Source organism: Streptomyces sp. LE64, from assembly GCF_052606915.1.
Window position 1 is genome coordinate 6,724,592 of the sequence record NZ_CP199708.1, and the last position, 57,671, is coordinate 6,782,262.

General features: G+C 72.3%; 47 protein-coding genes. 31 read left to right on the top strand and 16 right to left on the bottom strand.

Features of this window, described 5'->3' with window-relative positions; all coding sequences use genetic code 11:
• The first annotated feature begins 74 nt into the window (after positions 1-74).
• From ACSMX9_RS29560 to ACSMX9_RS29570, 3 genes are read left to right on the top strand one after another with little or no spacing between them, the layout of a single operon-like run.
• Positions 75-1,634: a sodium:solute symporter family protein gene (locus tag ACSMX9_RS29560; RefSeq protein WP_445398672.1), complete on the top strand. Its 1,560-nt coding sequence runs from the start codon at positions 75-77 to the stop codon at positions 1,632-1,634.
• A 3-nt stretch (positions 1,635-1,637) separates the two neighbouring features.
• Complete coding sequence (locus ACSMX9_RS29565; RefSeq protein ID WP_445398674.1) at positions 1,638-2,309, top strand: sigma-70 family RNA polymerase sigma factor; 672 nt, start codon at positions 1,638-1,640, stop codon at positions 2,307-2,309.
• Complete coding sequence (locus tag ACSMX9_RS29570; RefSeq protein WP_445398676.1) at positions 2,306-2,593, top strand: hypothetical protein; 288 nt, start codon at positions 2,306-2,308, stop codon at positions 2,591-2,593. Before ACSMX9_RS29565 ends, ACSMX9_RS29570 begins: the two co-directional genes overlap by 4 nt.
• On the opposite strand, the gene ACSMX9_RS29575 is transcribed toward ACSMX9_RS29570, so the two are convergent.
• Complete coding sequence (locus ACSMX9_RS29575; protein WP_445398678.1) at positions 2,563-3,423, bottom strand: N-formylglutamate amidohydrolase; 861 nt, start codon at positions 3,421-3,423, stop codon at positions 2,563-2,565. The genes ACSMX9_RS29570 and ACSMX9_RS29575 overlap by 31 nt on opposite strands.
• Positions 3,424-3,655: 232 nt before the next feature.
• Between ACSMX9_RS29575 and ACSMX9_RS29580 the strand changes: the two genes are divergently transcribed.
• Positions 3,656-4,453, top strand: a complete 798-nt coding sequence (locus tag ACSMX9_RS29580; RefSeq protein ID WP_445398680.1) for an SAM-dependent methyltransferase — start codon at positions 3,656-3,658, stop codon at positions 4,451-4,453.
• A gap of 123 nt (positions 4,454-4,576) precedes the next feature.
• Positions 4,577-5,062 (top strand): FxLYD domain-containing protein, encoded by a 486-nt coding sequence (locus ACSMX9_RS29585; protein ID WP_351247553.1) that lies wholly within the window; start codon positions 4,577-4,579, stop codon positions 5,060-5,062.
• Here ACSMX9_RS29585 and ACSMX9_RS29590 read toward each other — a convergent pair.
• The gene (locus ACSMX9_RS29590; RefSeq protein ID WP_445398682.1) at positions 5,056-6,585 is read right to left on the bottom strand and encodes a serine/threonine-protein kinase; all 1,530 of its coding nucleotides are present in this window, start codon (positions 6,583-6,585) and stop codon (positions 5,056-5,058) included. The two genes, ACSMX9_RS29585 and ACSMX9_RS29590, sit on opposite strands and share 7 nt — an antisense overlap.
• Positions 6,586-6,749: 164 nt before the next feature.
• On the opposite strand from ACSMX9_RS29590, the gene ACSMX9_RS29595 reads away from it, so the two are divergent.
• Positions 6,750-7,337, top strand: a complete 588-nt coding sequence (locus tag ACSMX9_RS29595; RefSeq protein WP_445398684.1) for a GNAT family N-acetyltransferase — start codon at positions 6,750-6,752, stop codon at positions 7,335-7,337.
• Here ACSMX9_RS29595 and ACSMX9_RS29600 read toward each other — a convergent pair.
• Entirely contained in the window at positions 7,313-7,828 is a 516-nt protein-coding gene (locus ACSMX9_RS29600; RefSeq protein ID WP_351247547.1) for a GNAT family N-acetyltransferase, read from the bottom strand. The two genes, ACSMX9_RS29595 and ACSMX9_RS29600, sit on opposite strands and share 25 nt — an antisense overlap.
• A 539-nt stretch (positions 7,829-8,367) precedes the next feature.
• On the opposite strand from ACSMX9_RS29600, the gene ACSMX9_RS29605 reads away from it, so the two are divergent.
• A complete protein-coding gene (locus ACSMX9_RS29605; protein ID WP_445403134.1) occupies positions 8,368-10,668 on the top strand; it encodes a chitinase C-terminal domain-containing protein in 2,301 nt (766 codons plus the stop codon).
• Between the two features lie 124 nt (positions 10,669-10,792).
• On the opposite strand, the gene ACSMX9_RS29610 is transcribed toward ACSMX9_RS29605, so the two are convergent.
• From ACSMX9_RS29610 to ACSMX9_RS29620, 3 genes are all read right to left on the bottom strand, one after another.
• Positions 10,793-11,785, bottom strand: coding sequence for a nuclear transport factor 2 family protein (locus ACSMX9_RS29610; RefSeq protein WP_445398687.1), 993 nt, complete (start codon positions 11,783-11,785; stop codon positions 10,793-10,795).
• A 136-nt stretch (positions 11,786-11,921) separates the two neighbouring features.
• Positions 11,922-12,782, bottom strand: a complete 861-nt coding sequence (locus tag ACSMX9_RS29615) for an ABC transporter ATP-binding protein (protein ID WP_445398689.1) — start codon at positions 12,780-12,782, stop codon at positions 11,922-11,924.
• Entirely contained in the window at positions 12,761-13,849 is a 1,089-nt protein-coding gene (locus tag ACSMX9_RS29620; RefSeq protein WP_445403135.1) for a FecCD family ABC transporter permease, read from the bottom strand. The genes ACSMX9_RS29615 and ACSMX9_RS29620 overlap by 22 nt, the downstream gene beginning before the upstream one ends.
• Before the next feature lie 314 nt (positions 13,850-14,163).
• Between ACSMX9_RS29620 and ACSMX9_RS29625 the strand changes: the two genes are divergently transcribed.
• The gene (locus ACSMX9_RS29625; protein WP_445398691.1) at positions 14,164-15,384 is read left to right on the top strand and encodes an IS110 family transposase; all 1,221 of its coding nucleotides are present in this window, start codon (positions 14,164-14,166) and stop codon (positions 15,382-15,384) included.
• 17 nt (positions 15,385-15,401) lie between these two features.
• Here the strand turns inward: ACSMX9_RS29625 and ACSMX9_RS29630 are convergent, their stop codons facing one another.
• The 6 genes from ACSMX9_RS29630 to ACSMX9_RS29655 form a co-directional block, all read right to left on the bottom strand.
• Positions 15,402-16,424 carry a FecCD family ABC transporter permease gene (locus tag ACSMX9_RS29630; RefSeq protein ID WP_445398693.1) on the bottom strand — a complete coding sequence of 341 codons (1,023 nt, stop codon included), beginning with the start codon at positions 16,422-16,424 and terminating at the stop codon, positions 15,402-15,404.
• A 10-nt stretch (positions 16,425-16,434) separates the two neighbouring features.
• The gene (locus tag ACSMX9_RS29635; protein ID WP_445398695.1) at positions 16,435-17,478 is read right to left on the bottom strand and encodes an iron-siderophore ABC transporter substrate-binding protein; all 1,044 of its coding nucleotides are present in this window, start codon (positions 17,476-17,478) and stop codon (positions 16,435-16,437) included.
• A gap of 250 nt (positions 17,479-17,728) precedes the next feature.
• Entirely contained in the window at positions 17,729-20,044 is a 2,316-nt protein-coding gene (secD, locus tag ACSMX9_RS29640; RefSeq protein WP_445398697.1) for a protein translocase subunit SecD, read from the bottom strand.
• Between the two features lie 144 nt (positions 20,045-20,188).
• The gene (locus ACSMX9_RS29645; protein ID WP_445398699.1) at positions 20,189-20,587 is read right to left on the bottom strand and encodes a hypothetical protein; all 399 of its coding nucleotides are present in this window, start codon (positions 20,585-20,587) and stop codon (positions 20,189-20,191) included.
• 178 nt (positions 20,588-20,765) lie between these two features.
• A complete protein-coding gene (locus ACSMX9_RS29650) occupies positions 20,766-22,334 on the bottom strand; it encodes an FAD-dependent monooxygenase (RefSeq protein WP_445398701.1) in 1,569 nt (522 codons plus the stop codon).
• A complete protein-coding gene (locus ACSMX9_RS29655; RefSeq protein ID WP_445398703.1) occupies positions 22,331-23,215 on the bottom strand; it encodes an NAD(P)-dependent oxidoreductase in 885 nt (294 codons plus the stop codon). Before ACSMX9_RS29655 ends, ACSMX9_RS29650 begins: the two co-directional genes overlap by 4 nt.
• Positions 23,216-23,563: 348 nt before the next feature.
• Between ACSMX9_RS29655 and ACSMX9_RS29660 the strand changes: the two genes are divergently transcribed.
• The 8 genes from ACSMX9_RS29660 to ACSMX9_RS29695 all read left to right on the top strand — a co-directional run bounded on the left by ACSMX9_RS29660 (position 23,564) and on the right by ACSMX9_RS29695 (position 34,525).
• Positions 23,564-26,818, top strand: coding sequence for a ferritin-like domain-containing protein (locus tag ACSMX9_RS29660; RefSeq protein ID WP_445398705.1), 3,255 nt, complete (start codon positions 23,564-23,566; stop codon positions 26,816-26,818).
• A gap of 95 nt (positions 26,819-26,913) precedes the next feature.
• Positions 26,914-28,638 (top strand): sensor histidine kinase, encoded by a 1,725-nt coding sequence (locus ACSMX9_RS29665; RefSeq protein WP_445398707.1) that lies wholly within the window; start codon positions 26,914-26,916, stop codon positions 28,636-28,638.
• 50 nt (positions 28,639-28,688) lie between these two features.
• A complete protein-coding gene (locus ACSMX9_RS29670) occupies positions 28,689-29,354 on the top strand; it encodes a response regulator transcription factor (protein ID WP_366113085.1) in 666 nt (221 codons plus the stop codon).
• Between the two features lie 321 nt (positions 29,355-29,675).
• A complete protein-coding gene (locus tag ACSMX9_RS29675) occupies positions 29,676-29,909 on the top strand; it encodes a hypothetical protein (protein WP_445398709.1) in 234 nt (77 codons plus the stop codon).
• Positions 29,910-30,140: 231 nt separating this feature from the next.
• On the top strand, positions 30,141-31,148 hold the full coding sequence (locus ACSMX9_RS29680) for a saccharopine dehydrogenase (RefSeq protein WP_445403136.1): 1,008 nt from the start codon (positions 30,141-30,143) through the stop codon (positions 31,146-31,148).
• On the top strand, positions 31,145-31,774 hold the full coding sequence (locus ACSMX9_RS29685; RefSeq protein ID WP_445398711.1) for a TetR/AcrR family transcriptional regulator: 630 nt from the start codon (positions 31,145-31,147) through the stop codon (positions 31,772-31,774). Before ACSMX9_RS29680 ends, ACSMX9_RS29685 begins: the two co-directional genes overlap by 4 nt.
• A gap of 61 nt (positions 31,775-31,835) precedes the next feature.
• Entirely contained in the window at positions 31,836-33,707 is a 1,872-nt protein-coding gene (locus tag ACSMX9_RS29690; RefSeq protein WP_445398712.1) for a hypothetical protein, read from the top strand.
• Positions 33,708-33,823: 116 nt separating this feature from the next.
• A complete protein-coding gene (locus ACSMX9_RS29695) occupies positions 33,824-34,525 on the top strand; it encodes a lysophospholipid acyltransferase family protein (protein ID WP_445398714.1) in 702 nt (233 codons plus the stop codon).
• Here the strand turns inward: ACSMX9_RS29695 and ACSMX9_RS29700 are convergent.
• Positions 34,492-35,154 (bottom strand): class I SAM-dependent methyltransferase, encoded by a 663-nt coding sequence (locus ACSMX9_RS29700; RefSeq protein ID WP_445398716.1) that lies wholly within the window; start codon positions 35,152-35,154, stop codon positions 34,492-34,494. The genes ACSMX9_RS29695 and ACSMX9_RS29700 overlap by 34 nt on opposite strands.
• 165 nt (positions 35,155-35,319) lie before the next feature.
• Positions 35,320-36,063 (bottom strand): helix-turn-helix domain-containing protein, encoded by a 744-nt coding sequence (locus ACSMX9_RS29705; RefSeq protein WP_445398718.1) that lies wholly within the window; start codon positions 36,061-36,063, stop codon positions 35,320-35,322.
• Positions 36,064-36,318: 255 nt separating this feature from the next.
• On the opposite strand from ACSMX9_RS29705, the gene ACSMX9_RS29710 reads away from it, so the two are divergent.
• The 9 genes from ACSMX9_RS29710 (at position 36,319) to ACSMX9_RS29750 (ending at position 48,698) form a co-directional block, all read left to right on the top strand.
• A complete protein-coding gene (locus ACSMX9_RS29710) occupies positions 36,319-37,905 on the top strand; it encodes an ABC transporter substrate-binding protein (RefSeq protein WP_445398720.1) in 1,587 nt (528 codons plus the stop codon).
• Positions 37,906-38,150: 245 nt separating this feature from the next.
• Positions 38,151-39,845, top strand: coding sequence for an amidohydrolase (locus ACSMX9_RS29715; protein ID WP_445398722.1), 1,695 nt, complete (start codon positions 38,151-38,153; stop codon positions 39,843-39,845).
• Positions 39,838-41,238 carry an amidohydrolase family protein gene (locus ACSMX9_RS29720; RefSeq protein WP_445398724.1) on the top strand — a complete coding sequence of 467 codons (1,401 nt, stop codon included), beginning with the start codon at positions 39,838-39,840 and terminating at the stop codon, positions 41,236-41,238. The genes ACSMX9_RS29715 and ACSMX9_RS29720 overlap by 8 nt, the downstream gene beginning before the upstream one ends.
• Complete coding sequence (locus ACSMX9_RS29725) at positions 41,235-42,179, top strand: ABC transporter permease (protein ID WP_445398726.1); 945 nt, start codon at positions 41,235-41,237, stop codon at positions 42,177-42,179. The genes ACSMX9_RS29720 and ACSMX9_RS29725 overlap by 4 nt, the downstream gene beginning before the upstream one ends.
• A complete protein-coding gene (locus ACSMX9_RS29730) occupies positions 42,176-44,188 on the top strand; it encodes a dipeptide/oligopeptide/nickel ABC transporter permease/ATP-binding protein (protein WP_445398728.1) in 2,013 nt (670 codons plus the stop codon). The genes ACSMX9_RS29725 and ACSMX9_RS29730 overlap by 4 nt, the downstream gene beginning before the upstream one ends.
• Positions 44,185-45,231: an ABC transporter ATP-binding protein gene (locus tag ACSMX9_RS29735; RefSeq protein ID WP_445398730.1), complete on the top strand. Its 1,047-nt coding sequence runs from the start codon at positions 44,185-44,187 to the stop codon at positions 45,229-45,231. Before ACSMX9_RS29730 ends, ACSMX9_RS29735 begins: the two co-directional genes overlap by 4 nt.
• 32 nt (positions 45,232-45,263) lie before the next feature.
• Complete coding sequence (locus tag ACSMX9_RS29740; protein WP_351249406.1) at positions 45,264-46,523, top strand: M24 family metallopeptidase; 1,260 nt, start codon at positions 45,264-45,266, stop codon at positions 46,521-46,523.
• 67 nt (positions 46,524-46,590) lie between these two features.
• Complete coding sequence (locus tag ACSMX9_RS29745; RefSeq protein ID WP_445398732.1) at positions 46,591-47,619, top strand: thiamine pyrophosphate-dependent dehydrogenase E1 component subunit alpha; 1,029 nt, start codon at positions 46,591-46,593, stop codon at positions 47,617-47,619.
• A gap of 179 nt (positions 47,620-47,798) precedes the next feature.
• Entirely contained in the window at positions 47,799-48,698 is a 900-nt protein-coding gene (locus tag ACSMX9_RS29750; RefSeq protein ID WP_351249410.1) for an NAD(P)-dependent oxidoreductase, read from the top strand.
• 259 nt (positions 48,699-48,957) lie between these two features.
• Here the strand turns inward: ACSMX9_RS29750 and ACSMX9_RS29755 are convergent, their stop codons facing one another.
• Positions 48,958-50,412, bottom strand: coding sequence for an NAD-dependent succinate-semialdehyde dehydrogenase (locus tag ACSMX9_RS29755; RefSeq protein ID WP_445398734.1), 1,455 nt, complete (start codon positions 50,410-50,412; stop codon positions 48,958-48,960).
• A 373-nt stretch (positions 50,413-50,785) separates the two neighbouring features.
• On the opposite strand from ACSMX9_RS29755, the gene ACSMX9_RS29760 reads away from it, so the two are divergent.
• The 3 genes from ACSMX9_RS29760 (at position 50,786) to ACSMX9_RS29770 (ending at position 52,492) form a co-directional block, all read left to right on the top strand.
• Entirely contained in the window at positions 50,786-51,028 is a 243-nt protein-coding gene (locus tag ACSMX9_RS29760) for a YlcI/YnfO family protein (protein ID WP_351249738.1), read from the top strand.
• Positions 51,028-51,399 (top strand): toxin Doc, encoded by a 372-nt coding sequence (locus tag ACSMX9_RS29765; protein WP_445398736.1) that lies wholly within the window; start codon positions 51,028-51,030, stop codon positions 51,397-51,399. Before ACSMX9_RS29760 ends, ACSMX9_RS29765 begins: the two co-directional genes overlap by 1 nt.
• A gap of 106 nt (positions 51,400-51,505) precedes the next feature.
• Positions 51,506-52,492 (top strand): aldo/keto reductase, encoded by a 987-nt coding sequence (locus ACSMX9_RS29770; protein ID WP_445398738.1) that lies wholly within the window; start codon positions 51,506-51,508, stop codon positions 52,490-52,492.
• Positions 52,493-52,558: 66 nt separating this feature from the next.
• Here ACSMX9_RS29770 and ACSMX9_RS29775 read toward each other — a convergent pair whose 3' ends face one another.
• On the bottom strand, positions 52,559-53,152 hold the full coding sequence (locus ACSMX9_RS29775) for a DoxX family protein (protein WP_351249734.1): 594 nt from the start codon (positions 53,150-53,152) through the stop codon (positions 52,559-52,561).
• Between the two features lie 1,628 nt (positions 53,153-54,780).
• On the opposite strand from ACSMX9_RS29775, the gene ACSMX9_RS29780 reads away from it, so the two are divergent.
• From ACSMX9_RS29780 to ACSMX9_RS29790, 3 genes are all read left to right on the top strand, one after another.
• Complete coding sequence (locus ACSMX9_RS29780; protein ID WP_445398739.1) at positions 54,781-55,104, top strand: hypothetical protein; 324 nt, start codon at positions 54,781-54,783, stop codon at positions 55,102-55,104.
• 240 nt (positions 55,105-55,344) lie between these two features.
• Positions 55,345-56,304: a helix-turn-helix domain-containing protein gene (locus ACSMX9_RS29785; protein ID WP_445398741.1), complete on the top strand. Its 960-nt coding sequence runs from the start codon at positions 55,345-55,347 to the stop codon at positions 56,302-56,304.
• 34 nt (positions 56,305-56,338) lie between these two features.
• Positions 56,339-57,646 carry a hypothetical protein gene (locus ACSMX9_RS29790; protein WP_445398743.1) on the top strand — a complete coding sequence of 436 codons (1,308 nt, stop codon included), beginning with the start codon at positions 56,339-56,341 and terminating at the stop codon, positions 57,644-57,646.
• The last annotated feature ends 25 nt before the right edge of the window (positions 57,647-57,671 follow it).

Sequence of the window (57,671 nt, forward strand, 5' to 3'; positions counted from 1 at the left end):
GCCGCGTTCCGGGATCGACGACGACCGCACCCCTCTCGGGAACGGGTGCGGCATTTCGGCAGGAACGAGGGACGATGGTGGAAGGCGGCACGCTCGTCGCGTTCCTCGCCGTCGTCGGCGCCTCCTCGTCGCTCGCCGTCCTCGCCCGCCGCTTCCGTCCCTCGGGACGGCTGCCCTCGCTGGAGGGCTGGGCGCTCGCCGACCGGGGACTGGGGACCGGTTGGTCCTGGCTGCTGATCGGCGGCACCTTCTTCACCGCCTACACCTTCACCGCGGTGCCCGGACTCGCCTACGGCAACGGTGCGGCCGCCTTCTTCGCACTGCCCTACACCCTCATCGCCTGCCCCCTCGCCTTCGTGCTGCTGCCCCGCCTGTGGGCCGTGTGCGCCCGCAACGGGTACGTCACGGTGGCCGACTTCGTCCGCGGTCGGTACGGTTCCCCCGGACTCGCCCTCGCCGTCGCCCTCACCGGCATCCTCGCGACCATGCCGTACCTGGCGCTGCAACTCCTCGGCATCCGCGCCGTCCTGGCCGCCACCGGAGTGGACACCGAGCACCCCGCCGTCGACCTCGTGATGGTGGCCCTCTTCGCCGGGCTGGCCCTCGCCACCTTCCGGTACGGGCTGCGCGCACCGACCGTCATCGCCGCTCTGAAGGGGGTCGCCGTCTTCGCCTCGGTCGTCCTCGTGGTGTGGCTCGTCCTCGCCGACCTCGGCGGTCCGCGAGGACTCTTCGAGCGGGCCGCCCGCTTCATGGAACCGACCCCGGGCACCGGGAGCACGGCCCTGCTCCTCGCCCCCCACCAGCAGGCGGCCTTCGCCTCGCTCGCCCTCGGCTCCGCCTGCTCCGCCCTGATGTACCCGCACCTGCTGACCGCCGCCTTCGCCGCCCGCAGCCCCGGCACCCTGCGCCGGGTGACCCTCGCCCTGCCCGCGTGGATCGCGGTCCTCGCCCTCTTCGGGCTGCTGGGCCTCGCCGCCGCCGCCGAGCGGATCCGGGTGACCGCCGGGGGAGCCGAGGCGGCCGTACCCCTGCTGGTGGACCGGCTGATGCCACCCCCGGTCGCGGGGCTCGTCTTCGGCGCCCTCACCGTGGGCGCCCTGGTGCCGGCCGCGGTGATGTCGGTCGCCGCTGCCACCTCCTTCGTCCGCAACGTGTACGTGGAGTACGTCCACCCCACCGCGACCCCCAAACGCCAAGTGCGGATCGCCCGTTGGGTCTCCCTCATCGCCAAGGTGGCGGCCGTCGCCTTCGTCTTCGGACTGCGCGACCAGGCCGCGGTCAACCTGCAACTCCTCGGCGGCGTGTGGATCGTCCAGACCTTCCCCGCCGTCGCGGTGGGCCTGTACACCAACCGACTCCATCCGCGGGCCCTGCTCACCGGCTGGGCGGTCGGCATGGTCCTCGGCACCTGGCTGGTGGTCGACCAGGGCTTCTCCCCGGTCGTGCCGCTCGGCCCCACCGGACACACCCTGGAGATCTACGCGGGCCTCGCCGCGCTCCTGCCCAACCTGGTGGTCGCCGTGGTGACCACCTGCGTCCTCCAGCGGTCCGGCGCCGCCCGTGGCAGCGACACCACCGCACCCCCGCCCGGCCTGGCCTTCAGGCGCCGCCCCGGAACAGGAGCGAGCTAGCCCATGAGACGGACGAGACGATCCGACCGCGCCCTGACCCTCGCCGAGCCCGGACCGGCCGTCGGGGTCCCCACCGCGGCCTCGCCGCCCGCGGCGCCCACGGGCAGGGACCCGGCCGTGCCGCCCGCCGGCCCGGCAGCGGCCGGCCCACCGGGGCCGCCCGGCGGCGACCCCGGGGACGGCGACCGGGACCTCGCCCTGGCCGGACTCTTCGGGGAGCACTACACCGCCATGCTGCGGCTGGCCACCCTGCTGGGCGCCGACGACCCGGAGAACATCGTCGCGGAGGCGTACTACCAGCTGTACCGCCGCTGGCGCCGGCTCCGCCACGCGGACCGCGCCGAGGCGTACCTGCGGTCGGTCGTCTGCAACCTCACCCGGATGCGCATCCGGCACCTCCAGACCGTGCGCAGGCACACCGAGACCCCGGTGCCCGGCAAGGACCCGGTGGCCTCTGCCGAACACCACGCACTGCTCCAGGACGACCAACGCGTGCTCATCGCCGCGGTGCGGCAACTGCCGACCCGTCAGCGCGAAGCACTCGTGCTGCGCCACTGGATGGGGTTGAAGGAGACGGAGATCGCTGACGCCATGGGCATCTCGCCGGGTTCGGTCAAGACCCACACGGCACGGGGGATCGCCGCCCTCACCAAGGCCATGGAGGCCCGCAGATGAGTGGTCCCGACACCGAGCGGCGACTGCGGGAGGCCCTGGAGGCCGTGGCGCGCGAGGTGCGCCCCGCCCCGGACGCCTACCGCACCGTGCGCGGCGCGTGGCTGCGCCGCGAGCGAAGGCGCCGACTGCTGCTCGCGGTCCTGATCGCCGTGGTGTTCGCGCTCGCCACCCTGGCCGGGTTGTGGGTGCTCAACCACGCACCGGCCGCCCCGGGGGTCATCTTCAACGACCGCACCAGCCCCGGACCCACCTCCTACGCACCGCCGGTGGCCCCCGGCAGTTGAGTGCCGCCGGCCGCGACCCACGCGTGGACCCCGTCGACCAACGCGGCCAACGCACCGCCCAGTGCGTCGAGCCCGGGGCCCGGCGCGCCCCCGGGCTCCGTCATGTACAGGTCCCGCCGGATCTCCACCATGAGCGCGCTCACCCGGGCGTCCCGCCCGTAGTGCGCCATCGGCACGTACGTCCCGGCGAAGGGGCTGTTCAGGCCGCACCCGCCGAATCCCGCGAACGCCGTCCCGGCCAGCGCGGTCAGGGCGCCCGGGGTGTGGAAGGCGTCGGTGCCCAGACAGACCGGCGGACGCCGCCCGTCGCCGTGCAACTCGTAGGGGAGCGCGGCGGTCGGGTACGAGTGGACGTCGATGATCACGGCCCGACCGGTGGCGGCGAGCCGGTCCGCCACGGCGGCCCGCATCGCCTCCGCGTACGGGTGGAAGTACCGGTCGAGGAGCGGCGCCGGGTCGAAACCCTCGGCCCGTAGTGCGGCGCGGTGGGTGGTCCGGGTGTAGACCGCGCCCATGCCGACCGCCGCCATCTCCTCGCGTTCGTCGGGGAACCGCTCCGGGTCCACCACCAGCCGGGACAGCCCGTTCACGAACCGCCACGGAGCGATGGCGCCGGCGGCCACGGCACGGGCCGCGATCCGTGCCGTGTGCGCGTCCGTGATGCGGTCGAGTTCCCGCGCGAGTTCCGCGTCGTCCAGGAGGAGGTCCGCGCGGACGTCCGGCGGCACCGCCCGCGAGGAGTGCGGGACGTGCAGGACCACCGGCGAGGACGGCGAGCCGGGGTGCAACCGGAACGGGGCGGCTCGGCCGCCCGGAGAAGCGGAGGACATGCCCTCACCCTGCCACGCCCCCGACCGGCGCCATCCGCACCCGCCGGGGGCGGTCCGGCCCGCACACGGAACCGGCGAACGACCCGGCACCGTGCCATACTGGCCAAATCGCAAGCCCGTACGCCCACTTGATCGGTGGAACGCCGGTGTCCCACCCGGCGCGGCGGCGCCGGAACGCCTCACCGGTCGACTCACGTTCCTGGAGGGGGACTTCGTGCCCGACCGTGATTCGATGCGCGCCGCAGCGGAGATACGTGCGCGGATCGACACCACCAAGCCGCACTCGGCACGCTTCTGGAACTACTTCGTGGGCGGCAAGGACAACTACGAGGTCGATCGGCAGATCGGCGACCAGATCAAGGGCATCTTCCCGGAGCTGGAGGACGTGGCCCGCACCAGCCGGCACTTCCTCCGGCGGGCCGTGCACCATCTGGCCGGGGAGCTGGGGATGCGCCAGTTCCTCGACATCGGCACCGGGCTGCCGACCGCCGACAACACCCACGAGGTGGCCCAGCGGGTCGCCCCCGAGGCCCGGATCGTCTACGTCGACAACGACCCGCTGGTGCTCACGCACGCCCGTGCCCTGCTGACCAGCACCGAGGAGGGCCGCACCGACTACCTCGACGCCGACCTCCACCGGCCCGAGGCCGTCCTGGAGGCGGCCCGGGCCACGCTGGACCTCGACCAGCCGGTCGCGCTGATGATCCTCAACACCCTCGGCCACGTCACCGAGTACGACGAGGCGCGGTCCCTGATCACCAGACTGCTGACCGGACTGCCCTCCGGCAGCCATCTGGTGATCTGCGACAGCACGGCCACCAGTCCGGGGATGATCGCGGCCTCCGAGGCGTACAACGCGAGCGGCGCCGTGCCCTACCACGTGCGGTCCGCCGAGGAGCTCACCGGCTACTTCGACGGCTTGGAGGTGCTGGAACCCGGCGTCGTGCCGGTGACCCGCTGGCGCCCGGAACCCGGCAGCAACGGGGACCCGCGGATCGACGCCTACGGGGGAATCGGCCGCAAGCCCTGACGCGCCGCCCCGGCCGGCCTCCCGTTCGCCCGTACGGCGGCCGTGGAGGTGCGGGGCGACCCCCCGCCGCCTTCACTGTCCGTGTACGGGACGGGGACCACCCCCACGGTCGGGAGGCGACAGGTGAACGGGCACGTCGGACGGAGCGTCATCGGAACCGCCCTGCTGGTCGGGTGCGTCCTCGGCGGCGCGGCCGGCTGTTCGGACGGGGGCTCACCGTCCAGCACCGTCTCCCAGGCGGCCTCCGCCGGGGCGGACCTCGCCTCCCGGGCCGCCGAGGCCGCCGCTTCGGCGGGCGCCGCGGTCGAGCGGCAGTTCGACGAGATCGCCGACGGGGTGGACGCCCGCGACGAGGTGGACCTCGCCGGCCAGGCCACCGACGCGGACGGCCGCACCACCGTACGGGTCACCGCCCGCAACACCACCCAGAGCACGAGGTCCTTCGTGGTGCAGGTGACCTTCGACGACGCGAACGGCAACCTCCTCGACACCGTCGCGGTCACCGTCTCGGACGTGCCCGCCGGCGGTACCGGGGAGGCCACCGCACGCAGCAACCGCACCCTGTCCGGCGAGGTGCGCACCCGGGTCGAGCGGGCCCTGCGCTACTGACGACCCGTCCCCGTTCGGTCACGGGTGCACCGGCTGCCCGGTTGGACGCCCCGGTCGGTCGGGTAGCACTGGAGGACGAAGTCCGAGGTGCGGTCGCTGACGTACCGCCCCACGCAGGTGTCCCGGGTGACGAGCCCCTTCTCCCGGCAGTAGGCGACCGCCTCCCGGCCGTCGGCGAAGCCCTGCCGGTAGAACACCCAGTAGCCGGGGCGCAGCGAGGCGAAGGCGTCGCTGTCGAGGAACCGGACGTCGGTGACCCCCTTGGCCCGCAACTCGGCCGCCTGTCGGTCACGGGCCTCCTCACCGAGGGTCTTCTCGACCGAGGCGAGCTGCGCCACCCAGGTGTCGGCCGGCCCCGACCCCAGCGACGGGGGCGCGGTGGGGTCCGGGGTCCGGGGCGGCGGCACCGTGTTCTGCGCGGGCACGCGGTCGTCGTCGGCGGTGGCGGACGGGCGCGCCGCCGCTTCGGGCCGCCCCCCGTCCTCCGGGCGCAGGCCGATCACCAGGGCCGCGGTGGCCGCCACCGCCACGCCCAGGGATACCGTGGCCACCACCAGCGGCACCCGGGAGCCTCGGGCGCGGGGTTCGCGCCGGGCCGCCGTCGCCCCCTCCCGGCCACCCACCGTCGAGACGTCGGCAGGCCGCCGGGCGGTGACGGTGGCCTGCGCCCACTGGGGCGCCCGACCCCGCTCCACCTCGGCGAGCAGGGCGTCCAAACGGGTCGGGTCGGGGCGTTCGGCGGGGTCACGGACCAACAGCGCGGAGAGCACCGGGGCCAGGTGACCGGCGCGCGCGGGCGGCGGCACCGGGTCCTCCAGCACGGCGGTGAGCGTGGCGAGGGTGGTCGTCCGACGCAGCGGACTCGTTCCCTCCACCGCCGTGTACAGCACCAGCCCCAGCGACCACAGGTCGGCGGCCGGAGCGTCCTCGGCGCCGCGGATGCGTTCGGGGGCCATGTACTCGGGCGAGCCGACGACCTCACCGGTGAGGGTGAGCGTCCCCGCGTCCGGCAGGGCGGCGATGCCGAAGTCGGTCAGCACCGCCGAACCGTCCTCGCGCAGCATGACGTTCGCCGGCTTGACGTCCCGGTGGTGGATGCCGGCGGCATGCGCGGCGCACAGGGCCGACAGCACCTGACGGCCCAGGCGGGCGGCTTCGGCCGGGGCCAGCGGACGGTCCGCCGTCCGGTCCTGGAGGGTCTGACCCGGCACGAGTTCCATCACCAGCCACGGCTGCGGAAGCTCGTCCGTACCGGGCGCCGGAAGGGGTTGCACGATCTGGTGGATCGTCACCACGTGGGGATGGCGCACGCGGGCGAGCGCCCGGGCCTCCCGCAGGACCCGCTCGCGCAACACCGTGCTGCCCTGCGCGGAGAGGGCCGGGGAGGAGGCCCGGACCTCCTTCAGCGCGACCTCGCGCCCCAGGACCGCGTCCCGCGCCCGCCAGACGGTTCCCATGCCTCCGGCGCCGAGACGTTCGAGCAGTTCGAACCGGTCGTCGATGATGTCACCGGGCGCGCCCACCGTTCCCCCTCCGAGCGGGTGATGTCCCCGGGTCAGGGTAGTTGGCCCGCCGGGGCCACGGCCAACCGGAACGCCGTGGTTCGCAGGGGAACGGGGCGCCCGGGGACGGAGGCGCTCCGGGAAGCCGGTTGCCGGCTCCGGCGCCTGCGCCGGATGATCGCGGCATGTCTGCCTTCCCCGCCTTCGACGAGTCCTCCTTCACGATCCGCCCGGTGCGGCCGACGGAACTGCCGGCGCTCCAGGAGATCGAACGCGCTGCCGGCCGTCCCTTCGCGGAGGTCGGCATGCCGGAGGTCGCCGAGGACGACCCGCCGGCCCTCGACGACCTCGCCCGTCACGCCGCGCGCGGCACCTGCTGGGTGGCGGTCGCCCGCGGCACCGGGGAGCCCGTGGCGTACCTGATCGCGGAGCCGGTGGACGGCCGTCTGTTCCACGTCGAGCAGGTGTCCGTCCATCCGAGGGCGGCGCGGCGGGGCGTGGGCCGGGCCCTGATCGACCATGCGGCGGCCCGTGCCGCCGTCTCGGGCGCCGTGACGTTGACCCTGACCACCTTCGCCGAGGTGCCCTGGAACGCCGCCTACTACGCCCGGATAGGCTTCCGGGTGCTCGCCGAGCACGAGTTGACTCCCGGTCTGCGGGAGATCCGGGCCCGCGAGACCGCCCAGGGACTCGACCGGTGGCCGCGCGTGGTGATGGCGCGGCCCGTGGCGGCCGGCAGCGATCGGCCTCAGATGCCGAAGGGCTCCGCATAGCGGACCACTCCGCCGGGCAGCGGGTCGCCGGGGGTGAGGGCGAGCGCCATCAGGGCCTCGTCCGGAACGTCGATCGACACGCTGATCCCGTGGGCGGAGGCCCGCTCGAAGCCGAACCTCGGGTAGTACTCCGGATGGCCGAGGACCACCACGAACCGTTCGTCCAGCCGAGCCGCGGCGGCCAGTGCGGCACGGACCGCGGCGGCGCCCGCCCCGCTCCGCTGGAGGTCGGGGAGCACGGCCACCGGGCCGAGGCAGAGGGCGGGGGCCGCCCCGATGTGACACCGCGTCAGCAGTGCGTGTCCGACCGGCGGGCCGTCGGCCTCCGCGGCGACCAGCGACAGCCCGTCGATCCAGGCGGGGTCGTTGCGCAACGCGTCCACGAGGTCCGCCTCGGCGGAGGTCTCGAAGGCCGCGAGGTTGATTCCGCGGACGGCGGCTGCGTCCGCCTCGGTCTCGACGCGGGTGGTCCAGTGACGGTGGCTGTTCATGCGTGTGTGGTCCGCTTCCTCAAAGTGGTACGGGTGGGCACGGTTCCCCGCGCATGTTCTCACCCCCGGGCCCCGGGCCGCGCCCGCATTCCGGGTGGGTTCCCGGTGCCGGCCCCACCGGTCGGTGGGGCCGCCCGCGATGAGACTTCTCTCAGTCGGTGTTCCGTGGAGTGATCATCGGGGTTATGGTCACCGAGGCCACACCGCGCGGTGCCTGTCGAACGGACGGGGGAGGGGAAGCGCCGTGCCGGGGTCGCGCACCGGATCGCCGTGTTCGGCCGGTGTGCTCCTGAGCAAAACCGCCGTAAAGGTCCAGACCTATTGACCCTCCTGGTCTAGTCCTTTTAAGGTCTGGCCACTGCGTCACCCCAGCTTCCAACGACGCACTCCCTCCGTTCTTCTCCGGCTCCGTGACACCCAGTCACGGGGTCGACGCGTCCACCCCAGACGCGCTTTGCGCATGACCGCGGCCCCCGTCGGCCGCGGACCCCCACCAGGAGGATCTGAACGTGCTGTCTTCCAAGCGGGCCAAACCGGCGATGTTCGCCGCCGGTGCGGTCGCGATCGGCGCCATGCTGGCCGGAACCCTCACTTCCGGTGTTTCGCAGGCCGCCTCCCAGGAGAACTGTCGCCCCGAGGGGCTGTACTCGACGCCCGGCGTGGACGTCCCGTACTGCTCGGTGTACGACACCGAAGGCCGCGAGAAGATGGGCGCGGACCACCAGCGCCGCATCATCGGCTACTTCGCCAACTGGCGTACCGGCAAGGACGGGCGACCCGCCTTCCTCGCCCACCAGATTCCGTGGGACAAGATCACCCACATCAACTACGCCTTCGCGGCCATCGACGCCAACAACAAGATCAGCGTGGGCGCCGACGGACCCGAGAACTCCTCCACCGGGATGACCTGGCCGGGCGTCGCGGGTGCCGAGATGGACCCGTCGCTTCCCTACAAGGGCCACTTCAACCTGCTCAACAAGTACAAGAAGCTGCACCCCAACGTGAAGACGCTGATCTCCGTGGGCGGTTGGACCGACACGGGCGGCTTCTACAAGACGGCGACCAACGCGGACGGTTCGGTCAACGAGGCGGGCATCAACACCTTCGCCGACTCGGCCGTCGACTTCATCAAGAAGTACGGGTTCAACGGCGTCGACATCGACTACGAGTACCCGACCTCGATGAAGGACGCGGGCAACCCGAGCGACTGGCCCGAGGCCAACGCCCGGCGCGCCGGCCTCATGAAGGGCTACGCCGTCCTCATGAAGGTCCTGCGCGAGAAGCTGGACCGCGCGGGCGCGGCGGACGGCAAGCACTACATGCTGACCGTGGCCGCCCCCTCCTCCGGCTACCTGCTGCGCGGCATGGAGACCTTCCAGGTGCAGAAGTACCTGGACTACCTGAACATCATGTCGTACGACCTGCACGGCACCTGGAACGAGCACGTCGGTCCCCAGGCCGCCCTGTACGACGACGGCAAGGACTCCGAGCTGGCCGGCGCCAACATCTACGGCACCGCCCAGTACGGCGGCATCGGCTACCTGAACACCGACTGGGCCTACCACTACTTCCGCGGCTCGATGCCGGCCGGCCGGATCAACATCGGCCTGCCGTACTACACGCGCGGTTGGAAGAACGTCCAGGGCGGCACCGACGGGCTCTGGGGCAAGTCGGCCGCCACCTCCTGCCCGCCCGGTTCGGGTCTGACCAAGTGCGGTGACGGCGCCGTCGGCGTCGACAACGTCTGGCACGACAAGGACACCAACGGCAAGGAGTCGCCCGCCGGGTTCAACCCGATGTGGCACGCCAAGAACCTGGAGAAGGGCATCGTCCCGGACTACCTCTCCAAGTTCGGTCTCCCGGCCGACACCAAGCTCACCGGTCAGTACGTCCGCAAGTACGACTCGACGCTCGTCGCGCCGTGGCTGTGGAACGCCGAGAAGAAGGTCTTCATCTCCACCGAGGACGAGCAGTCCGTGGGTGCGAAGGCCGACTACGTGGTCGACAAGGGCCTCGGCGGCACGATGATCTGGGAGCTGGCCGGCGACTACGACTGGAACGCCACCAAGGGCCAGTACGAGCCGGGCTCCACGCTGACCAACCTGCTCTACAACAAGTTCAAGGCCGCCAGCGGCTACGGCGCCAAGAAGTCGAACATCGCGATGCCCACCGAGGCCGTCAAGGTGGACGTGGACTTCGGCGGGTTCAAGCTGGGTGACCAGAACTACCCCATCACCCCCAAGGTGAAGATCACCAACAACACCACGGCGACCCTGCCGGGTGGCACCGAGTTCCAGTTCGACTACGCGACCTCGGCGCCGAACAACGCCAAGGACCAGTCCGGGTTCAACACCTCGATCGTCCGCAGCGACCACACGGGTCCGAACGTCGGCGGCCTCAAGGGCGACTTCCACCGGGTCGCCATGAAGCTCCCGGCCTGGCAGTCCCTGGCCCCGGGCGCCTCGGTCGAGCTGGACTTCACGTACTACCTCCCCGTCTCCACCCCGTCCAACTGGACGGTGAAGATCGGTGACAAGACCTACGGCATCGCGAGCGACCTGAACCGCGGCACCACGGTCGTCGAGCCGAGCACCGGTACCACCACGGGTGGCACCGGGGGTACCGGTGGCACGGGCGGCACTGGAGGCACGGGCGGCACCGGTGGCAGCACCACCGGCGGCACCTGCACCGCTCCCGCCTGGAGCGCCGCCTCCGAGTACGGAACCGGCACCACCGTCAGCCACCAGGGCAAGCAGTGGAAGTCCAAGTGGTGGACGAAGGGCGACGAGCCCGGCACCACCGGCCAGTGGGGCGTCTGGCAGGACCTGGGCGCCTGCTGATCACCGACTGATCGCCGTTCGACCGGACCCGGCGGCACGGACCCGTTCCGTGCCGCCGGGTCTTCGGCGTGCGGCCCGGGATCCGGGCCCCTCCGACCGCAGCGCCCTGCGCACATCCGGGTGATCAGCCGAAGATGCGCCCCCGCAGCGCCCTGATCCGGTCCTGGGTGGCGACCAGGTCCAGCGTCTCGAACGCGAGGTTCCAGTCCGTGCCGCCCGTGGCGTTGCGGCTGAACCGCTCCACGATCCCGTACGTCATCGGCACGGGCTCGCTCCCGTCCGGGCTCACCCGGGCCGTACCCACCCACTCGCGGTAGGTGACGCCGCCACGGTGCACGGTCTCGCCCGGCGCGAGGTCCAGTCGGTGCACCCGGCTGAAGAACCTCTCCAGGTAGGCCCTGGCTTCGGCCCTCCCCGTCAGGGGCGCCGTGAGCCCGGGGCCCGTCAGGCGCAGCGGACCCCGCACGCCGTCGACGAGGCGATGCGCGTCCCCGGTGTTCCACGCCCGGGCCCGCTCCCCGGGGGAGAGCGGTCGCCCGTGCCGCGGGCCCCTCGCGGTGGTCGGCGCGGTGTCGAACCCCGCGAACAGGTTGGGCAGCGTCGGCTCCAGCGGACGGAACAGCTCGGACTGGTCCCAGAACCGTCGCCCCTCCGCCACCAAGGCCCCCCGGAGGACCAGCCGGTGGGTGGTGACGTAGTCGACCCAGGTCCTGGACGGACCCACGTACCCGGTGTTGCGGGCCTTCACGAACAGGACCCGGCCGTCCGCCGAGGCGTGCGCGTCGACGGGGACGAAGCGGTACCGGTCGACCACCTGGGTGACCCGGGTGATCTGCGCGCGGATGGCCACCGCGGTGAGCGGTCGGTCCAGGCCCGAGTCCATCAGGGCGCCGCCCTCGGCGAACAGGTTCATGTACGCCTCGATGTCGGAGGTGTCCTCCCCCCAGGCGCAGTACGCCCGCAGGAACCGTTCGGCGTCGGCGGGAAGGGGCGCCTCCCGTGCCGTGCCGGCGGCGGTGACGGCGGGGCAGGCCGACTCGGGGGCCGAGGCGTGGGCCGCCCCCGGGCCCAGGGGCAGCAGGGTGGCGGCGGCGGTGGCGACGAGCAGGGAACGCATGCGCGGCACGGGACACTCCGATCGGTCGTACGGATCCGGTCGGGGCCGAGGACGGTCGACTCCCCGGCCCCCGAACGGAGTCTGTCCGGCCGCGAGCGGCGCCGCGATTACCCACCGGGTCATCGCGGTGGGGCCGTCACCCGTCGGTGCGCGGTCGTGGACGGGGGATCAGGTGCGGGGCACCGGTGTGCGGGTGCGGGATGACGTCGCAGGTCAGGCCGAACACATCCGCGACCAGGCCCGGGTCGAGGACCTCGCCGGGAGGACCCTGCGCCGCGATCGCGCCTTCCTTGAGCACGATCAGATGGGTGGCGTAGTGCGCGGCCTGGTTGAGGTCGTGCAGCACGGCGGTGATCGCCCGCCCCTGCCGATGGAGCCGGGCGCACAGCTCCAGCAGGTCGTACTGGTGGGCCACGTCCAGATACGTCGTCGGCTCGTCCAGCAGGACGTGCCGGGTGTCCTGGGCCAGGATCATCGCGATCCACGCCCGTTGACGCTGCCCACCGGAGAGGGCCGCCGCCGGGCTCTCCGCCAACCCCGTCAGCCCGGTGTCCCGCAAGGCCGCCTCGATGTGCCGGTCGTCGTCCGGCGTCCACTGGCGCAACAGCGTGTGGTGCGGATGGCGACCCCGTTGGACGAGCGCCCGCACCGTGATCCCGGCCGGTGTCTGCGGGTTCTGCGGCAGCAGGGCGACCTGGCGCGCGAACCGCTTGCCGCGCATGCCCCCGACGTCGACCCCGTCGAGGGTGAGACTGCCGCTCTCCGGCTTGAGGACCCGCGCGAAGGCCTTGAGCAGCGTCGACTTGCCGGACCCGTTGGGCCCGATGATCGCGGTCAGCCCGTCGGTCGGCAGGTCCACGTCGACTCCGCGCACCACGGGGCGGCCCTCGTAGGAGAGGGTGAGGTCGCGGGCCGACAGCCCGGGAACCGACGTCGCGGCCGGCCCGGTGGCCCCGGAGACGGCGGGCTGGGAGGTCACAGGGTGCCCTTCTTCCATTCGCGGACGAGCAGGTGGCCGAGGTAGATCCCGCCCAGGGCCATGGTGTAGATGCCGACGGGCAGGTCGTCGGTGAGCGGCAGTTGCTGGGCCGCGAGGTCGGCCAGCACCAGCAGGGTCGCTCCGGTGACGGCGGACACCACGATCCGGGGCCCTGGTGCGGGCGCCAGTCTGCGGGCGATCTGCGGGGCGGTCAACGCGATGAACGCGATGGGTCCCGCGACGGTCACCGCGCCGGCGGCCAGGGCGGTGGACAACACGACGGCGGCGGTGCGGGTGCGCCGCGGTTCGGCGCCCAGGGCGGTGGACAACTCGTCGCCCATCTCCCCGAGGGTGAGCCCCCGGGAGAGGAACAGCGCCCCCGGGACCACCACCAGCAGCAAGGCCCACACCGTGCCGGCGTCGGTCCAACTCCGAGTGGCCAGGCTGCCGTTGAGGTAGGCCGTCAGGACCGTCGCCTGGTCGCGCTCCACCGCGTACACCACGTACTGGGTCAGGGCCGCCGTCAGCGCCGCGACCCCGATGCCGGCCACCACCAGACGGCCCGGGTCACGGAAACCCGTCCCGGTCGCCAGGTACACCACCACCATGGCCAGCACCGCGCCGACCAACGCACCGAGGGACACCGGGGTGGCGGGAGCCAACAGCGCCACGGTCGCGGCTCCCGCCCCGGCGCCGCCGCTCACCCCGATCACATCGGGACTGCCCAGGGGATTGCGGGTCACGGACTGGAACAAGGTGCCCGCGACCGCGAACGCCGCCCCCGTACCGATCGCGGTCACCAGCCGCGGCCCGCGCAGCCGGTTCACGACCAGCCCGTCCATGCCCTCGGCCCCGCCGGTGACCGCGGCCGGCAGGTCCGCCAGGGGGATGCCGAGCCGCCCGAGGCAGAGCGTCGCGGTGCCCGCCACCACCAGCAGGGCCAACAGGCCCGCCACCACCAGCACCGCACGTCCGTCGACCGGGAGGGCGACGACCCGCCCGACCCGGAGCAGACCCGTCGGGCGCGCCGCGGGTGCGACAGTCACCGGACCGGCCGGCGCGTTCGGCAGACCATCGGCCTTCATCGTCCACCCCTCGTCGGTGCCCGCGTCCGCCCCCGGACGACCGGGCGGGTGCGGCAGGTCCGTCCGGCCGCTCATTAGAGGACCATCCCTTCTGCAGCCCTCACGAGTAGGGTTGTGACCTCTCGGTCCCGGCGGGTGCATGGCTTGTGGCGCGAGCCATTCGATGGCCACTGTGAGTTGTGCCAGCCCCGCTGGGCCGAGGCCGTCTGATCGGCATCAGGGACACGCCCCGCAGAGGGCCGATTAATGAGCTCCCGGCAGACGTCCTCACCACCGGGCAGGTGCTCCGCGCACGACACAGGGGTACTTCTTTCGTGTACATCGGCTGGGACTGGGCGACCGAGACCCACGACGTGACGGTCATGGACAACACCGGTGCCCGGGTGGCCCGTTGGGAGTTCACACACACCGAGGAGGGCATCGCCAGGACGCTGGCCAAGCTCGCCAGGCACGGCAGCCCGGCGGATCTGCCGGTGGCCATCGAGACGACCCGCGGCCTGGTCGTGGACCGGCTGCTCCAGGCCGGCCACCCGGTCGTGCCGGTGCACCCGAACGCCTTCCACGCGATGCGCCCGCGCTGGGGCGCGTCCAAGGCCAAGACCGACGCGGGCGACAGCCTCAAGCTCGCCGACTACCTGCGCACGGACGGGCACTTCCTGCCCCGCCTGGAGCCGACCGAGCAGGCCACGATGGAGCTGCAGGCCCTGACCCGGCAGCGGGCCGACCACGTCGCGGCTCGCATCGCGGCCGTCAACCAGCTCGCCGCCCTGCTCGACGCGCACTGGCCTGGCGGCAGGGCCGTCTTCTCCAGCCTGGACAGCGACATCGCCCTGGCGTTCCTGGAGCGATACCCCACCGCGGCCTCCGCCGCCAAACTCACCGCTGGGCGCCTCGAAGCCTGGTGCAAGCGCCGTGGCTACTCCGGCAAAAGGCCCGGCAGCGCGCTCATCGAGCGGCTCCGCTCCGCGCCGACGCCTGCCTCCCGCCTCAGCGAGACCGTCATCGAGCAGCTGGTCCGCGTCCAGGTCCAGCTCGTGCGGAGCATCCGGACCACCATCCGGACCCTGGACGAGGCCATCGCGAACGCCGTGGAAACCCACCCCTACGCACCGCTGTTCGCCACCATGCCCCGCATCGGGAAGATCAACCTCGGGCAGATCATCGGCGAGCTCGGGCCGATCCTGGAACGCTCCAGGAGCAGCGAACAGTTCATCGCCGAGACCGGCGTCGTCCCCGTGACCCGCGCCTCCGGCAAGTCCCGCGTGGTCACTTTCCGCCACGCGGCCAACCGCCGCGCCCGGCTGGCCATCGTGGGCTACGCGGACAACAGCCGACACGGCAGTGACTGGGCCGCGAAGATCTACAACGACGCCCGAGCGGACAAGAAACGCCACCCCCATGCCGCCCGCATCCTCGCACGGTCCTGGCTGCGGGTGATCTGGGCGTGCTGGCGCACCGGGACCTGCTACGACCCCGAGGTCCACCGCGCCAGCAACAAGATCAAGCAGGACCCGGACACGCCTCTGGCGGCATAGAGGTTGACTCAGGGAACTCACAGCGCGTGCCTCGTCCGACGCAGGGTCACCAGCAGCGCGGGCGCCCCCACGAACGCTGTGACCACGCCGACCATCAACTCCTGGGGGCGCAGCAGCACGCGGCCCACCACGTCCGCCACCAGCAGCAGCGTCGGCCCCACCAGCACGGCGAGTGCGATCTGTCCGCGGTGGTCGGCTCCCACCAACCCCCGCACCACGTGCGGGACCGCGAGCCCCACGAACGCGATCGGCCCCGCCGCGGCCGTGGCCGCCGCGGCGAGGAGCACCGCGGCCCCCCAACCGAACGCCCGGGTCAGCGCCGGGTTGGCACCCAGGGAGGTGGCCGACTCGTCGCCGAGGGCCAGGGCGTTGAGCCCGGGTGCGACCAGGACCGCGACCAGCAGGCCGACCCCCGCGAACGGCAGCACCGTCCACAGCACCTCGTAGTCCCGGCCGCCGAGCGCCCCGACCACCCAGTAGCGGTAGTCGTCGAAGGTCTGCGGCCGGCTCAGGGTGATCGCCTGGACGTACGCCATCAGCACCGCGGTGAGCACCGCACCGGCGAGCACCAAGCGCACCGGACTGGCGGACGGCCCGCTGAAGCCGATGGCGTGCACCAGCACTCCGGCCACCAAGGCCCCGGGCAGCGCCCACCACATCGCGGAGGCGGCCCCCGTGGCACCGAGGAAGGCCGTCGCGGTGACGACACCGGCCGCGGCCCCCGTGTTGACCCCGAGCAACCCCGGCTCCGCCAGCGGATTGCGGGTGATGCCCTGCATCAGCGTGCCGCACACCGCCAGGCACACCCCGACCAGCAACCCGAGCAGGGTGCGCGGATAGCGGCTCTCCACGACGGTCGTCACGTGCTCCCCGGCGTCCCCGGACAGCACGTCGAGGACGTCGCCCACGCCGGTGTGCATGCTGCCGAACATCACACTGGCCGCCGTCGCGGCCACCAGCAGCAGAGCGGCCGCCACCAGGCAGGACGCCAACCGCAGGGCGCCCGCACGGCGGACCGGGGGCCGGGCCGTGGTCGTCATCGAGTCGGCCCTACTTTCCGGACTTCTCGATGGCCTCGTCGATCAGCGGCAGGTAGCGCTCGATGCTCCACGGCACCGTCAGCGGGTTGATCATCGAGGAGGCCGTCACGAACGGGTTGTCCACCCCCGCGACGACCGCACCCTTCTTGATCGCCGGAATCGCCCGGTACAACTTCTGCGCCTCGATCTCCTTGCGGTTCTTCGCATCGGAGTAGAACGTGAAGATCAGGTCGCTCTCGGCCAGCTTGTGCCCGTTCTCCAACCCGATGAGCGCGGAGTCGGTGCCCTCGACCTCCTTGAAGGTGTCCGCCACCGGGTCGGCCTTCAGTCCCAGCGAGGAGACCACGGCGACCCGCTGCTCCTCGGTGCGGAACACGCCGAGCGTGCCGGGGCCGGTGTTGTAGACGTACGAGAAGGTGTGGTCCTTGTACTGCGGGCGGCTCGCCGCCGCCTTCGCGAACGTCTCCTCGATGTCGCCGATGAGGTCCTTGCTCCGCTCCGGCGCGCCGAGCGCCCGGGCGACGATCTCGATCTGCTCGTCCCAGTTGGTGCTCCACGCCTTGCCCGGGTAGGCGACGGTCGGGGCGATGTCCTTGAGCACGTCGTACTGCTTCTGCGTCACCCCGGACCAGGGCGCCAGGATCACGTCCGGCTCCAACTCGGCGATGGCCTCGATGTCGAGGTTCTCCCCGCCGGTGAACTGCTTCGGGAGCGTGTCGCCCTTCTTCTTGACGGCCTCGTGGATCCAGGGCATGTACCCGGTCCCGTCGCTGCCCCACTCGTACCGTTCCATGCCGACCGGGGTGTGACCCAGGGCGATGGCCGTCTCCGTGGAACCGTGCCCGAGGGTGACGATCCGGCGGGGCCGTTCGGTGATCTCGGCGGTGCCCAGCGCGTTCTTGATGCTGACCGGGAACGCCCCCTCGCCCTGCTTTCCTCCCGACGCCTTCGGCTCCTCCTCGGAGGAGGAGCACCCGGTGAGGGCGAGGACGAGGGCGGCGGCCGGGACGAGGGCGAGCGCCCGCAGGCCCGAGCGGGCGGAGGTGGAGAGCATGGGGGATTCCTCTTGTCGGACGGCAGGGCGCGGCGACGGACGCGCCGGTACGGCGTCGAGGAACGACGGCTCGCGGACGCGCCCGGTCCGGGGCCGGGGGAACTAAGGGGACCCTAAGTCTTTGTAGGGTGAACATCAAATCCGGCCAGTGTGCATCTGGCCGTCCCTGTGTCCCTGCCGTTCCCGGGCGCCCACCGCCCGGGAACGCCGGGCGCCGGGCCCCACGGGGGAGCCCGGCGCCCGGGGCGGATCAGACCACCGCGCCCGAGCGGTCCCGGTCCCGGGGCCGCACCCTCGGTTCCCGCCGCTGCTCGGGGCGTCGGGTCTGGAGGATCACCGACAGGGGCAGTGCGGTGAACACCGTCGAGCCGATCCCGAGGATCACCCCGGCGAGCAGCGCCACGGAGAAGTCGGCCAGCGAGTCCCCTCCGAGCACGGCGAGGGCGACCAGTACGAACAACGCACCCATACCGGTGTTCACCGTCCGCGGCAGGGTCTGGGCCACCGCCCGGTCGGCCAGGTCCGGCCACGCCCCCCGGGGTTCGGCACGGCGCAACTCCCGCAGCCGGTCGAGCACCACCACGGTGTCGTTCACCGAGTAACCGACCACGGTCAACAGCGCGGCCAGGAACACGCTGTCCACCGGCTTGCCGAGCCAGGCGAACAGCCCGATCACCAACAGGACGTCCTGCACCATCGACGCGACCGCCGCCACCGCGAACGTCCAACGGAACCGCACGGCGAGGTACAGGAGCTGAGCCGCGACGGCGACGGCCAGGGCGATCAACGCATGGGTGCGCAACTCGCTCCCGAGGCTGGGGCCGATCTGGTCGTCGCGCACCACGTCCGCACTCCCACCGACCTCGGCGAGCGCCGCCTTCACCTCCTGCTGCTCGTCATCGCTCAACTCCCCGGTCCGCACGGTGATGTCGCTGTCGCCGGAGGTCTGCACCACCGCCCGGGGGAAGCCGGCGTCCGCGACCGCCTGCCGCGCGGTGTCCGCGTCCACCGTGCGTTCGGTGGCGTACTGCACGAGGCGACCGCCCGTGAACTCGACCCCGAACTCCAGGCCGCGCACCCCGATCCCGGCGAGGGCCACCAACAGCAACCCGCCGCAGACGCCCAACCACCGGCGCCTGCGGTGCATCAGCCGCGGCGGGCGCTTCTCCAAGCGCGTGCGGACCCTGCCCTTCAGGGTCATGCCCGTCCAACCGGGCCGCCGCCGCACCGCCCCCCGCTCCAGCGCCCAATCGGCGAGCAAGCGGGTGATGAGCATGGCCGAGACCAGGGAGGCCAGCACACCGATGGCGAGGGTCACCCCGAAGCCCTTCACCGGCCCCGTCGCGAAGGCGAACAGCAGCCCGGCCGCGAGCAGGGTCGTCACATGGGAGTCCGTGACCGCGCTCCACGCCTTGCTGAACCCGATCTGCAACGGCCGGCGCAGATCGGACTTCCGGGAGGTGGGCCGCAGGTACTCCTCCCGCGCCCGCTCGAAGACCAGCACGTTCGCATCCACGGCGATGCCGATCGCGAGCACGAATCCGGCCAGCCCCGGCAGGGTGAGGGTGGCCCCCAACGTCACCACCGCGGCGTACGAGATCAGGCCGTACAAGCCGAGGGCCACCGTCGCGAGGAAGCCCAGGAGCCGGTAGACGACCGTGATGAACACGCCCGTGCACACCAGGCCGATGATCGCGGCCATGGCACTCGCCCGGATCGCGTCGGCACCGAGCGTCGGACCGACCGTGCTCTGCTCCACCGTCGCCACTGGTACGGGCAGCGCCCCGCCCTTCACCAGCGCCGCCAGATCCCGTGCCTCGTCCGCGCTGAAACCTCCGGTGATCTGCGCCGTACCCCCGGTGATCCCCGCCCCGCACGGCACCGACTGGTCCATCTGCGGCGCCGAGACGATCGCGTCGTCCAGCACGATCGCCACCCGGCGCGCCGGGTCACCCGGCGCCTTGCAGGCGGCTTCGCCGGTGATCCGCGCCCAGTCCTCGCCCGCACCGCGGTGGAACGACAGGGCGACGGTCCAGCCCCGTGCGCCCTGGGTGTCGAGACTGGGCTCGGCGTCCTTGACGCCCGCCCCGCTGAGCGCCTGCGGGCCCAGCTCCAGATGGGTGCCGGGGGCGTCGGGGTCCGGCAGGGTCCGCGCGCCGCTCGCGTCGGGGGCGCCGGAAGCCTTCTCCGCCGCGCCCACCACCGGGTGGAAGGTCAGCTGCGCGGTGCGGCCGATCACCTCGGCGGCCTTGCGGGGGTCCTGGACCCCGGGCAACTCGACGACGATCCGACGTTCACCGGAGCGGGCCAGCGACGGCTCGGCGACCCCGAGTGCGTCGACGCGCTGCCGGAGCACTTCGAGGGCGCGGTCCGTGGCTGCGGCATCCGCCTTGACGGTGGGGGAGTCACGGGTCTCCAGCACGATGCGCGTGCCGCCCCGGAGGTCCAGCCCGAGCCGTGGCTCGGTGGTCAGGGCGGCGAGCAGGGACAGGGCGACCACGGCGAACGCGGCGAGCGCTCGCCAGAGGGTGGCGCGGGGACGCCGCGCGGGGGAACGAGAGGTCATGAAGGCTCCACGGGCTGTCACACGGGCACCGGTGGAGCCCGCGGACACGCAGGACACGCACGGCACGGACCCGCACCGCGCGCGGGGACGGGAGACGTCGTCCCGCCGGTCCGGGACAGGCCGGGGACCGGGACGGCGGACGTCTCAGACGTCGACTGCTCCGGGAGGAGGGGGTGCGCGGGTGCTGCGCGGGTCGGAGGGCGGCGGCGGAGGACCGCGCTCCCGCCGTACGGCGAGGACGGCGCCGGACAGCACCGGCGGCTCGTGGACGAGGGCCACGGGGCCCCCGGGCGCCGGCGGCAGCAGGACGGGCCGTCCGCCGTGCTCCCCGACCGCCACGAGGAGTGCGGTGGTGACGGGGTCGTCCAGCGGTTCGGAACGCACCGGGGCGGGAACCCCTTGGCCGGTCCGCGTCTCCACGACCGCCGTGGTGACGGGGGCGCCGGAGGCGGTGGCGGGAACGGTCCCGACGAGGACGAGTAGGACGCCCCACAGGAGGGCGGAGAGGGCGATGCGTGCCGTACGCCCTGAACAGTGCCGCACGGTGCCCTCCCCTCGTCCTCGGTCCGCTCCGTGGCCCGACGGCCAACTCCCTGACGTGCGCGGCACCAGCCTAGGCGACGCGACGGGGCGTCTCGGGGTTCCTCCGCCCGGCGCCGGCGGTGGCCTCGTCCCGGCCGCCTTCATGACCCGCTTTGGCCCCTTGGTGGAGTGACTGACATCACATGCGACGGGACCAGCGGTCCAAGTACCTCCTCACCGCCGCCACCTCGTCGACCCCGGTCCGCAGCCCGATGTGGCCGTCGGGCCGCACCAACAACAGCGTGCCCTCCGCAAGCGTGCGGCGCTCTCGCCCCTCAGTGCGGACCGTGTGGTGCTCCAGCGGGAGGGCGTACCGGTCCGTGAGCGCCCGCAACCGACCGCCGGTCGAGCCGTCGCCCCCGTCGTGCGGACCGATGCGCAGCAGCGTCCAGCGCCGGTACGACAACAGGTCGTGCAACGATCGAGGGACTCCGGCGCCGGTGGTCACGGGGAGGTCGGGAAGGCGGTCGCCCGGCCTCGGGCCGCCCAGCACACCACGCCGCCCGGTGGACAACGGGCTGCCCCGGTGGTTGCGGGAGAAGTCGCTGAGGCGGTCGGCTCCGCGGCGCACCACCCGGTCGCTGCTCATCAACGGGGGCATCAACATCCGGATCGCGGCCAGCATCGCCCGGTTCGGCGGCAACTCCACGACATTGCGCCGCATGGCACGCATCACCGCTTCGGCGGTCCGCCGTTGCTCCTGGTCGTAGCTGTCCAGCAGGGCGTCCGGGGCCCACCCGCGGTGGACCGCTGCGAGCTTCCAGCCGAGGTTGTGGGCGCCCAGCAGACCGGTGTTGAGGCCCCGGCCGCCGATCGGCGCCCATACATGGGCACTGTCACCGACCAGGAGGGCACGCCCCTGCCGCAGGCGGCCCGCGATGCGGTCGTGGAACCGGGCTCGGTTGGCCCACCGCGGTTGCGAGGGCTCCAGGCTCACCTCCGGTTCGCCGGTGGCCGCCGCGACCACCGCTTCCATCTCCGGGACGGTGGGCGGGGTCTCCACCGTGGGATCCGGATCGGGCAGGAAGGCGTAGAAGCGGGTGGTGCCGCCGGGGACCGGGCCCGCCACCAGGGTGACCTGGTGGTTGATGAAGATCTGGGTCACGTCGAGCCGGGACGGCTGGCCCCACCGGGGGCGGGCGTTGAGTTGCACGCACTGGAGGTTGGTGCGGCGCTCGCCCTCGAAGGGAATGCCCAGTGCCTTGCGGACCAGGCTCCGGGAGCCCTCACAGCTCACCACCCACCGGCACCCCACGGAGGCGACCCGGCCGTCCGGGCCCCGGAGGTCGACTTCCGCCCCGTCCGTGCGCAGGCGTACGCCGACCCCCTCGGTGGACCACCGCACGTCGGTGCCCAACTCCTGGAGACGACTGCGCAGCAGTCGCTCGATGGCGTCCTGCTCGATCGCGAGGGGACCGGGAAAGGCGGTGTGCTCCATCTCCATCTCCTGGATGCCCGCGACCCTCCCTCCCACCCGGAACTCGCCCTGCCGCAGGCACAGTCCGTGCTCCACCAGCGGGGTGGCGCAGCCGAGGTCCCGAAGCGCTTCCTGGGCCCGCTGCCAGATCACGCTGGCCCGCGGCTCGTGCTTGGTGCCCGCCCCCTTGTCCACGATCAGGGTGTCGAGGCCGTAGGTGCGCAGGGCGATCGCCAACGCCAGTCCGGTCGGACCGGCTCCGATCACCACCACGTCCGGGTGGCCGCTCACACCGGGCTGCCCGCTCGGATGAACTCGACCAGACGGGCGTAGCTGTCGTCGCCGTGACCGGCCTCGACCGCGCGCCGCGCCAGCCCCTCGAAGACCTCGGGCAGACCCGATCTGACACCGCGCAACTCGCTCGCGTGCGTGAGGACCTCCATCGTGCGCAGATGGAGGTCGAGGGTGAAGTCCTCACCGGGGTAGCTCTTCGCGTCGATGTGGGGGGCGTACGCGTTCATGAACGCCCGCACCGAGCCCATCCACCGGTCGGCGACCCCGGTGTACGCCTGGGCGCTGACCCCGCCGCCCGGCCCGTCCGCCCCGATCAGCGCCACCGCGTGCAGCCAACCCGTCAGCGTGCCCCACATCTGGCTGAGCAGGGCCGTGTCGTACACGGACGGCAACGCGGGGTCGGCACCGACCCGGAGGGGCTCGCCCAGCGCGGCGAGCAGCTCGTGGTGCTCGTCGAAGACCTCCGGCGGACCGCCGTACAACAACAGGGACTCCGCGCGGCCGATCCCGGGGGGAGTCGTGAGGATCACGCCGTCCAGGTAGGCGGCGCCGGCGCGGTCGACCAGTCCCGCCACCTCCCTGGCCTGCACGGGGGAGCCCGAACTCAGATTGACGACGGTGCGTCCCCGCAACTGCGGCACCAGCGGGTTCAACACCTCCTCCACGGCGTCGTACGACGCCAGGCACACCACCACGACCGGACTCGTCATGACGGCCGCCGCCGCCGTGGGTTCCTCCCGGGCACCGTCCTCGACCAGGTCGATCGCCCGGCCGGGGGTGCGGTTCCACACCGTCGTCGGATGACCGGTGGTCAGGAACGCGCCCGCCAGGGCCACGCCCATCGGTCCCAGGCCCAGGACCGTCACCTTGGTCCGCATCGCTTCCCCTCCTCGTCCCTCGCGTACGAGAACAGATCGGACATTCCCTCGCCCCGCCTCACGGAACCGGGAACAGGGATCGCTACCGAACGTAACGGCGAAGGCGGGGCGCGTGTGCCCGCGGTGCGGTCTTGTAGCTCGAAAGAAGTACTGATGATGCGGACCGTCCCGGTGTGGGCAGGCTCCCCGGGTGATCGACCATCTCGGCCCCTGCACAAGGGTGTTGACCAGCGCCTCTGCCGTTCCTCGGCCGTCGTCCGGGCTTTGGGCACCACGCCCGTCCCCACCGACGGAGGCCGCCCCCGGGAACCTCCCGCCCGCACCCCGATCCCTGCCGGAGGCCGTCGGATGAGCGTGTTCGACCTGCCCCGGATCCACTTCGCCGGCACCGCCACCACGCGGTTGCCCACCGGCCCGCGCTGCGGGCTGTTCGACCTCGCCACGCACCGGGTCCACGACGACGACGGGCCGTTCTCCCCGGACCGTCCGCCCGCCGAGTACCGGGACTTCCTCCGTGCCCGCGGCCCCCGGTTCGCCGCGGACGGCCGCCCCGACCCGCAGGGCCCCCACAGCGTCGCCGAGGGGTGGGACTTCGTCGGCAACGGGCACTTCTGGCTGGACGCCCGTGTCGTCGGCGTGGAGACCGGAGCGCCGGCCGACCCGGCACACCCGCCGATGGAGTCCTCCGAGGACCCCGTCGTGGGCACGAGCGTCGACCTGTGGGGCCACTACAACCCCTACCTCCAGACCACCGTCAACCGGGCGCGGATCTTCGACCTCGACCCCGCCTCCCGCTGGACGGCCACCCTGATGGTCGGCCTGTTCGGGCTCGGCCGCCGAGGCAGGTCCCACGACGGGGGCTACCTGCTCACCGGCGGCGTCGAGGGCTACCAGCCACCCCGCTGGGTCGGCTTCCGGCAGGTCCGGGACATCGGCGAGGGCGTGCTCCCCGACCTCGCCGCCGACCTGCGCTACAGCGCGGTGCACCAGTTCGCCGTGGCGCACGACGCGCTCGCATGGCTCCCCGGGGCCGAGGACTCGCCGGCCGTCGCCGCACTGCACGCCCTGCGCTCCGACACCGCCGGGCTGGTCGTCCAACTCGCCCTGGACTGCATGGTTCCGCCCCACGGTCCGGGCACCTTCACCACCTGGCGGGTCCGCGGCACCATCGCCCCCTGGCACGCTCACGAACCACGCACCCACCCCGCGGGACGGCTGCTGGTCCCGGTGCCGAACGGCCCCCTGCGCCAGCTGACCGTGCAGGTGTCCGAGGGACGTGCCGCCCTCAACGCGATCACGGCGGTCCCCCTGGCCTCGCGGAGCGCGCACCCCGACGGCACACGGCGCCCCGGCCCCCGTCTCCACGCCGGCGACCTCGAACTGCGCACGGCCGTGACCGGCCGGCTCATCGCCCGGGTCCCCGCCACCGCCTACGCCGCCCGGGACCACCACGGTCCGGTCACCGTACCCACCACCGACCAGTGGCGGGCCGCGGACGAGGAGGCCCTGCACCTCGTCCGCGCGACCGACCGGGACGCGGAGGTCATCCTCACCGAACGGGAGACGGTCGTCCACGTGGACGACCCCTTCCTGGTGCTGCACCACCGCGACGCGACCCGGGAGGAGGACCACGAGCAGGTCGTCGAAGTGCGCACCCACCACCGGGGGCGGCCGGCCTCCGCCACCGTCCACGTCCGCCAGTACCACAACCCGCGCGCCCTGCCCGGCGACCCCGTCGCGGGCGCCCCCCACGCACGCTGCGGCGACACCGTGCTCCTCGGCACCCGCGGGGACGGGGCGTACGGGCCCGGGTGCAGCGTCACCACCGACGCCGCCGGACATGGCCGCCTCACCCTGCGCGGAGAACGCGCCGGAACCTGTCGCGTCCTGCTCGCCACCCGGCCGGACGACGCCCCGCCGGTCGATCCGACGGCAGCCGGCTCCGCCTGGACGGCCCACGACGACGCGGACGCCCTCGGGTACTGGGGCGGGGTGGACCACCTCGCGGTGCGGGTGCTGCCCGACGACTGGCACCTCGACCGGATCCCCCGCGAGGAGGTCGACTTCGCCCTGCTCCACCGCGAGGTCCTCGCCCCCTACGAGCACCTGTCCTCGTTCATGCGGACCGAGGTCTTCTCGCTCAGCGACCGGTGCAAGATGGAGACCTACGCACAACTCGCCTGGCAGATGTGCGATCCGGACAACCGCTCCCGGACCTACTACATGCCGCCCACACGCGACCTCTCCGATCCGAGGGCCCGGCTGTTCCTCGCCTTCCTCCGCAACCAACAGGCCGGGAGCACGCCTCCGCCCACCGCGCCCGCCGTGCTGCCCACCGAACCCGCGATCACCACCCGCACCGAGTTGCGGGCCGCGCTCGCCCAGGCCGCGGCGCTGGAACTCTCCGTCATGCTCCAGTACCTCTACGCCGCCTACTCCGTGCCCACCCACGGCGCGGGGCTCACCCTGGTCCGCCGCGGGGACTGGACCACCCGGCAACTCGCCCTCGCCTGCGGCTCCGGCGGGGAGAAGCTCCACGACGGCATCCGGGGCACCCTGCTCGCCGTCGCCCGCGAAGAGATGATCCACTTCCTGCTGGTCAACAACATCATCATGGCGATCGGCGAACCGTTCCGGATCCCCGACGTCGACTTCACGACCATCAGCGCCGAACTGCCGGTCCGGCTCGACTTCGCCCTGGAGCCGCTGAACCTCGGCAGCGTCCAGCGCTTCCTCGCCATCGAACAACCAGCGGCACGCACCCCGAGGATCGCTCCCGGCCCCGCCGGCCGGACCCGCCCGCCACACTTCACCTGGGGCTCGATCAGCGAACTGTACGCAGGCATCCGCGAGGGGCTCACCCGGGTCCCGGACCTCTTCCTGGTCGACAAGGGCCGGGGCGGCGGCGAACACCACCTGTTCCTGCGGGAGAGGACCAACACCGTCCACCCCGACTACCAGCTGGAGGTGGACGACCTGAGCAGCGCCCTGTTCGCCGTGGACGTCATCACCGAACAGGGCGAGGGCGCCGTCGACGACGGCAGCCCGTCCGACGGGGCCGAACCCTCCCACTTCGAGTCCTTCCTCAACATCGAGGACGCCCTCACCTCCGAACGCGTGCCGGGCCCGCACGGGCGTCCCGTCCCCTGGGACCCGGCCTATCCCGTCCTGCGCAACCCCAGCCTGCGCCCCGGAGACGGCATCCGCACCGAGATCACCGACCCCACCGCACGGTCCGTGGCGACGCTGTTCAACCGCTCCTACCACCTGGCGCTCCACCTGATGGCGCAGCACTTCACCCAGACCCCCGACGCCAGCCTGCGCCGCTCGAAGCTCATGAACGCCTCGATCGACGTCATGACCGGGATGATGCGTCCGCTCGGCGAGCTCCTGGTCACCCTGGACTCCGGACGCCACGGTCGCACCGCCGGGCCCACCTTCGAACTGGACGCCCCGCCCGTCCCCCCGTCCCGCCCGGACGTCGCCCGCCGCGCGCTCGCCCTGCGCTTCGCCCACCTGGCCGCGGACGCCCGTCGCTGCCCGCCGGTCCCCGACAAGGTCGTCGATCTGATGGCCTTCTACGCGGACTTCTTCCGGGACTGAGCCCGGTGCCGGGTCGGCGGGGCGCGACCTTGGTCGTTGCGGCGCGAAACGAAAGGGGGAGGTGAACGGTGCCGCGGCCGCTCTAGGGTGCCGCTGTGAACACGTTGCGCAGGACCCGACCGATGGCCCGGGCCGCTTGGAGGTGGTTGGCCGCGCCCGAACCGCGGGAGACGGCGTCCACCGGGTTGCCGGTGGCGGAACGGGGCGCCGCCCGGGAACTGCTCACCGCCCTGGCGGCGGCCCTGCTCGTCGCCGGGGTCGAGGAGGTCCTGGACAGCGGCACGGTCGTGATGGCCGCCTCGGCGGCCGGCGCCTTCGCCCTGTGGCTGCTCAGACGGCGGTTTCCCGCCACGGTCCTGGTCGTGCTGACCGGGCTCGCCGCGCTCGTCGGCGGCTTCGCCGCGATGGAACCCCTGATCGCCTGGTCGGCGGGGCGCCGGATCGTCGCCGCCGGCCGCGCCCTGGCTGCCTTCTGTCTCGCCTACGTCCTCTACCTCGGCATCGGGCTGACCGACCTGGAGGTCCTGGCCGTCAAGTCCCCGGTGGCGCTGGTCCTCATCGGTTCCCTGGCCTTCGTCGCGCTCACGGCCGTGCCCGGCCTCGCCAGCCGGTACTGGAGCCAGCGCCGCACCCTGCTGCACGCCCTTCAGGAGCGCAACGCGCAACTGCTGTGGGAACACCGGATGGTCGCGGGGCAGGCCCGGCTGCTCGAACGCCAGCGCATCGCGCAGGACATGCACGACAGCCTCGGCCACCAGCTGGCGCTGATCTCCGTGCACACCGGTGCCCTGGAGGTCGATCCCGGACTCACCCCGCGGCAACGGGAAGCGGTCGGCGTGCTGCGCAACGCCTCGGTGAGCGCCATGCACGAACTGCGCGAGGTGGTGGGCATCCTGCGCGACGGCGTCGAGGCCCCGCCGTGCGACACCGTCGCCAACCGCGGCATCGCCGGGCTGGACGCCCTGGTGGCGGATGCCGGGCGGACCGGCAGCACCGTCCGGTTGCGGCGCAGCGGACCACCGCGCCCGGTCGCCCCGGCCGTAGGGCACGCGGCCTACCGGATCGTCCAGGAAGCCCTCACCAACGCGTTCAAACACGCGCCGGGCGCCGCGATCGCGGTGGAGTTGCGCTACGAGCCGGACTCCCTCGTCGTCGAAGTGGTCAGCGCGCCCGCCGTGCGTTCCCCCGCCGATCCGGTCGTCAGCGGACGGCAGGGACTGACCGGGTTGCGGGAGCGGGCGCGGCTGGTCGGCGGCATCGTGCACGCGGGCCCCACCGACCGGGGCGGCTTCCGGGTCGCCGGCGTCTTCCCCTACGGCACGGCGGAGCCCACCGAGCCGGACGCGCCCTCCGGCGTTCCGGCCCTCGGCCCCCTCCCGGCCCACCCGGGGGCGCTCTTGCCGGCCGCCGGGCACCCCCGGGCGTGGCCCGTTGCGCCTCCGGCGCGGCGGCTCAGCGGCTTCGGGCTGGGCTGCGGGATATCCGTGGCGCTCGTGGTGGCCGCGCTGGCCGCGGTCGTCGTGGGCGCCGTGCTCCTGGTGCGGATCGGCAACGAGGAACTGGTCGCTCCCTCGACCTACCAGCAGATACGGGTGGGGACGCCCGAACAGGAGGTGCGCGACCGCCTGCCGTCCGAGGACAACTTCGTCCACCGAGGTCTGGGCGGGAGGGACGGCGCCCCCGCAGAACCCGCCGACGCCACCTGCCTCACGCTCTCCTCGTCCGGAACGAGCAGCTCCTGGGGCACCGAGGCCGTTTTCCGGTTCTGCTTCCGGGACGGCACACTGATCGAGAAGAAGTCGTTCGAGGTGGAGCTGTAGCCGTCCACCGCACCGGAGTGCGGTGGGGCACGGCAGTGGGGGAGACGGTGATGGTGGAGTCGGGGGTGCGGGTCGTCATCGCGGACGACGAGCCGCTCATCAGGGCGGGCATCCGCCTGATCCTCACCTCGGATCCGGCGATCGAGGTGGTGGCGGAGGCGTCGAACGGGCGGGAGGCCGTCGACCTCACCCTGTCCCACGCACCCGACGTGGTCCTCCTCGACATCCAGATGCCGGTCCTGGACGGGCTCGGCGCGCTCGGTGAGCTCCGCACGCTTGCCCCCACGACCCGGGCCATCGTCCTGACGACCTTCGGGGAGCGGGACAACGTGCTGCGCGCCCTGGAGTCGGGTGGCGCGGGGTTCCTGCTGAAGGACACCGCGCCGGCCGAGCTGATCGGTGCGGTGCGTGCCGCCGCCGCGGGGGACGCCTATCTCTCCCCGGCCGCCACCCGGCACGTCGTGGACCGCCTCGCCTCGGGCCGGGCCGCGGCCCGAGGCGAGGCGGCCCGGGCGCGCGTGGCCACGCTGAGCGACCGCGAACGGGAGGTGCTCGCCCTGCTCGGCGAGGGGCTCTCCAATGCGGAGACCGGGCGGCGGTTGCACATGAGCGAGGCCACCGTGAAGACGTACGTGAGCCGCATCCTCGCCAAGCTGGACTGTGACAACCGGGTGCAGGCGGCGCTGCTGGCCCGGGACGCGGGGCTCGGCGCCTGACCCTCCCGCAGGCGGGGTCCGCCGTGCGCCCCGACCCGCCGGATGCCCGGCCCCGCTCGCTCGACACCGTCGTCACGACCGTGTGCCGGGCACGCCCTTCCACCGGAATCCGGGCCCCAAACCTCGGGCCGACCTCATGGAACGACTGACATCCGGGCGGGGAGCGACCCTTCGTCGGACCGAACTCCCTGCTGGTCCAGACCTCTTGTGCGGCTTCGAACGGCGCCGATACGTTTCCCCTGATCGGCGGAGGCGGGTGAGACGTGCGCCTCCTCTTCTGATGAAACATCACTTCTGTTGCATGACAAGGGAGTTGTTTCGATGCTGAAGCGTCTGGGTGTGATGGTCGGTACCGCCGTGGCGACGGCCGGCCTCCTCTTCGCGAGCGCTCCGTCCGCGGCGGCGGACCCGTTCTTCTTCCCGCGCAGCCACCACTCCTCGCTCGCCGAGTGCAGGGCGGCGGGGGACGCCGGCCGTCACCTGTGGGGCGTGCTGTACCTCTGCCGCCCCTTCGAGGGGAAGCCCGGCGTCTACGTGCTCTGGACCCGCATCTGATCCATCGCCGACGTCGACCCGACGGGGGTCGTCCGCGCCTTCGGGCGGGGGCGGCCCCCGCCCCGTTGCCCGCCGTGTTCCCGGGTCCGGGCTGCGCGAAGATGGAAATAGGTCGTGTGACCTATAGTGGGGGGCGTGAACGAAGAACCCCGAGACGAACTGATCCACGACCCCGAGGGGCCGGTCCTCCTCGTCGGCGGCTACGGCACCGTCGGCACGGAACTGGCCCGGATGGCGGCCCCCCGCTGGCCGCTGCTGCTGGCCGGTCGGACCGTGGCCCGTGGCGAGGACCTCGCCCGGCGGACCGGCGCCGCCCTCCTCCCGTGGGACCTCGCCGACCCCCGCCCCGTGTCCACCCGCGTCCGCGCCGTGGTCACGGTCGTCAACGACCCCGACGACCGGGTGCTGCGCGCCGCCGTCCACGGCGGAGTGCCCTACGTCGACCTCACCCGCTGGACCGCCCGGCTCCAGCGGGCGGCCACCGTCGCCGCCCTGCTGCGTCCCACCGCACCGGTCCTCCTGTCCTCGGCGTGGATGGGCGGCGTGGTGAGCCTCGTCGTCGCCGACCTCGCCCGCACGCTCGGCGGCGCCGACAGCGTGGACGTGGCGATCCGCTGGGACCAGAACGACCGCGCGGGCGTCGACTCGGTCGAGTTCATGGACCGGTTGGGCCTCGACTTCGAAGTGATCGAGGACGGGCAGCGCCGGACGGTGATGCCGCTCACCGACAGCCGCACCGCGCACATCGACGGAACCGACCTCCGGGTCGCCCGGATCGACACCCCGGAACAGTTCACCCTGCCCCTCACCCTCGGTACCGTCACCGCCTCCACCCGCATCGGCTTCAGCTCCGCCCTCTCCACCTCGGCACTGCTCGCGGCGAAGCGCCTCGGGTTCTTCCGCTGGGCACGGGGCGAACGCTTCACCCCCCTGCGCCGCTCCCTGCTCCACGCCCCCGGCAACGGCGGCACCGCCGCCCTGCGCGTCGACGTCACCCACCGCGGGCGCACCGGGAGCGCCACCGTCACCGACCCCGCAGGCCAGGCCCATCTCACCGCCGTCGGCGGCCTCCTCGCACTCGACCGGGTGCTCGGCACCGACGGTGCGCCCGCCCCCGCCTCGGTGGCCTTCCCCGAACAGACGCCGCTGCCCGCGGCGTTGGCCGACCGCCTCGCCGCGCAGGGCGTCACCCTGGAGAAGACCGTCGAGGCGCACGGGACGCAGGACCGCGCGGCATGACGGACACCCCGGCGGGCACACCCGCCCCGACTACCCGCGCCACCGGCAAGGGCGCACGCAAACGCGGTGAACTCCTCGACGCGGCCGAACACGTCCTGCTCGCCTCCGGCTACGCGGACCTGTCCATGCGAGCCGTCGCCACCGCCGCCGGGGTCCGGCTCGGGCACCTCCAGTACTACTTCCCGGCCCGGTCCGACCTGGTGGCCGCCGTCCTCGACCGTGTCCTCAGGCGCTCCCTGGACCGGCTGGAACCCCTGCTGGCCACGGCTGCCGACCCGGCCGGAGCCGATCCGAGCGCATGGGTGGCGGCACTGTTGGAGGACCAGGAGGACCCCGCCCTGGTACGGCTGTTCACCGAACTGTGGGCGCTGGCGGCCCTGGACGAGACGGTCGCCGTCGCCGTCCGCGCCTTCTACACCGCCTACCGCGACCAAGTCGCCGCCCACCTCGGCGGCCGACGCCCCGACCTACCGGCGGACGAGTGCCGGGCCCGCGCCGAGGTCTTCGTGATGCTCGTCGAGGGAGCCTCGCTGTTCCGCTCGGGAGTCGCCGCCCACCGTTCGGCGCGGACGGACGCCACGCTGATCGCCACGGCCGCCGCCCTACTGACCGCCCGGGACCGGTGACCGCGCGGCGGTGCACGGGCCGCGGCCGGTGCACCGCCGCGGTCGCACGATAATACGGGGCGTGAGCGACTTCCCCCTGCCCCTGCCGCCGGACCGCGTCCCGGAAGGCGCCCGTGACTGGCGCACGCACGACACCGTGCAGTGGGCCGCCGCCGGCCCCCCGCGGTGGACGCACCCCCTGTGGTCCATCGGCGCGCTCCTCCTCGCCACGGTGTGGAACATCGCCGCAGCCCCGGACGAGGCGTGCACCCCGGACCAGCCGTGCGGCACGGCATGGGCCTACGTGGCGCTGTCCGTCCTCGCCCTGGTGACGCTGTACTGGATCGCCCGCCAGCCCCGACTCGCCCTCGTCGGCCTGGCGGTGACCGGAAGTGCCGCGGCGTGGGACGCCGGCGTCGGCGAGCTCGTGACCGCGCCCTGGGACCTCGCCCTCCTCGCGGCCTGGGCCTTCGCCCTCGTCGGCCTCGTCCACCGGCTCGCCGCGGCCGGTCGCCAGCGCGCGCTCGCCGAGACGGCGGCGGGACCCGACCGACACGCACTGCCCCCCGAGGCACGGGCCTTCTCCCGGGGCCGGTTCTCCTTCGCCCTCGCCTCCGTCCTGCTGGCCGTCGCGGTCCTCGCCTTCTGGCGCGCCGAGCAGGTGGCCGGAGCCTACGAGACCCGGGCCGCCACCGCCGCCCGGGTCAGCGCGGAGGTCACCCGCGCCGAGGTCGACGACGAGGACGTGTCCCTCCTGCACGTGGCCCTGCCGGACGGCGGCACCCGCACGGTCGAGGCGCTCTTCCCCGAGGACCACCCGGTGGGCAGCACCGTCGAGTTGGTGGTCGACGGGGAGTGGGTCCGTCTAATCGCCGAGCCCTACGACGTCTTCGGCTGGGAGGTGCTGCTCCTGGTCACCGCCGTTCCCGGCGTGGGGTTCCTGGCCAACGGCACGGTGGGGCAGCGGCGCCACCGCCGACTGGACACCGACCGCCTGCCGGTCCTGCGGGTCCTCGTGCGGGAGGGCCGCGAAGACGGCCGCACCTATGTGTACGCCGCCGACGACCTGGCCGCTGCGAGGCCGGTCCTGAGCTTCAACTCCCTGTACGTGGCGGGCCCGCAGGACGTCGTCCCGGAAGCGGAGCACCGCGGGCCCGAGGAGGAGGCAGCCACCTGGGAACGGCAGCGGGAGGAGATCGTCGCGGCCTTCCGCGGCACCGGGCCCGCGCCCGAGCTCCGTGAGGCGGTCCTCTTCGGCGTTCCCCGCACGGGGGACGAAGCGGTCTTCCTGGCACCCGCCCAAGGCGGCACCGACGTGGCGTTCGAACGCAGCGTGACCCCGGTCAAGCCCGTGGCCCCCGGCCCCCTCCGCGGCCGCCGCGGACCGCGCCGGAGCACCCGCTCCGCGCACCGCAGCGCCGACATCGCCCGCACCATGACCCCCGGGGCCCGCCCCCTGAGCTGGTCCGCCGACCGGGACTCCCGACTCGTCGGCGGATTCCTCCTGCTCGTCCAGGGCGGCGGCATGTGGGCCCTCCTCGACGACGGCTTCTCCTGGCAGTGGCTCCTCCTGCTGCTCGGGGTGCCCTGGCTGGTCCACTCGGTGTCCACCGCCCTCAACTGGCGGGTCACCGCGGACCGCGACGGAGTCTGGGCCTGCGGACCGTGGCGGGCGCGCCACCTCCCGTGGGACGGGATCGCCACCGTCCGGCACCGGGGCGACGCCCTGACCATCGAACGGCGCGGGCAGGACGACGTCGAGTTGTCCCCGGTGGGGTTCCGCCGCCGGGAATCCTCCTCCGCCGCCCGCGCCGCCGACACCCTGCGCGCCCTCGTGGACCATCCCCATCTGCGGCCCACCGAGGCGGCCGGTCCGGGGGAACAGGGCATGCCGCTGGGGCCCGTGGTGGTGGCGACGGCGACCGCGTGGGCCTTGATCGTCCTCCTGCTGTGAGGACGTGCCTGCGCACCCGTGCGGCGGTGGCCGGGGCGATCTGAGTAGGCGTACTCACGTGACGGTGCCGCGGCCGGTCGAAGATGGGGCCACACCACCAGGGAGGGAACCCGTCCATGCTCAGCCACCTCGCCGCCGCCACCGTCCCCGCCGTGGCACGCCTGACGGTGACCACGGACCCGGGTGCGAAGGTGCGGCCGGGCAGCATCGTCATCGCCAACCACACCTCCTTGGCCGACCCGGCGATCGTCCTCGCCGCCCTGCACGGACGCGGCATCAGACCGGTCGTGCTGGCCACCGCCGGACTCTGGCGCATACCCCTGCTGGGGGCGGCACTGACCCGGGAGGGATTCGTGCCCGTGCGCCGCGGCGGCCCCCGCGCCGCCGAGGCGCTCGACGGCGCCGCTGCCGCCCTCACCGCCGGCCGACCGGTCCTGCTCTACCCGGAAGGCGGACTACCGGTCCGTGACGACTCGGGGGAGGCGGCGCCCGGGCCCTTCCGCAGCGGCCTGTGGCGCCTGGCCACGAGCACCGGGGCCCCCGTCGTACCGCTCGGGCAGGCGGGCGCCCGCCGCCTGCTCTCCGGAGGCCCGGCCAAGCACGCCGCCGGCCTGTTCACCGCCCCGGTGCGGCGGCCCGCCCTGCACGTCCACATCGGAGCACCCCTGCACCTGGAGGGCGACCGGGCCGCTGCCACGCAGCGGGCGCACCGGGCGCTCACCGCCGCGTGGCGCACTGCCGTCGAGCACGTCGGCGGCCGGGACCGGGCACCGGCGCCGACCGGTCACCCCGGTTCCTTCCGCCAGACCAGCGTGTAGCGCCAGAACACCCGGCGCCGCAGCCGGGCACCGGGCAGCTCCCGACGCGCGTCGCGGACGACCTCGGCGAAGGTCATCACGGCCGGACGCACCGGAGCGGTCATCGCCACCGGGCGCGGTACCCGTCGACCACGGTTCTTCCACACCGCCATCAGCACGTTGAGCGGAACGGCGACCGCGCCGAGCACCCGGTCCGCCGGGGAGGCCGGCCGGGCCACGCCCACGATCACGAGCGTGCCCCCGGGCGCCAGCAGGCGACGGAAGCGCGCCAGGGCCTCGACGTGCGGCAGATGATGGGCCACGGCCACGCAGGTGATCACGTCGAAGGCACCGCAGGCCGGCTCGACGAGTGCGTCCCCGCAGGTGAAGGTGATCGGCGCGTCCGGTGCGGTGCGCTGCCGCGCCTGCTCCACGAGGGAGGCGTCGGCGTCGATTCCGTGCACCGAGCGGGCCCGCGTCGCGAGACGTCGAGCCAGGTCACCGCTGCCCGAACCGACGTCCAGGGCGGTGTCGAAGCGCGCCGGGAGTTGACGCAGCAGCCAGCGGTGGTAGTGGGCGTTGTGGTCCCAGGGGCGGGCGGAGTGGAACCGGTCCAGGGCCTGTAACGCGTCGGGCAGCGGATTCCTCATGGGGCCAGTGCACCACAGGGGACGGAGCGGCTCGCAGGCCCGGCAGGGTCGACCGGTGCGCCGTGCGGACCCGCACGTCCACGCGGCGCACCGGTGCGGCGGCCCGTCCCCTGGCCCGCCGCGGTCACGGCCGCGCCCGGTCGGGGCACGGCCGCAGGTCCTCGCTCAGACGGCGTGGTGGATGACGACGGAGATGACCCGGACCTCCTGGTCGGTCATGTTCCGGTACTGGTGCGGGGTCGCCGAGTCGAAGGCCAGGGAGTCACCGGCCTCCAGGACGTAGGTCTCGAAGCCGATGTCGGCGTGGAGCGTCCCGTGCAGCACCAACTGGTACTCGCGCCCGTCGTGGCGGATGGAGGCATGGCTGTCGGTGGAGCGTCCGAAGGGCTGGTAGACGACTTCGAGGAAGTCCACCTGCGCGTCCTGCTGGGGGGTGAGCCGCTCCCAGCGGACCCCGCTCGCCAGGTCGATGGTGCGGCGGCGTCCGTGCCGCTGCACCACCGGTTCGTCGAGCGGTACCGGAGCGCCGTTGCCGCGGGCGGCCTCGTCGCCGTCCGCCTGCGGGGCGGCCCGGTCCGCGAGGACGCCGTCGACGGTGGAGGCCGCGCCGGGGCCGGCGAGCGCGAACCGGGGGAGCGCGTCGACCTGGCGTTCCTCGTGGCGGCGGAGGGAGACGGGGGAGGAGACGTCTTCACCGACTCCGAACAGGTAGTCGAGGGAGATGTCGAGCGCGTTGGCGATCCCGTAGATCACGCCCGCGGACGGTGCGGTCTGCCCCCGTTCCACCTGGGAGATGAGGCTGGCCGAACACCCCGCGAGCCGGCCCAGCTCGCGCAGGGACAGACCGCGCTGCGTGCGGACCTTCCTCAGTCGTGCCCCGAGTCCGGGGCTTCCCCCCGCTGGCTTCATGACGCCTCCCGCTTCCGTGAGGGCGATCGGTCCGGCCGCCCCGACTCATCGTGCACAACATGCGGACTGTAGAGAAGCGTGCACCGCTGTACAGCATGGTCGACATACTGCACGGTTGTCACCCATCCGAGGCGAAGAAATCGGACTTCATGCGTCTTTGGTTTATCCCTTGACAAGCTGGCTGCACGCAGCGTGCACTATAGCGCACAAGCCCCGCTGTGAACGGGCCCACAGACCTGTGTGGAGGTTCTTGCTGTGAACGACAACGGACAGTCCGCCCCCTGGGGGCGGGCACACCGCACCGGGCCAAGAGCCGGGGGTGCCCGACTCGGCGGCGCCCTGCTGACCATCGCCCTCGCCGTCACCCTCACCGCCTGCTCCGGCGGTGGCGGCAGCACCACCGGCAGTACCGGCACCGCCAAGAAGTCGGGTGACGGGCCGAGCGGCACCCTCCGCATCGGCACCAACCAGCAGTTCGACGACTGGGATACCGTCAACAAGCAGAACAGCACCTTCAGTTCGCTCGTCTACGAGCCGCTGATCAGCGTCGCTGCCGACGGCTTCACCCTGGAGCCGCAACTGGCCACCGACTGGAAGGAGTCGGGCCTGCGCATCGACTTCACCCTCCGCTCGGGCGTGGTCTTCCACGACGGCACGCCGTTCAACGCGGAAGCGGTCGTCAAGAACCTGGAACGCATCCAGAAGCAGCCGAGCCAGTACCGCAGCCAGCTCGCCGCCATCAAGACGATGACGGCCGTGGACGACACCCACGTGCGCATCGAGCTCAAGGAAGCGGCCCCCAGCCTCATCAACAACCTCGCCCGGCTGGGCATGTTCATGGTCTCGCCCAAGGCCCTCGCCGACGGCACCTGGAAGACCAAGGCCGCCGGCACCGGCCCGTGGCAGTTCGACGCGAAGTCGTCCACCAAGGGCCTGCGGACCGTCGTCACCTCCTTCGACAAGTACTACGACAAGAAGTCCGTCGGTCCCGCCCGCGTCGAGGTCACCCAGATCAACGACCCGGACAGCCTCTACAACGCCCTGCGCGCCGGACAGCTCGACGTGGTGTGGACCTCGCCCCCGCTCGCCGCCCGCGCGGACAAGGAGGGGCTGAAGTCCACCTGGTTCCCGTCCGTCCTCTGGTACCTCCAGATGTACGACACGGAGGGCGTCTTCAAGGACAAGAAGTTCCGCCAGGCCGTGTGTCACGCGATGAACCCGCAGGACTACATCGACGCGGCGCTCGGGGGCAAGGGCAAGACCCCGCTCCAGCGCTTCCCCGAGGGGCAGCCGGGCTACGACCCGTCGCTGAAGGGCTACCCCTTCGACCTGGAGAAGGCCAAGCAGCTGATGGCCGAGTCCAAGGGCCCGAAGTCGTTCACGCTCATCAGCTACGACACCCAGCGCACCATCGCCGAGCTGTTCAAGAGCCAGATGTCCAAGATCGGTGTGGACGTCAAGCTGGAACTCCCCAACTTCCCGCAGTTCCTGAGCACCTATCAGAACGGCAAGTACCCGGCCGCGATCCTCTCCGACGGCTCCCGCTCGGGTGCGTACGACTACTACAACCGCAAGTTCGCCGCCGACGCTCCCGGCAACCCGATGAAGGTCGAGTACAAGGAGCTGGACGCCGCCGCGGAAGAGGGCCTCACCGCCAAGACCCCCGAAGCCCGCGAAGCCGCCTGGAAGAAGATCTCCAAGGTGGTGAACGACGAGGCGCTGGGCTGTGGTTACTTCGACTACTCGGGCTTCTGGGCCTACGACCCGAAGAAGGTCGACAACATCGTCTCCACCACCAACGACGTGGCGGTCTTCCGCTACAAGGAAGTCAAGGTCCTCTGACCTCCCGGTCGGCCCGTGAGCCCCACCCCCGGGCCGTCCTCCACGAACCCCCTCCGGTTGCACCGCCGTTCCGCACGGACGTGCACCGAACCGCCCGCGCCGGACCACGACAGCAACCGGCCGGGCCTGCCCGGGCCACCAGCGCCCGAGGGCATCCGGAGCCCCACGCCACCCCCGCCGCCCCTTCGCACGTGGCACCACGCACCCCGCCACACCCTCCGTACACCTGGATGGAGAACCCACCCATGAGCAGCACACCGCCTTCCCCGGCCCACCCGGACCTGGTGCTCCTGAACGGACGCGTGACCACCATGTCCGCGGCCGCCGACGGCGCCGAAGCGGAAGCCGTCGCCATCACCGGCCAGCGGATCGCGGCGGTCGGCACCACCGAGGAGATCGCCGACCTCGCCGGCCCCGCCACCACCGTGGTCGACCTGGCCGGACGCCGCGTCATCCCCGGGCTGATCGACTCCCACGTCCACATCGTCCGGGCCGGACGCACCTGGCGCGACGAGGTCCGCTGGGAGGACGAGCGCTCCCTGGAGAGCGGACTGGCGGCCATCACCCGTCGCGTCGGCGAACGCGCCGAAGGCAGCTGGATCAGGGTCATCGGCGGCTGGCACCCCGCCCAGTTCCCCGAGAACCGCGGCCCCAGCCGCGCCGAACTCGACCGCGCCGCCCCCGACAACCCGGTCTACGTCCAGTTCCTCTACGACTGGGCCGTGCTCAACACCGCCGCCATGCGCGCCCTCGGCGTCGACCGCGACCTGGTGCGCACCCTCGCCGACGAGGGCTTCGACCCGGCCTCCTTCGAGACCGACGCGGACGGCGAACTCACCGGCAAGGTCAACGGCACCCCGCTGATGGAGTGGTTCTACCGGCGGATGCCCAGCCCCGACTTCGAGGAGCAGGTGGCCTCCACCGCCGAGATGTCCCGGGCCCTCAACCGCCTCGGCATCACCGGCGCGATCGACGGCGGCGGCTTCAACAGCGGCCCCGACGCCTACCCCGCCATCCGCGAGACCTGGCGCCGCGGACAGCTCACCGTCCGCAGCCGCCTCGCCGTGCACGCCTCCCGGGCCGGCACCGAGCAGGAGGAGCTCGCCGGCTACCTCCGCTTCACCCCGCTCGACGTCGGCGACGGCATGCTGCGGGTCATCGGCTCCGGAGAGGTCGCCCTCTACCGCACCGTCGACAAGATCGCCCACCCCGTCGTCATCGACGACGACGTCCGGCGGCAGCTGCGGGAGATGTTCTCCGACCTCGCCCGCAACCGGTGGACCGTGCACACCCACGCCCACCACCACGAGACCATCGACGCCGTCCTCAGCGCCTGGGAGGACGTGCACGCCGAGCACGACATCAGCGACCTGCGCTGGGCCCTGGTCCACGCCGAGCCGCTGCGGCCCGCCGACGTCGACCGGATCGCCGCCCTCGGCGCCGGCGTCCTCGCCCAGGGGCTGTTCCGCTTCCAGGGCGACGAGGCCCTCGCGGCCTGGGGCGCCGAGACGGTCGCCGAAGCGCCCCCGCTGCGCACCCTCATCGAACGGGGCATCCCGCTCGGCCTCGGCTCGGACGCCATGCGCGTCGCCTCGTTCAACCCGTTCGCCACGCTCGCCTGGTTCCTCAACGGGCGCACCGTCACCGGCAACCCCACCCTCGACGCACGGCACCTGCTGACCCGCGAGGAAGCCCTGCGCGGCTACACCGCCGACGGCACCTGGTTCAGCTTCGAGGAGAACGAGCGGGGCCGTCTGGAGCCCGGGCTCCTCGCCGACCTCGCCGTCCTCAGCGACGACTACTTCACCGTCGACGAAGACGTCATCCCGCGCATCGAGTCGGTGCTCACCCTCGTCGACGGCCGGATCGTGTACACCGCCGAGCCCTACGCCGACCTGCCCCTCGCCGCCCCCGTCACCCAGGGAGTCAGCCGTGCCTGAGACCACCGACAACCACGCCGAGCGCACCCTGCTCATCCAGGGCGCCACCGTCCTCACCATGGACCCCGACCTCGGTGACCTCACCACCGGCGACATCCTCGTCACCGGCGACCGCATCACCGCCGTCGGCCCGGACCTCTCCGACCGCGTCGCCCCGGACACCGAGGTCATCCCCGCCCGCGGCATGATCGCCATCCCCGGGCTCATCGACACCCACATGCACGCCTGGCAGACCCCCCTCAAGGGACTGCACGCCCAGGGCTGGACCGGCGAGGACTACCAGAACGAGGTCTTCTACCTCCGCGAGCACTTCGCCCCCGAGGACATCTACGACGCGACCGTCTCCGGCACCACCCAGATGCTCGACGCCGGCGTCACCGGCGTCCTCGACTTCTGCCACAACGTCATGTCCCCCGAGGCCGCCGAAGCCGGACTGCGCGCCCACCGCGTCACCGGCCAGCGCGCCCTGTTCGCCTACGGCATGCTGGGCACCTTCGGCGCCCCGCCCGAGGACCACGCCTGGCGCCTCGACCACGTCCGACGCCTGCACGACGAGGTCAACGAGAACGGCGACGGGCTGCTGCGGGTCGGCATGGCCCTCGGCTCCATCGAGTACGGCTCCATGGAACGGGTCACCAAGGAGATCGCCCTCGCCCGCGAACTCGGCATGCGGATGAGCGTCCACCAGAACCCGCCCGGCCAGATCCGCGCCCTGCACCGGGCCGGACTCCTCGACTCCGACATCGTCCCCGCCCACGCCAACTCCGCCGACGACGAGGAACTCGCCCTCCTCGCGGCCTGCGGCGGCGGCATCTCCTTCACCCCCGAAGGTGAGTTCGGCGGCGGCCGGTCCATGACCATCCTCAACCGCGCCCACCGCTTCGGCGCCAGCCCCAGCCTCGGCATCGACACCCACTCCCGCGTCGCCATCGACCTGTTCGCCGCCATGCGCCTCACCTTCCTGCTGATGCGCAACGTGGACGCCACCACCGAACGCGAAGCCGGCCGCTGGCCCCTGGAGCACCACCCCGGCGTCCCGCTGGTCCAGCCCCGCGACATGCTCCACTACGCCACCGTCAACGCCGCCGCGGCCCTCGGCCTCGGCGACGACCTCGGCCGCCTCACCCCCGGCCGGCTCGCCGACATCGTCCTCGTCGACACCGAGCCCTACGGCATCGCCCTCGGCGACCCGGCCGCGCACGTGGTCCTCCAGACCGGCCCGCGCGACGTGGACACCGTCATCGTCGGCGGCCGGGTCCGCAAGCGCGACGGCCGACTCACCGACCTCGACCCCGCCGAAGCGGGCGCCGCGACCCGCCGGGTCCGCGAACGGGTCTTCGCCGACGCGGCCGCCCACGGCGGACCAGTCCCGGACCTGGGGCCGGTCCGGTGACCAAGTTCATCCTGCAGCGGCTGCTGTCCGCCCTGCCCACGCTGCTGCTGGTGTCGGCGTTCGTCTTCACCCTGGTCCACCTGACGCCCACCGACCCGGTGGCGCAGATCCTCGGTGAAGGCGCGCCGGCCGCCGACAAGGCCGCCATGAGCGAACAACTCGGCCTGGACCGCTCCCTGTTCACCCAGTACGTGGACTGGCTCGGCGGCGCCCTCAGCGGAGACCTCGGAGCCTCCCTGTACACCAGCGTCCCGGTCACCGAGTCCATCAGCACCGGCATCGGCATCACCCTGTCGCTGGCCATCGCCGGCATGGCGATCGCCCTCGTGGTCGGCGTCCCGCTCGGCGTCCTCGGGGCCCTGCGCCCCGGCACCGTCGCCGACCGGCTGCTCACCACCGTCGTGGCCCTCGGCCTAGCCGTCCCCAGCTTCTGGCTGGCCATGCTGTTGGTGCTGGTGTTCGCGGTGAACCTCGGCTGGCTCCCGGTCGTGGGCTACACCCCGCTCACCGAGGACCCGGCGGCCTGGTTCGAGGGCATGATCCTGCCGGCCCTGGCCCTCGGCTCCCACACCGCGGCCGTCATCGCCCGCCAGACCCGCAGCGCCATGATCGACTCCCTGGAGTCCCCGTACGTGCAGACCCTGCTGGCCCGCGGCATCCGACGCCGCACCATCATCCTGCGGTACGCCACCAAGAACGCCATGGTCCCCGTCCTCGCGGTCATCGCCATCCAGATGTCCGTCCTGGTCGCCGCGAGCTTCGTGATCGAACGCATCTTCGCGGTCCCCGGCCTCGGCACCATGCTCATCGACAGCGTCATGAAGGCCGACTACCCGGTGCTCCAAGGAGCCATCGTCCTGGTCGCGGTGATCGTCCTGCTCGTCAACCTGGGCGCGGACGTCCTGTACGGCGTGATCAACCCGAAGGTGAGGCCCCAATGAGCACCCAACAGGCCCGGGCCGGGACCTTCCGTCGCCTGCTCCGGCAACCCCTGACCCTGTTCTGCCTGGCCTTCCTCGGCCTCCAGGTCCTCGTCGCCCTCGCCGCCCCGCTGATCGCCCCCTACGGGCCCACCGAACTCAGCGTCGCCGACAAGCTCCAGGGCCCCAGCGCCGACCACTGGCTGGGCACCGACGACCTCGGCCGCGACACCCTGTCCCGGCTGATCTACGGCACCCGCACCGCGCTCCTCGCCTCCGGCGAGTCCGTCGCCATCGGCCTCCTCCTCGGAGTCAGCCTCGGACTCTTCGTCGGCTACCGGGGCGGCTGGTGGGACCGGATCGGCATGCGCGTCGCCGACGTCATGCAGTCCATCCCCGCCCTGCTGCTCGCCCTCGCGCTGGTCGCCGTCCTCGGCAACGGACTCGGCAACGCGATGCTCGCCGTCGGCTTCATCTTCGCCGTCAGCTTCATGCGCATCACCCGGGCCGTGGTCCTCGCCGAACGGGAGAAGCTCTACGTCGACGCCGCCCGCGTCCTCGGACTGCGTCCCGTGCTCGTGATGTTCCGCCAGGTCCTGCCCAACGTGTCGCCGCCACTGATCGTGCAGGCGTCCATCGCCCTCGGCACGGCCCTGCTCATCGAAGCCACCCTGAGCTTCCTCGGCGTCGGCGTCGACACCAGCCAGGTCAGCTGGGGCGCCATGCTGGACGCCTCCCGCCAGCACGTCGCCGAGCACCCGCTGCTGGCGATCCTGCCCGGCCTGGCGATCACCCTGAGCGTCCTCGTCTTCAACCTGCTGGGCGACGGCCTGCGCGACGCCGGCTCGCCCCGGTCCGCCGGCTCCGCCCGACCGGCCAAGGAGACCACCCCGGACACCACCACCGTCACCGAGACCGGCGACCCGACCGGCATCGGTCCCGCCGCTCTCACCGACCTGACCCCCGACCCCGCCACCCCCGCGGCCGACCCCGACCAGAAGGAACCGCGCCCCGCACTCACCAAGGCACCCGCACGGGTCGCCGCCACGGCGCCCGCGGCTCCGGCGGACGCCCTGCTCCGGGTCGACGGCCTCACCGTCACCGACCCCGGTGGCGCCCAACTCGTCTCCGACGTCACCTTCCACATCAACCGCGGCGAAACCTTCGGCCTGGTCGGCGAATCCGGATGCGGCAAGTCCATCACCGCCTCCGCGATCCTCGGCCTGCTGCCCAAGGGCGTCACCGTCGCCTCCGGCTCCATCCGACTCCAGGACACCGAACTCGCCGGCCTCACCGGCGAGCCGCTGCGCCGGGTCCGCGGCGGCCGGATCGGCATGGTCTTCCAGGACCCCGGCTCCGCGCTCTCCCCGGTGCACACCGTCGGCCGCCAGCTCACGGACGCCATCCGGGCCCACAGCGACCTCAACAGCGCCCAAGCCACCGAACGCGCCGCCGAACTCCTCGGCCTGGTCGGCGTCCCGGCACCGCGCCAGCGGCTCAAGGACTACCCGCACCAGTTCTCCGGAGGCATGGCCCAGCGCGTGGTGATCGCCGGCGCCCTCGCCTGCGACCCGGAACTCCTCATCGCCGACGAGCCCACCACCGCCCTCGACGTCACCATCCAGGCCCAGGTGCTCGACCTGCTCGCCTCCCTGCGCGAGCGGCTGTCGATGTCCCTGCTCCTGATCACCCACGACCTCGGTGTCGTCGCCGACAGCTGCGACCGCATCGCCGTCATGTACGCCGGGCAGATCGCCGAACAGCGCACCGTGCTGGACGCGTTCGCCCAGCCCCGGCACCCCTACACCGAGGCGCTGCTCGCCGCCGTACCGCACCACGGTTCGGGCGACGAGCCGCTCGCCACCATCCCCGGCCGGGTCCCGCCGGCCTGGGACTGGCCCCAGGGCTGCCGGTTCAACCCGCGCTGCTCCTACGCCACCGACGGCTGCCGCACCACCCCGGTACCGATCGACATCGACGGAGTGCGCTGCCTGCGGGCCGCCGAACTCCAGCTGGCAGGTGCCCGATGAACGACAAGGCACGCGCCGCGGCGGACTCCACCGCGGACGCCCCCCTCCTGACCGTCGAGAACCTCACCGTGCGCTACCAGCTCGGTCGGGGCATGACCGGCAAGCCCAAGCTGCTCTCCGCGGTCCGCGACGTCAGCTTCACCATCGGCGCCGGGAAGACCCTCGGCCTGGTGGGGGAGTCGGGTTCGGGCAAGAGCAGCATCGGCCGCGCCATCCTGCGCCTGGCCCCGATCTCCGAGGGCAGGGTCGTCTTCGACGGACAGGACGTCGCCGCCTTCGGCCGTCGCACCCCGCCGTCCTTCAACCGGGACGTCCAGGTGGTCTTCCAGGACCCGCTGTCCTCGCTGAACCCCCGGCAGACCATCGCCACCACCCTCGGCCAGGCCCTCACCCGGCACCGGGAGCTCGGCACCGCCGAACGCAACCGGGAGATCACCGACTCCCTCGACCGGGTCGGCCTGTCCGGCTACCACGCCCAGCGCTACCCGCACGAACTCTCCGGCGGCCAGCGCCAACGCGTCGCCATCGCCCGCGCCCTGGCCACCCGGCCCCGACTGATCGTCTGCGACGAACCCGTCAGCGCCCTGGACGTCTCCACCCAGAGCCAGGTCATCAACCTGCTCAAGGAACTCCAGCGCGACCTCGGCGTCAGCTACCTGTTCATCGCCCACGACCTGGAGGTCGTGCGCCACATGAGCGACGAGATCGGGGTCCTCTACCTCGGCCAACTCGCCGAATCCGGTCCCGCCGACCAGGTGTACCGCCACCCGGCGCACCCCTACACCCAGACCCTCCTGGCGTCCACGCTCCTCGCGGACCCGGCACGCCAGGCCGCCCGCTCGGCCCGCCGGCGCGCACTCGCCAGCGACACCGAACTCCCGAGCCCCCTGGCACCGCCCCCCGGCTGTGCCTTCAACCCCCGGTGCCCGCGCGCCGACGACCTGTGCCGCACCGAGCAGCCCGCGTTGTTGCCGCTGGCGAGCACCGGAGCCCTGGCGGCGTGCCACCACACCGAACCGACACCCGTCGCCGCGGCTTCCTGACCCCTTCCGTCCCTCACTCCCTTGGAGAGCACATGAGCCTTCCGCCCACCCCGGCCCTGCCCATCGCACCGGCACCCGGTCACGGACTCGTCGACTTCGAGGAGCGCGTCAACTTCGACCGCCTGCGCTCCTACCGCCTGTCGCGCATCCAGCAGGCCCTGGAGGCCAGCGAACTGGGCGCGGTCCTGGTGTTCGACAACAACAACATCCGCTACCTGACCGGCATATCGATCGGCGAGTGGACCCGGGAGAAGCTCTCCCGGTACGCCATCTACACCCGCACCGGGGAACTGATCCTGTGGGACTTCGGCTCCGCCGCCGTCCACAACCGGATGTACGCCCCCTGGATGAAGCCGGAGAACTGTCTGTCGTCCTGGACCACCATGCGCGGCGCGGTGCCCCCGGACGCCGACCTGATGGGCCGCGCGGTCGCCGAGATCAAGGACCGCCTCGCCGCCGCCGGCGTCGGTGGCATGCCCATCGGCGTGGACCTGCTCGACCTGCCCATGCACACCGAGCTCACCCGCCAGGGCATCGACGTCCGCGACGGCCAGCAGACCATGCTGGACGCCCGCCAGATCAAGAACCGCGACGAGATCACCCTCCTGTCGATGGCCGCCGCCATGGTCGACGGCGTCTACCACGACATCACCGAGGCCCTCAAGCCCGGTGTGCGGGAGAACGAGATCGTCGCCCTCGCCAACAAGCGCCTGTACGAGATGGGTTCCGACGACGTCGAGTCCATCAACGCGGTCTCCGGCGAGCGCTGCAACCCGCACCCGCACAACTTCTCCGACCGCATCATCCGCCCGGGCGACCAGGCGTTCTTCGACATCATGCACTCCTACAACGGCTACCGGACGTGCTACTACCGCACGTTCAACGTGGGCCGCGCCACCACCGTGCAGCGCGACGCCTACACCCGGGCCCGCGAGTGGATGGACATCGCCATCGACGCGATCAAGCCCGGCGTGTCCACCGCCGACGTGGCCCGGCTGTGGCCGACCGCCGAGGAGATCGGCGTCCAGGACGAGAAGACCGCGTTCGGCCTGCTCTTCGGGCACGGACTCGGACTCGCCCTGCACGAGCGGCCCATCATCAGCCGGCTGACCTCGCTGGAGAGCCCGATGCTCATCGAGGAGGGCATGGTCTTCGCCCTGGAGACCTACTGCCCGGCCACCGACGGGGTCTCCGCGGCCCGCATCGAGGAGGAGGTCGTCGTCACCGCCAACGGCGTCGAGATCCTCACCCGCTTCCCCGCGGACGAACTGTTCATCGCCAACCAGTACTGAGCACACCGCACCCGGGGGCCGAACCCACGGCCCCCGGGGGCACCCCCGCCCCAGAAAGGCGCGGACCATGTCCGTCGACACCCATGCCACCCACCCGCCGGTCACGCGCCCCGTGACCGGCGAGGTCTCCGTGGACACCTCGCTGGCCCTGTACCGGATCATGTCCACCGTCCGCAGGTTCGAGCTGCGGGCACACGACCTCCTCCGTCAGGGTCTGCTCCAGGACACCGTCCGCTCCGGTACCGGCCAGGAGGCCGTGGCCGCCGGCGTCGCCAGCGCCATGCGTCCCGACGACCACTCCTTCGCCACCTACCGCAGCCACCACCACCTCGTGGCGCGCGGCACCCCGCTCGCCCCGCTGATGGCCGAACTCCTCGGCAGGGAGAACGCGGCGGCACCCGGCAGGGGCGGTTCGACGCGTCTCCTCGGCACCCCGCTCGTCCACGTCAACGACGCGGCCTGGGCGGCCCGGTACCGGGGCGGCGACCAGGTCACCGTCTGCCTCGTCGGGGACGGCACCACCGACGGAGGAGCCCTCCGCGAGGCACTGGGCTTCGCCGTCGCGTGGAACCTGCCGGTCGTCCTCGTGCGCGAGAGCGGCGACTCCGCACGGCACGCCGCCGTCGACCGCGCCGAGACCCACGACCCGTCGTCCGTGGTGATCGACGGCAACGACCCCGACGAGGTCCACCTGACCGCGCGGGCAGCGATCGAACGGGCCCGCGCGGGGGGCGGGCCCGCACTGATCGAGGCCGTCACCCACCACGGCGCCGGCGGGGCCCCGCCTCGTACGGGACGGGACCCCCTGGTCGCCTACCGGGCCAGGCTCACCGATCGGGGCGTGGCCGCGGAGCACCTCGACGCCGTCCACGCAGAGGTCCGCTTCCTGGTCGACGCCGCCGCCGAGGAAGCGCGGGGCAGCGGCTGGCCCGAACTGTCCCGGCTCTACACCGACGTCTGGAGCGACGGCGGTCAGGCCTGGCGCAGAGCCCCGCTCACCGGGCGCTCGGTGGACGCGATCCCCCGACCGCCCGCACCGTCGCCCGGGCACGGGAGCACCACCCCCGTGCGTCCCCTGCCCCCGCCGACGCCCTGAAGGACCTGACGATTCCCTCGGCGGAGCGGATCGTCACCACCACCGGCACCGCCACGTGCGCGTGAAGCCACCTCGTCACCGAGGATCTCCGGTGGTCGCCGCGGGCATCCGGCCCGCGACAGCCCGGCACCCCGAGCACCAACCCACACCCTCAACACCCAGAGAAGCGAGGAACCACCATGAGCGCATCCCTCAGCGAGCGAATCGGCTGGCTCGGCACCGGCCGGATGGGCGCCGTGATGTCCGAGGCCCTCCTCGCGGGCGGCGTCGACCTCACCGTCTGGAACCGCACCGCCGCCAAGACCGAGCCGCTGGTGGCCAAGGGCGCCAAGGCGGTCGCCACCATCACCGAACTCGCCGACGCGGACGTGGTGTTCGTGATGGTCTCGGCGAGCCAGGACCTCATCGACGTGGTCACCGGAGAAGGCGGGCTGCTGCGCGCCGAGCGGGCCCCGTCGGTCATCGTGGACTGCTCCACGGTCTCCGCGGAGGCGTCCGCCGAGGTCCGTGCCGCCTGCGAAGCCGCCGGCACCGCGTTCATCGCCTCGCCCATCAGCGGCAACCCGCACATGGTCGCCGACCGCATGGGCGCCATCGTCGCCTCGGGCCCCCGCGAGACCTACGAGCGGGTCCTGCCCTACCTGGAGCTGATCGCCCCGACCGTCGTGCACGCCGGGCCCGCCGAGCAGAGCCGGCTGGTGAAGATCTGCCACAACCTGATGCTCGGCATGATCACCCAGGCCCTGGTGGAGGTCACCACCCTCGCGGAGAAGGGCGGTGTGCCGCGCGCCGCCTTCATCGACTTCCTCAACGGCTCCGTGCTCGGCTCCACCTTCATCCGCCACAAGGGCCGCGCCCTGGTGGAGCGCGACTACACGCCCACCTTCAACAACAAGATGCTCCGCAAGGACTTCGACCTCGGCCTCGGTGCCGCCCGCGAACTGGAGGTGCCGCTGCCGGTGAGCAGCATGGTGCACCAGCTGATCCAGACCGCGATCGGCCACGGTTTCGCCGAGGAGGACTACGCGGCCCTCTTCGAGGTCGAGGCCCGCGCGGCCGGCCTGCGCCCCACCGAGTGACCTAGCAGGATCCAGACCGCCCGGCGGTCGGCGGGGTGCCCCAGCCCCGTTCGGCCCCCGGGTCGGGTCCGGGGCGGGTCGAGTCCACCCCGGCCCGGGCCCTCCAGCCGCCGTGCGCCCGCCGATGCCCTGTCCTGCACCGGCCCGCGCACGGCGGTTCCACTTGTCCCCGACGCGGCGCCCGTACCGCAGTGCCCGGGAACGACCGGGGCCCGCCGCACCCCGAAGGATGCGGCGGGCCCCGGCCCGCGGTGCGGGATCACCAATCGGTGGCGATGTACTTCGCTTCGGTGTACTCAAGGATGCCCTCGTGTCCCCCTTCCCGACCGAGTCCGCTCTGCTTCACCCCGCCGAACGGGGCCGCGGGGTCGGAGACGATGCCCCGGTTCAGCCCGACCATCCCGCTCTCCAACTCCCCGGACACGGCGAGCCCCCGTCGCAGGTCGCGGGTGTACACGTACGAGACCAGGCCGTACTCGGTGGAGTTGGCCAGCCGGACGGCCTCCGCCTCGTCCCGGAACCGGACGATCGGCGCGACCGGGCCGAAGATCTCCTCGCTCAGCAGTGCGGAGTCCGGTGCCACCTCGTCCAGCACGGTGGGCTCGTAGTAGTAGCCGGTGCGCTCCGGGGCCCGGCCACCGGTGCGCACCCGGGCCCCGCGGGCCACGGCGTCCGCCACCAACTCCGCGACCTTGTCCCGGGTGTCCGCGTTGACCAGCGGCCCGACCTCGGTGCCCTCCTCCAGGCCCGGCCCCACGGTGAGGGAGGCCATGGCGGATGCGAACCGGGACGCGAAGTCCTCGGCCACGGACTCGTGGACGTAGAAGCGGTTGGCCGCCGTGCACGCCTCGCCACCGTTGCGCATCTTCGCGAGCATGGCCCCCCGCACCGCGGCGTCGAGGTCCGCGTCCGCGAGCACCAGGAACGGGGCGTTGCCACCCAACTCCATGGAGGTGCTCAGCACCCGGTCCGCCGCACTGTGCAGCAGCCGGCGCCCGACCTCGGTCGAGCCGGTGAACGAGAGCTTGCGCACGGCCGGCTGGTCGAGCATCGCCCCGACCACCGCGCCGGACCGGTCGGCGGGCACCACGTTGACGGTTCCCGCGGGCGCACCCGCCTCGGCCAGCAGCGCAGCGACCGCGAGGGCGGTCAGCGGGGTGTCGCTGGCCGGCTTGAGCACGACGGAGCATCCCGCCGCGAGCGCGGGCCCGATCTTCCGGGTCGCCATGGCGGCCGGATAGTTCCACGGGGTGACCAGGACCGCGACACCGATGGGCGCCCGGTCCACGAGGATGCGGTACCCGCCCGCCGGAGCCTGCTGAACGGTGCCGGCGAGCCGCACCGCCTCCTCCGCGTACCAGCGGAAGAACTCGGCCGCGTAGGCGACTTCGGCCCGCGCGTCGGTCAACGCCTTGCCGTTCTCGGCGCTGATCAGGGTGGCGAAGTAGTCGGCGCGCTCGGTCATCAGCTCGTAGGCGCGACGCAACACGGTGGACCGCTCCCGTGCGGGAGTGGCCGCCCACCCGGGCAGCGCCCGGGCGGCAGCCTCGACGGCCGCCACCGCGTCCGCCTCCCCGCCGGAGGCCACGGAGGCGATGACTTCCGTGGTCGCCGGGTCGTGCACGTCGATCCGGCGACGGTCGGTGGCGGGGCGCCAGTCGCCGTCCACGAACAGGTCGGTGGGGCACAGGTCGAGGGCTTCGGTGAGTTTCATGAGGGCTCTCCGGGCTACAGGGGCGAGCGGTACGTCGGCCGACGGGGCTCTCCGCCCACGCTCCGACATACGGACCCAACTAAATGGCTTAGCCAGATACTTCAATATAGAGCGGTGCGGGAGGTCAGTCGAGGCATCTGCCCGGTACTTCTCAAGGTGAAATGCGTAACTGGACGGCCAATCCCGAGATGTGCGGCGCGTCACCGTCATCCGCCGCGCGGCGCCGCCCACCCTGACCGTTCCGCCGTACGGGATGCCCCGTCGGGGACCGCTGTGTCCGAGCCGACGTCGAACACCGCCACGGTGTACGGAGCGTACGTGGCCGGCGCACGCGGCGCCGCGCGCCGGAGGCCCCGTGCGGTACGGTCGGGACATGTCGAAGCCAGTGACGATCCGGGTTCCCGACGAACTTCACGCCCTGCTCCAGGAGCGGGCCGAAGCGGAAGGAACCACGGTGACGGCACTCATCACCCGCGCCGCCCACGCCGCGGTGCGCGACCCGCGGCTGGAGGGCGCCGCGGAGGTCTTCCGCTCCTTCGTCAGCGACCACGCGGACGCCTTCGACCAGGCGTTCCCCGATGACGCCCGGCAGGACGCGTCGGGGCGGGCGGCCTGATGGCGGAACTCTCCATCGACATCCGCTGGCTCCTGGAACGCCAGACGGAGGTCATGCCCAAGCAGCCCGCCGTCCACGACTTCTCCGCCCTCGTGGCCGCGGTCGGCCGCCACCGCGTCAACACCCCCAAGGTCGGCGCGACCGTCGACAACGCCTGGCGCGCCGCGGTGTTGATGCACACCATCGTGCGACTGCGCCCCCTGCCCGCCCGCAACGCACTGTTCGGCGCGGGCATCGCCGTGGCGTACATGCACGCCGCGGGCGAGGGGATCGACCCTCCCTACGGCGCGTTGATAGACCTGGCCCGTGACCTCGACCACGGAGCGGACACCTACGACGCGGCCGACCGCATCCGCTCCTGGCGCATCTGACGCCCTCACCCCCCCTGGAATCGCCGCTTGACCTGAAGCGCGCTCCAACAGGGAGGGTCTCTCCCAGCCCCACCGACCAGGCGCGGGCCCGAACCAGGAGAGATCCGTGAAGTACCGTCAGATCGGCACCCACCCCGACACCCGCCGCGACATCAGCGTTCTGAGCCTCGGCGCCATGCCCTTCGGCACCCTCACCGACGAGGAGACGTCCTACGCCATCCTCGACCGCTACGTCGAAGCCGGCGGCACCTTCATCGACACGTCCAACAACTACGCCTACTGGCACACCGGCGGACAGGGCGGCGAGAGCGAACTCCTGTTGGGCCGCTGGCGGGCCAGCAGGGGAGTCGGCGACGAGATCACCATCGCCACGAAGATGGGAGCGCGACCGCTGGCACCCGGCACCGGATTCATCGAGAACGGGGAGGGGCTGGCCCCCGAGGCCATCCGCATCGCCGCCGAACAGAGCCGTGAACGACTCGGCATGGACCGTCTCCCCCTGCTGTACGCCCACGTCGAGGACCCGAAGACCCCGCTGATCAAGACGGTCGAGGGGTTCGCCGCCCTGGTCGCCGAGGGCACGGTCGGACTCCTGGGCATCAGCAACCACTGGGCGTGGAAGGTCGAACGGGCCCGGGCCATCGCCGCCGCGGCGGGCCTGCCGGGCTTCGAGGTCCTCCAGTACAGCCACAGCTACCTGCGCCGTCGCACGGACCAGCCGGACGCCTCGTCCAAGGACGGCGCGTACGGGATCGCGGACGGCGACGTGCTCAGCTACGTCCGTGCGGATCCCACGCTCGCCCTGGTCGCCTACACCCCCTTGCTCGGCGGCGCCTACACCCGTGAGGACAAGCCCCTCGGCCCCGACTTCGACCACGCAGGCACCCCGGTGCGCCTGGCGGCCCTGGCGGAGGTGGTCAAGGAGACGGGCGCCACGGCCAACCAGGTGGTGCTGTCCTGGATGATCGGAGCGGAGGTCCCGGCCGTCCCGTTGGTCGGCGCCTCCTCGGTCGCCCAACTCGACGAGAGCCTCGCCGCCCTCGACCTGGAGTTGACCCCCGATCAGCGGGCCAGGCTCGACGGGGCCCACTGAATCCGCACACGGCCGGGCCCGGACGGATGAATCCGTCCGGGCCCGGACGCTTTCCTGCTTCGTCGCTCACTGCGGACCCATGGGGTCCTGCCGACCATGCATCCGGAACGCAGCGCTACGGTTCCATTCGTCCGCGGCGATGAGAAGACACGCGACGATCAGGACGACGTTCTTGATGATGTACTGCCCCTCCATCGTCGGAATGAGGAATCCGCCCTGCCACATCTCGTCCGCGAGGAGGAAGAGGGCGAAGAAGACCCCGACCATGTGGCCGAAGAAGACGACGAGCGTCAAGCGCAGCAGCAGCCCGGTGACCAGGCCTATGCCGATCGCCGTCTCCATCAGGGCCAGCAGGGGGACGATGGCGTCCTTGGGCAACAGGCCCAGGGTCATCTTGGACACGGCACGAACGGCCACCCCTTCCGCCGGGCTGGTGGAAGGGAAGAGCTTGAGGATGCCGAACCACAGGAAGACCAGGCCCACGGACCACCGCAGCAGCATCGGCCCGCGGACCGTGACCCGCACGGCCAGACCGTCCGCGGCGCGGGTGACCTGTTGGCGGGTGGACCGGGGGCGCACATGAGCTCCTGCGGTGCGCCGAGTGAGGACCCGCTGCTGAGAGGTGGAGAACCGGCTCTCGCTGGTGTTTCCTACCGTCATGAGTACTCTCCTGCCCATCGGTGTCTACATGGTGTCGCGGCAAACGGCCGTCGCGGGCGCGGTGCGATGAGGCCGGTGCCGGTGCCACCGCGCGGATGCTCCCGAGCGGAGTCCGAGGAAGGAACTCCCGGGAGTGCTGGAGCGCGGGGCGTGGTGGGATGCTGCTCGGACCCGCTCCGGTGATTCCGGGGCGGGTCGCGTCGACGGCAACTGCCGTGACGTCAGCTGGTGTTCACGCCTGGATGGGGTTGTGGGTGAGAGTCACCCGGTGGAGCGGTGAGGGGAGGGAACAAAAGCGGAGGGCGTTCGCCGTCGTAGGGATCGGCACGCTCGTGGCCAGGAGGGGGACGACGGCCGTACGGGCAGTGGCCGGCCTAGGGGTACCCGGCATGGCAACTCCTTCTACGTGGGGGGCGCACGCCACCGCGCGGTTCCGTCGGAGCAGCGTGCGGTCATCGAGCGGGCGAGCTGAACGGCAGCCCGGTGGTGGGGTACCGGTAGCCGATGTGGGGGCTCTCCCGCGCATATGCTTGGTCTAGACCATACCCCTTGACGTTATCCGGTCAAGAGGAGAGGGCCGGTCAGTGCATGTTTTGGCCCCCGGTGTCACACGCTCAAGGGGCACCCCAGACCCTACCGGACACACCCCGTGACGCTCACGCCCAGCTTGGCGTGCGGTGACCTTGATCACAAGATGCGCCACCGAAGCGACGCACCGTCAATTTTCGTTCCAGAAACGCTACTTGCCCCTCCCGGGCCTCTGGGTGCACTGAGGCACCGCCCTCTCCGAGTCTGTCACGGTTCATGTACGTGTCGCCGCTGCCGACGCCGCGTCCACGGACCGTGACGGTCCCGCTCGAAGAGCCGGACCTGTGGCACCTGCCGAAAACGACTGCCCCACCGCCCGTCGGGGCCGGCGCAAGTTCATAGAGGAACCCCGGTGCACACGGGGAAACCTGACGCAGGATCAGACACCTGCCCACTTCCCTCGCGTGCTTTCGGCAGGAGCAACTGCTCGAAACTCGCCTGCCCGCACTGCGCCGCGATCCGGTGGGTTGAGACCTACGCGAACCGCGCGTGATCAGCCTCCTCCGTCGGCGAACGTGCACACCGCGAGGACCGCGTGGGGTTGCCCGGGGCGCACGGGTGCGCCGTGCCACCAGGGCTGGCGGGTTTCGGTGCCCTCCGGCAACGGGCACCCGGCGCCGGAACCGGTCACCGCGTCCGGCTCGCGCCCCACCCGTTCACATCCGCCACGCCTCAGGGAGCTGGCCACGGTGGAGCGCCCGGCTGTCCGGGACAAGCTCCCCGGGTGTCCCGTACAGGGTCCCTGAGCAGCAAGAACAAGAAATCCGTGATCGGGACAGCCGCCAGCTGTGGCCGCAGCCTCCACCGTGAGCCCAGACTGTGGGTGCCAGGAAGGCGCCGGGCGGTTCCGCCGCGACGGTGGATCAGCCAGGGCGGGGTAGGTCGCCACGGACGGGCAGCGGAGCCGCCATCTGCAGATCGACCGCCTCCGCTCACGCAAAGACCCGGACAAGCACCGTCACTCGGGGCCACCTTGTCGTGTACGGCGGGGACGGACCGCTTCCAGGAGCCACTAGAAGAGCGAAGAAGGGAACAGCATCATGTCGTTACGCCATGTCCTCGCCACCGCAGCCGTGTCGGCGGCCCTCGTCGGGGCCGGAGTGTTGACCGCGCCCGTCGCCCAGGCCGCCGAGAACTCCTTCGTCCCCGCGATGGCCCATGCTTCGGGGGCTGCACACGAGTCAGCCCAAGCCTACGTCTGGCAGCCCACCGGCGAGGTCTACACCAGCCTCAGTCGCTGCAACGCCAGCGGACGCTACTGGTTCGACAACCGACCCGACGTGGTCGACTGGGACTGCCGACTGCGCAGTGGCCGCTACTACCTCTACCTCCTCATCGACACCGGGCTTCTCGCGCGGGCCTGACCCGCCGCCCGGCCCTGACCCTCACTGCGCGATCACAACCGACGCCGACGGAGTGAAGGAGAGGGCGGGCTCACCTTCTCGCCCGCCCTGCTGCTGGACCGGGAGCGCGGGTGTGCTCTCTTCGGGACATGTAGTGAACGGCTGGATTCCCGTCTTGTTGCGGATCTTCGAGACTCGGATCCTTCTGGCGTGAGCCATCGGTGTGAGGAAGATCCTGTCTGTCCCTGCGGTCCGCTGACCGTGCTGCAGTACGTAGCGGCACTCAGGGATCTGCGTGACTGGTCAGGGCTTACCTACCGCCAGCTCGCGGCCAAGGCCCAGGCTGCCGACGAGGTACTGCCGACGAGCACTCTCGCGTCCGCGCTCCGCCGTGACACCCTGCCCCGGCCGGAACTGGTCGCGTCCCTGGTACGGGCGGTGGGTCTGGACGAGGCCGCGGTCGCCTGCTGGCTGCGCGCCCGGCAGCGCGTGCAGGAGGCGGCCGCGGAGACTGTTCAGGCTGAAGAGGCGGACAAGGCGGCACCAGCCGTGGACGACGATGGGGAGGGGAACGGCGCTCCGGCGGTGGACGGCCCCGGCCGCCGGGCCGGAGCGCGCCGCCGTGCGCTGAAGGTGTCGATCGCCGGAGCAGTGGCCTTGGCCGTGCCTCTGGCGATCGGCACGGCGTTGAAGCTCTCGGAGGACCGCGACGACACTCCGTCGACGGCGTCCCTGCCCTCGGCCGGCTGGTACCAGATGCGGCCTCAGCACGTCCTGGGGAGGGGGCTGTGCATCGGCGAAGGACGTGAGCGCAACGGCAGAACGAAACGGCCGCTCGCGGTCCAGCGTCCGTGCCGATCGGTCGAACCATCCACGTATCTGGAACGGGTCAGTGAGGGCGTCTACCAGATCCAGTGGCACCACCCCGAGCACGGCGTCGGGTGTCTGACGGTGGATCTCGCATACAGGGTCCCTGGTGCACTGGTGGCCCCTGTCGACTGCAAGGGGTCGGCGCATCAGCGATTTGCTGTGGAGCCGGCCCGGCCCGGCAGGGGAAACGTGTACCGCCTGCGGCCCCTGCACTCCAGCCTCTGTCTGGGTTCCCTCGGAGGAGAGGTGGACACGGACAACGGTGCGGAACTCTCCCAGAAGAACTGTGACGGCGGTGAGGACCAGGAGTTCAGCTTCGAACCCAGCCAACCCCCTTCACCAGGGAGCTGAACCATGGGGCTGCCGCGCCCCGGATATTGGAGGCATGAGCATGGCTGCCCCGACCACCCGCGTCCGCTTCACCCTTGTGCTGTCCCTCGTCTGGTTGTTCGTCGCCACGTTCGCAGGCGGACAGGCAGTCGCCTCGGACCACACCAGCCCAGGGACGGCGGGAAGTCCGACCGGGACGACCTACTACATAGACGCAGTCACCGGCCAGGACAGCAACAGCGGTACGGCCACCGCCGCACCGTGGAGGAGCCTGGACCGGGTCAACTCCGCGGCCCTGTACCCGGGAGACACCGTCGCTTTCCGCCGTGGCCGGACATGGGCCGGTTCGCTGTTGTTGTCCGCCAGCGGCACCCCGTCCGCACCCATCGGCATCACCGCCTACGGCAGCACCCCGGCCGCGCCGCCCGTCATCGGCGGCGCAGTTCCCGAGTGCGTTCGCGTCACCGGATCGTACTGGCGCATCGGTTCGATCCGCGCGAGCGACTGTCTGTGGGCGGGGTTCGAGATTCGGGGCAGCCACAACCTCCTGTCCTCCGTGTGGGCGGACAACAACGTCGCAGGTGTCTCCGTCGCCGCTGACGCCCACCACAACACCCTCCAGAACAGCACCCTCACCGACAACAACAAGATGAGCGTCAACACCCCGGGCGGCTCGGACGACTCTGGCGCCTTCGGCGTTCTGCTGAACGGCGACGACAACATCGTGACCCGGAACCTGATCACCAACTCCCGCGCCGTGAGCTACGACTTCGGCCACGACGGTGCGGCAGTCGAGGTTTTCAACGGCGACCGCAACCGGGTCGAGTACAACACCGCCCGTGACAACACCACCTTCACCGAACTCGGCAGGGAGCCGGGCCGGACCGCCGACGGCAACATCTTCGCCTTCAACGCCGTCACTTCGGTCCATCCGTCGAGCGCCTTCCTGGTCACCCGGGGAGCGGAAACCGGCACAGGCCCCGTGTACGGTACTCGGGCGATCAACAACTCCGTGAACCTGACGGGCCCGCGGAGCGAGGGCTGGGTCTGCTACGCGGGTTGCGCCCCGAACGTCCTCACTCTCCGCAACAACATCATCAAAGCGGTCGGCAAGACCGGCTACGAGGACGGAGCCGGGGCGGACGAGGACGCGGGCGTCCACTTCGGCGCACAGACGCAGTTCCAGCCGGGCCCCCGCTCCGTCCTCGGCGACCCTGCCTTCGTCTCCGCCACCGACCTCCGGCTCACCGACGCCAGCCCCGCGATCGCCCGTGGTGTGCCTGTCCCCTACGGCACAGACCTCACGGGAGACCCTGTGTCCACCACGAGGCCAGACGCGGGCGCATACCAGTTTGCCCCCTGAGAAGCCGTATCTCAACCGATCATGG

What these genes read in the sequence shown, in the direction of transcription:
- ACSMX9_RS29560 (WP_445398672.1), top strand. Translation starts at nt 75, where the DNA reads ATGGTGGAAGGCGGCACGCTCGTCGCGTTCCTCGCCGTCGTCGGCGCC.
- ACSMX9_RS29565 (WP_445398674.1), top strand. Translation starts at nt 1,638, where the DNA reads ATGAGACGGACGAGACGATCCGACCGCGCCCTGACCCTCGCCGAGCCC.
- ACSMX9_RS29570 (WP_445398676.1), top strand. Translation starts at nt 2,306, where the DNA reads ATGAGTGGTCCCGACACCGAGCGGCGACTGCGGGAGGCCCTGGAGGCC.
- ACSMX9_RS29575 (WP_445398678.1), bottom strand. Translation starts at nt 3,423, where the DNA reads ATGTCCTCCGCTTCTCCGGGCGGCCGAGCCGCCCCGTTCCGGTTGCAC.
- ACSMX9_RS29580 (WP_445398680.1), top strand. Translation starts at nt 3,656, where the DNA reads ATGCGCGCCGCAGCGGAGATACGTGCGCGGATCGACACCACCAAGCCG.
- ACSMX9_RS29595 (WP_445398684.1), top strand. Translation starts at nt 6,750, where the DNA reads ATGTCTGCCTTCCCCGCCTTCGACGAGTCCTCCTTCACGATCCGCCCG.
- ACSMX9_RS29600 (WP_351247547.1), bottom strand. Translation starts at nt 7,828, where the DNA reads ATGAACAGCCACCGTCACTGGACCACCCGCGTCGAGACCGAGGCGGAC.
- ACSMX9_RS29605 (WP_445403134.1), top strand. Translation starts at nt 8,368, where the DNA reads ATGTTCGCCGCCGGTGCGGTCGCGATCGGCGCCATGCTGGCCGGAACC.
- ACSMX9_RS29610 (WP_445398687.1), bottom strand. Translation starts at nt 11,785, where the DNA reads ATGCGTTCCCTGCTCGTCGCCACCGCCGCCGCCACCCTGCTGCCCCTG.
- ACSMX9_RS29615 (WP_445398689.1), bottom strand. Translation starts at nt 12,782, where the DNA reads ATGGAAGAAGGGCACCCTGTGACCTCCCAGCCCGCCGTCTCCGGGGCC.
- ACSMX9_RS29620 (WP_445403135.1), bottom strand. Translation starts at nt 13,849, where the DNA reads ATGAAGGCCGATGGTCTGCCGAACGCGCCGGCCGGTCCGGTGACTGTC.
- ACSMX9_RS29630 (WP_445398693.1), bottom strand. Translation starts at nt 16,424, where the DNA reads ATGACGACCACGGCCCGGCCCCCGGTCCGCCGTGCGGGCGCCCTGCGG.
- ACSMX9_RS29635 (WP_445398695.1), bottom strand. Translation starts at nt 17,478, where the DNA reads ATGCTCTCCACCTCCGCCCGCTCGGGCCTGCGGGCGCTCGCCCTCGTC.
- secD (WP_445398697.1), bottom strand. Translation starts at nt 20,044, where the DNA reads ATGACCTCTCGTTCCCCCGCGCGGCGTCCCCGCGCCACCCTCTGGCGA.
- ACSMX9_RS29655 (WP_445398703.1), bottom strand. Translation starts at nt 23,215, where the DNA reads ATGCGGACCAAGGTGACGGTCCTGGGCCTGGGACCGATGGGCGTGGCC.
- ACSMX9_RS29660 (WP_445398705.1), top strand. Translation starts at nt 23,564, where the DNA reads ATGAGCGTGTTCGACCTGCCCCGGATCCACTTCGCCGGCACCGCCACC.
- ACSMX9_RS29670 (WP_366113085.1), top strand. Translation starts at nt 28,689, where the DNA reads ATGGTGGAGTCGGGGGTGCGGGTCGTCATCGCGGACGACGAGCCGCTC.
- ACSMX9_RS29675 (WP_445398709.1), top strand. Translation starts at nt 29,676, where the DNA reads ATGCTGAAGCGTCTGGGTGTGATGGTCGGTACCGCCGTGGCGACGGCC.
- ACSMX9_RS29680 (WP_445403136.1), top strand. Translation starts at nt 30,141, where the DNA reads ATGGCGGCCCCCCGCTGGCCGCTGCTGCTGGCCGGTCGGACCGTGGCC.
- ACSMX9_RS29685 (WP_445398711.1), top strand. Translation starts at nt 31,145, where the DNA reads ATGACGGACACCCCGGCGGGCACACCCGCCCCGACTACCCGCGCCACC.
- ACSMX9_RS29695 (WP_445398714.1), top strand. Translation starts at nt 33,824, where the DNA reads ATGCTCAGCCACCTCGCCGCCGCCACCGTCCCCGCCGTGGCACGCCTG.
- ACSMX9_RS29700 (WP_445398716.1), bottom strand. Translation starts at nt 35,154, where the DNA reads ATGAGGAATCCGCTGCCCGACGCGTTACAGGCCCTGGACCGGTTCCAC.
- ACSMX9_RS29705 (WP_445398718.1), bottom strand. Translation starts at nt 36,063, where the DNA reads ATGAAGCCAGCGGGGGGAAGCCCCGGACTCGGGGCACGACTGAGGAAG.
- ACSMX9_RS29715 (WP_445398722.1), top strand. Translation starts at nt 38,151, where the DNA reads ATGAGCAGCACACCGCCTTCCCCGGCCCACCCGGACCTGGTGCTCCTG.
- ACSMX9_RS29730 (WP_445398728.1), top strand. Translation starts at nt 42,176, where the DNA reads ATGAGCACCCAACAGGCCCGGGCCGGGACCTTCCGTCGCCTGCTCCGG.
- ACSMX9_RS29735 (WP_445398730.1), top strand. Translation starts at nt 44,185, where the DNA reads ATGAACGACAAGGCACGCGCCGCGGCGGACTCCACCGCGGACGCCCCC.
- ACSMX9_RS29740 (WP_351249406.1), top strand. Translation starts at nt 45,264, where the DNA reads ATGAGCCTTCCGCCCACCCCGGCCCTGCCCATCGCACCGGCACCCGGT.
- ACSMX9_RS29745 (WP_445398732.1), top strand. Translation starts at nt 46,591, where the DNA reads ATGTCCGTCGACACCCATGCCACCCACCCGCCGGTCACGCGCCCCGTG.
- ACSMX9_RS29750 (WP_351249410.1), top strand. Translation starts at nt 47,799, where the DNA reads ATGAGCGCATCCCTCAGCGAGCGAATCGGCTGGCTCGGCACCGGCCGG.
- ACSMX9_RS29755 (WP_445398734.1), bottom strand. Translation starts at nt 50,412, where the DNA reads ATGAAACTCACCGAAGCCCTCGACCTGTGCCCCACCGACCTGTTCGTG.
- ACSMX9_RS29760 (WP_351249738.1), top strand. Translation starts at nt 50,786, where the DNA reads ATGTCGAAGCCAGTGACGATCCGGGTTCCCGACGAACTTCACGCCCTG.
- ACSMX9_RS29765 (WP_445398736.1), top strand. Translation starts at nt 51,028, where the DNA reads ATGGCGGAACTCTCCATCGACATCCGCTGGCTCCTGGAACGCCAGACG.
- ACSMX9_RS29775 (WP_351249734.1), bottom strand. Translation starts at nt 53,152, where the DNA reads ATGACGGTAGGAAACACCAGCGAGAGCCGGTTCTCCACCTCTCAGCAG.
- ACSMX9_RS29780 (WP_445398739.1), top strand. Translation starts at nt 54,781, where the DNA reads ATGTCGTTACGCCATGTCCTCGCCACCGCAGCCGTGTCGGCGGCCCTC.
- ACSMX9_RS29790 (WP_445398743.1), top strand. Translation starts at nt 56,339, where the DNA reads ATGAGCATGGCTGCCCCGACCACCCGCGTCCGCTTCACCCTTGTGCTG.